This is a genomic window from Streptomyces globisporus (assembly GCF_003501885.1).
Lineage (GTDB): Bacteria > Actinomycetota > Actinomycetes > Streptomycetales > Streptomycetaceae > Streptomyces > Streptomyces globisporus_D.
Window position 1 is genome coordinate 1 of record NZ_QWFA01000046.1, and the last position, 47,356, is coordinate 47,356.

Genomic DNA, 47,356 nt, shown 5'->3' on the forward strand with positions numbered 1-47,356 from the left:
CCCCCGGTACGCATCCGGCCCCTCCCCCGGGACCGTACGGCGACGGGTGCAGCGCCCACCACCACGTCCACGCTCTCCCCCAGGATCCAGCGAGCACGCACCCTGCTCCCCGACCGCCCACTGGGCATCAACACCGGTTCCGGCGAAGGGTTTTCAGGACCCCCGGCGACGACGGGCGGCAGCTCGCCCCGCCCGGTCGTGGCGGCCACCTGGCGGCGCGACGCGGCGCAGCCGGGGTCTGCCGACGCACGCGCCGGTGGCGGACCGGGAACCACGGGCCGCCGCTCCGCGGCGACCGTCCCCGGGCGCGGGCCGTCCACCGGTGGCGTGCTCCAGCGACGGGTTCAACGCTCCGGGCCGGCCGCGCCCCCCGTCGTCCGGCCTCATCCGCCCGCCGCACCCCGGTCGACGGACGCCGTCCCCGTACCCGTACAGCGGCAGGCGATGCCGGTCGTGCCCGACAGCGCCGGTCCGCCGGCCACCGGGCCGGTCACCGTGGGCGGTGCCGCTTCCGGCGAGCCGCCGCGCCCCTCCGTACGCGTGCCACCCCGCGCACCCGCGCAGAGCGCCGGACCGGTCCGCCCGGAGACCAGGGCCCAGGCCGTCCAACGTGCGGCGGCGAACGCCGGGATCACCGGGGTGCCCGTGCAGGCCGCCCCGGCGAAGCCCGCAGCCGGGGCGGCGGGGGCGGTCACCGGCCACGCCGACGCCTCCGACGCTCCTCCGGCGAACCGGCTCAGCGGAACGGAGATCGAGGAGCTGGCCCGGCGGCTCCTCGACCCCGTGAGCCGGCTCATCCGCGCCGATCTGCGCCGGGGCCGGGAACGCAGCGGGCGGCTGCACGACGGCCGCCGCTGACGGCACCGGCACAGGCACCGATGCCCCCGCTCCGTACGACAGACCGCAGAGAAGACGAGAGACGCATGACCGACAACATCTTCGCGACGAGCGTGTTCTTCAAGCTCGCGATCGGCGGCAGCGACCTGGGCGCGTTCCACACCTGCTCGGGCCTGGGCGCCGAGGTGGAGATGGAGACGTACGCCGAGGGCGGCAACAACGGGTTCACCTGGCAGCTGCCGGGGCGGATCACCTGGACGAACATCACGCTGACCCGCCCGGTGACCACCGACACCCTCAAGATCGCGCGCTGGCTGAACGAGACGATCCAGCGGGTCGAGCCCAAGGACGGCGAGATCGTGGCGCTGCGCCCCGACCTCAGCCGGATCATCAGCTGGCAGGTCCACGGGATCGTGCCGGTGCGCTGGCAGGGCCCGTCCTTCGATCCGGCCAACTCCCAAGCGGCGATCGAGACGTTGGAGATCGCACACGAGGGTCTGGAGCCCTCCTGAGAGAAGGCCGCGCATCCCTCAGGACCAGAACCAGGACGTAGGAAGGAGGAACGCAATGTCACCCGCTCTCCGTGCGAGCCGGGCTCGTGCCCAACTCACCATCATGGAGCCGCCGTCCGCCGTCGGCGCCAAGCCCGGCGGCACGCTCGCCCGCCTCACGTTGCAGTTCAACCCCGCGAAGCTGTCGCTCAGCAAGAGCACCGAGTGGCGGCGTACCCCGTCCCGGATGGCCGGGCAGTCCGCGCTGCCCGAGTTCGTCGGCAGCGGGCCCCGGGCCCTGTCGCTGGAGGTGTTCCTCGACGCGACCGCCACCCACGACAACTCCGTGGAGAAGGCGGTGGAGCAGTTGATGACCGCCTGTGTCCCCACCCCCAGCAGTCTGGCCCGCAAGACGCCCGCCAGCCCCTGGGTGCGGTTCGACTGGGGAACGTCGAAGACGACCTCGTTCGACGGGGTGCTCTCCAACCTCTCCGTCTCCTACACCCTGTTCGACGTCGACGGTAAGCCGCTGCGCGCCACCTGTTCTCTCTCGATCGAGGAGGCGAGCGTCGATCCGGCGGGCCAGAACCCCACCTCGGGTTCGAAGGAGGCTCGGCGCACCCACCGGGTGGTCGCCGGGGACAGCCTGCCGCTGTTGGCCTGGCGGGAGTACGGCGACGCCACCGCGTGGCGCACCATCGCGTACGCCAACGACATCGACGACCCTATGACGTTGACGCCCGGCCGGGAACTGCTGGTGCCCGGGCGGGAAGACCGGTCGGCGGAGGGGGGCCGGTGAGCGGGAAGGAAGCGCCCGGCCGCTCGTTCGCCGCCGATCCGATCGTCGAGGCGCCGGCCGAGCTGCCCGCCGCCTGGGCCACCCAGCTGGTGAGCTGTGTCGTCGACGAGAACGTGGGCCTGCCGGACACCGCCGTCCTGATGTACCGGGACCCCGACCACACCTTCCTCACCAAGACCGGTATCAGCATGGGCACCCCGCTGATCATCTCGGTGGTGACCGTGAAGGACCGGGGGCGCGAGCGGCTGTTCACCGGGGAGGTCACCGCGGTCGAGCTGGACACGGACACCACCGGATCGTTCACCGTCGTCCGGGCGTTCTCCAAGGCGCACCGGCTCCAGCGCGGCCGGAAGGTGATGGCGTACCGGAACATGAAGACGGCGGACATCGTCCGCAAGGTCGCCGCCGGGGCAGGTCTGGCGGTCGGGCGGATCGAGGCCGCTCCGGTCACGTACAAGCAGCTGACCCAGCCGAACGTGTCGGACTGGGAGTTCCTCCAGCACCTCGCGGCCGAGAGCGGGGCCACCGTACGGGTCGACGACAAGGGCCGGTTGCAGTTCACCAAGCCGGACCCGGCCTCCTCGGCCCCCTCCCCATCGACGTCCGCCACGCGCGACCCGATGGTCCTGGAGTACGGGAACAATCTGCTGGCCCTGCGCGCGGTGCTGACCGGGGCCGACGGGTCGGACAGCGTGGAGGTGCGCGGCTGGAACGTCGACACCAAGACCCGGCTGGTGGCCCGGCAGCAGTCCGTGCGCAGCGACACCGTCGCCCCGGGGATGAGCCCGTCGGAGGCGGCGAAGATCTTCGGCTCGGGCGGCTCCCGGACGACGGTCGCCGACACCCCGTACCGCACCCAGGCGGAGACCCGGGCCGTGGCCGGGGCGCTCGCCGCTTCCGTCAGCGCCGGGTTCGGCGAGGTCGAGGCGGTGGCGTACGGGAATCCGCAGCTGCGGGCGGGCATGCCGGTGGCACTGGGCAACGTGGGGCCCGCGTTCTCCGGCCGCTACACCGCCACCGCCGCGCACCACGTCCTGGAACCGGACACCGGCTACCGCACGACGGTGATCGTCAGCGCCTCGCCGGACCGGTCGCTCTCGGGGCTGACCGCCGGCGCGAACGCTCCCTCGCGCGGTCCTCGCATGCCGGGTCTGGCGATCGGGGTGGTCACCGACATCCGTGAGGAGGGCAAGGGCCAACGCGGATGGGTGCGGCTGAAGTTCCCCTGGCTCGACGACACGTACGTCACCGACTGGGTGCGCACCGTGCAGTGGGGCGGCCAGGGCGGCGGCGGGGTGTTCAGCCCCGAGGTCAACGACGAGGTGCTGGTCGGGTTCGAGCAGGGGCTGCTGGACAGCCCGTACGTGCTCGGCGGGCTCTACAACGGGGTCGACAAGCCCTCCCCGCACGACGTCCCCCTCGTCGACCCGACCAGTGGGAAGGTCAACCGCCGCTCCCTGGTCTCCCGTTCGGGGAACCGGCTGGAGCTGCTGGACGCCCCGCGCGGTCCGGCCGGGGTACGGATCGCCACCGGCGACAAGCGGCTGGACGTGGTCCTCGACGAGAAGAAGGGCGAGATCACGCTGACCGTCAAAGCGCGTGGCGGTGCACAGAAGTTGAGTTCCGTGACGCTGTCCGCATCGGGCATCACCCTCGACGCGGGCACCACGGGTGACGTGAACATCAAGGGCCGCTCGGTGACCGTCAACGGCAAGACGGGGGTCACGGTCGACGGCGGACTGCTCGCCGTCCTCAAGGCCAAGCTCATCAGGATCAACTGACCGCCCGCGCACTCCCCATCCCCGAAGTCCCTTTCACAGCAAGGAGAACCCCGGCCATGCCCCCCGCAGCCCGCACGGGCGACAGCACCGCCCACGGCGGTCTCATCGGCACCCCGCCCCCGGGCGCGGTGGCCGTGGCCACCGTGCTCATCGGCGGCCGGCCCGCGGCCGTCACCGGAAGCCTGCACGGGTGCGTCGTCCCCCCGCACGCGGCGCTCGGCCCCGGCAACGTGATCATGCCCAATCCGGCCGCCGCGATCGGCGGCGCGGTGCTGATCGGCGGGCTGCCCGCCGCCCGCATGGGCGACAAGACCACCTGCGGGGCGCCCATCATCAGCGGTGCGTTCAACGTCCTGATCGGGGGCCCGATGTGAGCGGCGACGGATACGCCGGACGCGGCGGATTCATCGGGCGCGGCTGGGGCTTCCCGCTGCGGACGGGGCCGACGGGCGGGATCGCCCTGGTCGAACGGGACAAGGAGATCGAGGAGGCCATCGGGCTGATCCTCGGCACCGCGCCGGGCGAGCGGCCGATGCGTCCCGAGTTCGGCTGCGGCATCCACGAGTACGTCTTCGCGCCCGGGGACGGGGCGACCGCCGGGCGGATCGCGCAGGAGGTCCGCACCTCGCTGGAGCGGTGGGAGCCGCGGATCGAGGTGACGGATGTGGTGGTCGCCTTCGACGCCGTCGAGGAGGGCACGCTCTACATCGACGTGCACTACACCGTGCGGGCCACCAACGACCTGCGCAACCTGGTCTTCCCCTTCTACACGATCCCCTCGTCCGGGGGCTCGGCCGCGGACACCGCTCCGGAAGCGGGGAGGCTCTGATGGCCCTGCCCTCCCCCAACCTGGACGACCGGCGCTTCCAGCAACTCGTCGACGAGGCCAAGCGGTTCGTCCAGCAGCGCTCCCCCGAGTGGACCGACCACAATGTGTCGGACCCCGGGGTCACGCTGATCGAGACGTTCGCGTACATGGTCGACCAGTTGCTGTACCGGCTGAACCGGGTGCCCGACAAGAACTACGCGGCCTTCCTCGATCTCCTCGGCGTGACGCTGTTCCCGCCGGCCGTGGCGCGGGCCGAGATCGACTTCTGGCTCTCCGCTCCGCAGCCGGAGACCGTGCACCTGCCCGCCGGTACGGAGGTGGCCACCGCGCGCGGTGAGGCCGAGGAGCCGGTGGTGTTCTCCACCTCCGAGGACCTGCCGATCGTGCCGAGTTCGCTGGAACGGCTGGTGACCGCGCCGGTGTCGGGTGACCGGACGGACCGGACGGCGCCGCTGGGAGCGGGCAAGGACATCCCGTGCTTCCAGGCCCGCCCGGAGCCCGGTGACGCCCTGCTGTTCGGGCTGCCGACGGCCGTGCCCCGGTGCATCGTCGCTGTCCGGCTGGACAGCCGGGTGGAGGGCGTGGGCGTCGACCCGCGGCAGCCCCCGCTGGTCTGGGAGGCGTGGGACGGGGCCCGCTGGGTGGCCTGCGCGACCGGCACCGACTCCACCGGTGGCCTCAACCGGCCCGGCGAGGTGGTGGTGTTCGTCCCTGCCGGGCACACGGCGTCCGTCGTGGCGGGGACCCGGGCGGGGTGGCTGCGCTGCCGGGTGACCGCCCCGGAGCCGGGCCAGCCGTTCTACTCGGAGTCGCCGACGATCCGGGAGGCCGAGGTGTTCACGGTCGGAGGCACGACGGCGGCCGAGCACGCGGAGACCGTCCTCGACGTGCCCCTCGGGGTGTCGGAGGGCGTCGCCGGGCAGCGGTTCACGGTGAGCCGGGCGCCGCTGCTGCTGGACGGGGACCCGCCGGTCGTCCAGGTGGCGACGGACGAGGGCTGGGAGATCTGGACCCCGGTCGAGCACTTCGGCGCGTCCGGCCCCGGTGACCGGCACGTCCGGGTCGACGCGGTCGCCGGGGAGTTCGCGTTCCCGCCGGAGGTACGGGATCCCGACGGCACGATGCGCGCGTACGGGGCGGTGCCCGGGAAGGGCGCCCAGCTCCGCATCCCGCGCTACCGCACGGGCGGCGGATCGGCCGGGAACGTCGCCCGGGGCGCGATCTCCGTGCTGCGCAGTTCGGTGCCCTACGTCGCGGGCGTCGACAACCGCGAGGCGGCGACCGGCGGAGTCGACGGGGAGACCGTCGAGAACGCGAAGGTCCGCGCGCCCAACATCCTGCGGGTGCAGGAGCGGGCGGTGACGGCCGAGGACTACGAGCTGATCGCCCGGGAGGCCGCGCCGTCCCTGCGCCGGGTGCGGTGCCTGCCTGCCGTGCCGGGCGAGGCCGGTGCGGTACGGGTGCTGGTGGTGCCGGACGCGGTGGCCGACGAGGACGGGCAGGTGCGGTTCGAGCAGCTGATCCCCTCGGACGCGGTGCTCTCGGCGGTGACGGAACGGCTCGACGAACGGCGCCTGGTCGGAACCCGGTTGATCGTCGAACCGCCCGCCTACCAGGGCGTCACGGTCGTCGCCCGGCTGGTGGCCGCGCCCGGTGATGTGGACCGGGTGCGGGCCGAGGCTCTGGAGGCGCTGTTCCGGCATATCGACCCGCTGCGGGGCGGGGCGGACGGGCGGGGGTGGCCGTTCGGCAGGCCCGTGCAGTACGGGGAGGTCTTCGCCGTGCTCCAGAGCGTGGAGGGGGCGGGGCTCGTGGAGGACGTCCGGCTGTTCCCGGCGGACCCGATCACGGGCAGGCGCGGGGCGGCGGTGGACCGGGTCGAACTGGCACCGGGGGCCCTGGTCTTCTCGCACCAGCACCAGGTCGTGGTCACCGCGAGCGGGGCCGGTGAGGTCGTATGACCCGGGCGGCGGTACCCGGGCTGCCCAGTCGCTACCCGATCGGTGAGCTGCTGCCCGCCCTGTACGCGGACGACGACCTGGCCCAGCGGTTCACGGCGGGCCTGGACACGGTGCTGGCCCCGGTCCTGTCGACGCTGGACAACCTTCCCGCGTACGTCGACCCGGCCCTCGCCCCGGCCGACTTCCTGCCGTGGCTGGCGTCCTGGGTGGGCGTGGAGGCCGATCCGGCGTGGCCGGTGGAGCTGCGCCGGGCGGTCGTCGCCCGCGCCGTCGAGCTGCACCGGTGGCGCGGCACCCGGCGGGGTCTCGTCGAGCGGCTGCGGCTGTGCTGCGGGGTGCACGCGGAGGTCCGGGACGGCGGGGGCGCCACCTGGTCGGCCGAGCCGGGAGCCGCCCTCCCACCGCCGCCGACGGGTGAACTCCTGGTGCGGGTCCGGCCGGTGCGCGCGGACGACACGGTGGACGCCCATCGTGTGCTGGAGGTCGCCACCGCCGCGTGCCCGGTCCACCTGACCTGCCGGGTGGAGGTCCTGCCGGGCCCGCCCGGTGCATCCGAAGCACCCAACGCGCCTGAACAGACTGGAGGCTGACGTGATGCGTTCGTGCCCGGCGTGCGGTACGGCCAACGGCGAGAGCGACGACTTCTGCGGCAACTGCGGCGCCTACCTGGGCTGGTCCTCGGAGCCCGTACGACGAGGCCGCACGCCGGAGCCGGAGCCGGAGGTGGTCCCGGATCCCGCCCACGAGCCGCCGGCGAAGCCGGTGGCCGAAACCGAGGCTCCCGCGCCGGAGCCACGGCCCTCCTCCGCCTCCGAGCCCGAGCCGGCGCGGACCGACGAGCCGGAACCCGCTCCCGAGCCGGGGGCGAAGCCGGAAGCCGGAGCGGACACCCAGGTGCCGGAGGCCAGGCCTGCGCCGCCCCAGGCACCGCCCACCACCGCGCGCCCGGCAACTCCGGCGCGCCCCGAACAACCGCCGGAGCCGCCGAAGGCGCCCCGGTCGGCTCCTCCCGTACCCCCGACGCCTCCCGTACGGCCCGCGCCCGCCCCCGTACGCCCCGGAGTCCCGGCCTCCGCGACGACAAGCGGGCCCGGGAACGCGTCCGACGCGGACGAGCCCGTAGGGGCCGTGCAGCCCGCGCGGCCCGTGGCCCGGCGGCCCCTCGTGCGGCCGGTGGCGGCGGACGAGGCTCCGGACGGGCCGCCCTGCCCGGCGTGCGGTACGCCGAACCTGGCCGGGCGGAAGTTCTGCCGGCGGTGCGCCGCTCCCCTCCAGGTCCGGGAACAGCCCGCCGCCCTGCCGTGGTGGCGCACGGTGTGGCCGTTCCGCCGCCGCGTGCGCGGCGGTTCGGGCCGGGCGCTGCGGCGGACCCTGCTGGTGCTGGCCGTGGCCGGCCTGGTGCTCGCGGGCTTCCTGTTCTTCCCGCTGGGGCGGTACGCCTTCGAGGACGTCCGGGACAAGCTCGGCGGCACGGCGGAGATCAGCCCCACCGGGGTGACCGCGAGCGCGGCGGCCCCCGGTCACCCCGGGAGCGCGGCGATCGACGGTCTGACGAACAAGTACTGGGGCGCACCCGCGCTCGGCGCTTCGCTGACCTGCTCGTTCGGGGCGCCGTTCCGGCTGGTCGGCATCGTGGTGCACACCGGGGTGTCGAAGGAGCCGCAGGAGTTCCGGCGGGGCGCGCGGCCGACCCGGGCGGACCTGCTCGTCACCACGAAGGACGGCGAGGTCCACAAGAAGGCGGTGACCTTCAACGACAAGCCCGGCAAGCAGACGGTACGGATGGGCATCAGCGACGTCCGCTCCGTCGAGCTGGTGCTGCGGGAGGCGACCGGCCAGGGCGAGGGGCGCCCGGTCGCGGTCGGCGAGGTCGAGTTCTTCCGGCGTACCTGAACCGGGCCGCCGCCCCAGAAGTGCACCAACGCCTCAGTAGCGATCAGAGAGTTATTGACGATCAAACAATTTCGGTCACAGATGGCTTCCCTCGGCGCCCCCACACGGGGTTGACTGGGCACTACACATGGTGACGCGCCCGCCCACCGGCTCACCGGCCCTGCCCGGGCGCCGCGGCTCCCGCGGAGGAAGGAGGACAGCGATTGGCCAGCCCTCCCGCCTCGCGACGCCGCTCCGCCGCCCGGTCTCCGAGGCTCCCGGCAGCCGCTTCCCGACGGGCCCGTCCCCTGCTCGATCACCCGGAATGTGCCGTTCACATCGTCCGCCGTATTCATCAGACGAGGGGCAGCAATGAGCCAGATCACGTTACCGGCGTTTCATATGCCGTTCCAGAGTGCTGGATGCCACCCAGGCTTGGCGAAAACCCGTGAGGCCGCCTGGGGATGGGCCGAATCCGAGGGACTCGACCTGTCCGTACCGGCCCGGAAGAAAATGATCCGGACCCGTCCGGAACTGTGGATATCCCTCATCTTCCCGAAGGCCTCGCAGGACCATCTCGACCTGTTCTGTCAATGGCTCTTCTGGGCCTTCCTGGTGGACGACGAGTTCGACGACGGGCCCGCCGGACGCAATCCGCTGATGTGCGAGAAGGCGATCACCCGCCTGGTGGACGTCCTCGACGGGGCCGCGCCGAACGGCCCCATGGAGCGGGCGCTCGCCGGGCTGCGGGACCGCACCTGCCCCGGGCGGTCGCCGCAGTGGAACCGGCAGTTCCGGCGGGACACCGCCGCCTGGCTGTGGACGTACTACGCCGAGGCCGTCGAGCGGGCCGCCGGACAGGTCCCGAGCCGGTCCGAATTCGCCAAGCACCGGCGGGATTCGGTCGCCATGCAGCCTTTCCTCTGCCTGCACGAGATCACCGCGGATATCGATCTCCCGGAATCCGCCCGGAGCCTGCCCGCGTATATCGCCCTGCGGAACGCGGTCACCGATCATTCCGGGCTCTGCAATGACATCTGCTCCTTCGAGAAGGAAGCCGCTCTCGGCTACGAGCACAACGCCGTACGCCTCATTCAGCGCGACCGGGGATGCACCCTCCAGGAAGCCGTGGACGAGGCCGGGATCCAACTGGCCCGGATAGCCGAGCGGGTTCAGCGGGCGGAAAAGGAACTGATCGAGGAGATCGAGGCGGCGGGCATCACCGGCCCGACCCGGGCTGCCCTGGAGCGCTGCGTCCAGGACTACCGGGGTCTCGTACGGGGCGACTTCGACTACCACGCGCGCGCCGAGCGCTACACCCGTCCGGACCTGGTGGAGCTGGACGAACGGGACTCGCTGTCCCAGTACTTCGCGGCCTGAGCGGTCGGATCGCCCGTACCCGGGCCCGGGGGATTCCCGGCCCCGGGTACGGGCCGACCTGGACGCTCACCGGTCGATCAGCCGCCTGGGGGGTGTCGCGGGCCACCGCTTCGGGGCAGGCATACATCCGTGCCGTGGCCTTCGGCACGCAGGGCCGCCCGGCGAAAGGGATCGGCAGGCACCATGACCGACATCGTGGCGGGGGCTCCCCACGACAGCGTGGCGGGCGCCCCGCAGGTGACGACCGTGCACGGCACCGTGCGCGGGGCGGTGGAGCGGGGCGTCGCGGTCTTCCGCGGCATCCCGTACGCGGCTGCGCCGGTGGGCGCGCTGAGGTTCCGCGCGCCCGAGCCGCCGGAGCCGTGGACGGGGGTGCGGGAGGCCGTGGCGTACGGGCCGACCGCCCCGAAGCGGCCCTACGCCCCGCCGCTGGACCGGCTGCTGCCGGACCCGGCGGTGCCGGGCGACGACTGGCTGAACCTCAATGTGTGGACGCCCTCGCCGCGGCCGGACCGGGCCGCCGGGCTGCCCGTCCTCGTGTGGATCCACGGCGGCTCGCTGGTGCACGGCTCCTCGGCGGTGCCGGTGTACGACGGGTCCGCGTTCGCACGGGACGGGGTGATCCTCGTCTCCGTCAACTACCGCCTGGGCGTCGAGGGCTTCGGCGTCCTCCCGGACGCGCCCGCCAACCGGGGCCTGCTGGACCAGCTGGCCGCCCTGGAGTGGGTGCGCGACAACATCGCGGCGTTCGGCGGCGACCCGGGCCGGGTGACGGTGGCCGGGGAGTCGGCGGGCGCGATCTCCATCGCCGGGCTGCTGGCCGCGCCCCGGTCGGAGGGGCTCTTCCGTCGGGCGGTGCTCCAGAGCGGGGCGCCCGCCGCGCTGCCCCCGGACGCGGCGCGCGGGACGACCGAGCTGATCGCGCGGAGGCTCGGGGTGCCCGCGACGGCCGCCGCGCTGGCCGCCGTGGACCCGGAGGCGCTGCTGACCGCGCAGACCGAGGTCACCAGCGGCGGCAACCCGCTGACCGGCCGCCACTCCTTCCAGCTGGTCATCGACGGCGACCTGCTGCCCCAGGACCCGGTGGCGGCGCTGGAGGCGGGCGCGTCCGCGGAGGTGGACCTGCTGCTGGGGACGAACACCGAGGAGTACCGGCTCTGGTTCGTGCCCGGCGGCCTGACCGAGAAGATCAGCCGGCTGAAGCTGCGGCTGGCACTGCTGAAGTTCCGGGTGCCGAACGCCACCGCCCGCGCCTACCGCGCCAACCGCCCGGACGCCACCCCGGGTGAGATCCTCGGCGCGCTCGCGACGGACCTGCTGCTGCGGGTCCCCCTCAACCGGCTGGCCGACGCCCGGACGGACGCGCCCGGCGCCACGTACGTGTACGAGTTCGGCTGGGCCACCCCCGTACAGCGGCTCGGCGCCTGCCACGCGCTGGAACTGGGCTTCGTCTTCGACACGCTCGCCCACCCCGACACGCAGGCCCTGACCGGCCCGGACGCCCCGCAGGAGCTGGCGGACGCGATGCACCGGGCGTGGGTGGACTTCGCGACGGGCGGGGACCCGGGGTGGCCGTCCTGGGACGCGCGGCGGCCGGTGGGGTTCTTCACCCAGGGCCTCGGCCCGGCCGGTCCGGCCGTGGTCCTGGCCCCGCGCGACGACGAGCTGCGGAGCTGGGAGCCGTACCGGAGCGCCTAGGGGGTGAGCGAGATCCAGTGGGGATCGGGGACCACGGTGAGGACCGCCGAGACCACCACGACCAGGCCCAGCACGACCTGTTCGCGGCGGGCCAGCCGGTGTGCGACCGACGGGTCGGTGTCCCGGAGCATCCGCCGCCGCGCCGCCAGGGCCAGCACGCTGACGACGGCCATCAGCGCCAGCTTGAGCAGCAGGGTGCGTCCGTAGGCGGAGGTGAACACCACGTCCAGCGGCAACCGGCGCAGCATCGAGGCGGTCCCGGTGGCGGCGAGGGCGACGTACAGCCAGATCGCCAGGCGTGCGTACCGGCCGAGCAGGGCGCGGGCCGCGACGGGTGAGCCGCGCCAGAGCCACATGGTGCGCAGGACGTACAGCAGGCCGCCGGTCCACAGCGAGGCGGCCGTCAGATGGACGACGGTGAGGGCGGCGCCGAACTCCGGGCTGTACGCCTCCGGGTGGGCGCGCAGGGCCTCCGCGCCGATGACGACGGCGAGCGGGGCGAGCGCGAGGGCCGGGCGTCTGCTCGCGGCGCAGAGGGCGGCGACGACCAGGCCGTTGGCGATGAGGAGGAGCAGGCCGCCCTCGCGGGTGCCGTAGGTCTCGGTGATCCCGAGGTCGCTGACGGCGGCGAGCCGGACGATCTGCCCGGCCGCGGCGGCGGCCCCGGCGAGCGAGGCGAACACCGCCCAGCTCCGTACGGCGGTACGGGGTCGGCCCCGGACGGGCCGGATGAGCTGCGGGGCGAGCAGTTCGCCCAGATGGACGGCGAGCGCGGCGAACAGGACGGTGCGGAGCACGGTGGTGAGCCCCGCGCCGGGTATCCGGAGTTCACCGGTGCCGCGCGCCATGAGGCCGGGCCCGAACAGCGCGATGAGGAGGGCGAGGAGTCCCGCCGCGCCGAGCAGGAGAAGGGCCGTCCACGAGCGGCGGGGTGCCGTCGCCAGGGACGCTCCCTCGGGTATCGCACCTGTCTCGCCGACGAGCGGCACGGCGCTGGGCACGCTGCTCGCCGGCATCGTCGGCGTGGCCGGGTCGGCCGGAGGTCCGGAGAACATCACGGCTCGATCCTCGTCGGTGGACAAAGCCACAGCAAGCCGCGCACGGCGGGCAGGAGGGGTGCTTCCGGACGTACGCGGCGGCGGCCGGCCCCCGACGGCGCGGGACCGACCGCCGCAACGGATGAGGCTCTACGTTGCTCAGGCCTTGTTCTGTGCGGCCCAGAACTCGTCGAAGGTGAGCAGGCCGTCGCCGTTGCCGTCGTGTGCGTTGATGATCGCCTGCGCCACCGTCTCGGTGACGAAGGGGTCGCCCAGCTGGGCCATCGCGCTCTTGTACTCGTTGGCCGTGATGAGGCCGTCGCCGTTCGCGTCGAACCTCTCGAATACCGTGCGCGCCGACTCGATGTCCGCCACTGTTCCGCCCCTTCGTGATGCCGAATGTCAGGGGTCAGATTATCCGGCCGTCCGGGTGACTCCGGCGGCCGGTCGGTCCAGCAGATCCGTGGCCGTCACCGCGTGCAGCCCGCGGCGGCCGATCTCGGCGAGGAGCAGCGGCAGCGCCTCGACGGTGACCGGGCGGCCGAGACTCAGCTCCACCACCGATCCGTTGCGCAGCTCCCCGGCCACCTTCCGGGTGACGGCGGCGACCCGGGTGGCCGCGTGGTCGCGCGACTCCACGTCGCAGCCGAGGACATGGGGGTAGCCGGCCCGCCGGGCGAGGCGCTGGACGAGCGGGGAGGCGTACGCGGTGGGCGAGGGCCGGAACCAGGCGCCGATGGACCCGGTGAGCCGGCGCAGCCGCCGGGCGCAGGCGGCGATCTCCTCGTACGCGGCGCGCTCGTCCAGGGCCGCGAGGTCGAGGTGGCGCTCGGTGTGGTTGCCGATCTCATGGCCCCCGTCGAGGATCCGGCGGGCCAGTCCGGGGTGCTCGGCGAGCCAGGTCCCGACCGCGAGGACGGTGACGCGCGCCCCGGCCCGTTCGCACCGGGCGAGCGCGGTGCGGGCGAGGTCCGGGTCGCCCCGCCCGTCGAAGGTGAGGGCGATGCGGGGCCGGTCGCGGGGGCCGTGGGCGATCCGGAAGGGCGCCCCGGGGAAGCGGCGCGGGGCGGCGGCGGGTGCGGTGGCCGGGGCGGCGGAGCCGGTGGCACCCGGGGCGCCGGGCCCGGGGGCGGCGGCTCGACCGAATGCACCGCTGCGTGCGCAGCCTGCGGAAAGGGCAGCGGCCAGCGCCCCGGCAGCCCCCACCCCCAGCACGTCGCGGCGGCCCATCGGAGCCCTGCGTCCGTCCATGCCCGACCACCTCACGTTCCACGGGTACGACCGATTCCCGGGGGACACAGTAGGTGCGGACTGACCGAAATGGGACGATTGCGCAGTTCAGCAGATGATCAATGAATCATTCAAGCGCTGCCATAAAAATGCATGGAAAACCAGGCAAGTGACCGAGCACACCTGCGATTCAACCGAGAGTTGCCCGTTTGTTCCTTAAATATTCCGACAAGTCGCTTTGGCACCGGGGTCGCCCGTCTGCCATAGTCGGAGCCACGACCCCCATTGACCCGGGCCAGGTCGTCCTGAGCGGCCGTGAACACACCCCCCATTTCACGGCCCCCGTCAGAAGCCCCCGCAGCGCCGCACCACGGCCGACCGGGGGCTTCTGCGTTTCGGCGCGAGGCTCCGCGTATCAGCGGTCGGAGATCCGCATCTCGAACCAGGTGGTCTTGCCGCGCGGCAGCAGGTCCACGCCCCAGCGGTCGGAGAGCTTGTCGACGAGGAAGAGCCCGCGGCCGCTGACGTCCATCTCGCGCACCGGCATCAGACACGGCAGCCCGCGCGAGGGGTCACGCACCTCGATGCGGATCCACCCCCGGCGGCGCACCATGCGTAACCCGAAGACCCGGGCCCCGGTGTGGCGCACGGCGTTGCCGACGAGCTCGGAGACCAGGAGCACCGCGTACTCCGCGGTCTGCGGCGAGAGGGCCCACTGGCGGAGCACGACGCAGGAGGTGAGCCGACGGGCCGTCGCCGCCGACTCCGGGCGGGACGGCAGCCGGACCTCCCCCTCGGTCGGATTTCCGAACAACTCCAGCGCCTTGAACGCCTGTTCGTCATCCATGATCGACGAACTGCGTGCCGCCGTCGCGCTGCTGCGCGGTCGCGGCTGCTCCACACCCTCCAGGCCCGCCATGCCCACCATCATGGCCGCACGGATCGCCTTCCGGGGCCGTTCCTTCGGAATCCGCACCCCGGACCGACGGGGTTCACGGAAGGCTTTCGGCATATGCCCATGGCAATCCAACCCCGCGAACGACCCACCTGAGCTGCGACGACACCCCACCCGACGCGCACGCCCCGAACGACGACGGCACCGGGCCTTAAGGTTGCCTTAAGGCCCGGATAATCCGCCCTGATTGGTGAACCCCGCGCGCGGGGCCCACCCGACCCGACTATCGGCGGCCCCGACCTGACTACGGATCACCGGTCATCTGACTACGGATCAGAGGAACGTCGCCTTCCCCGGCCCCTCCTCCACGAAGCTGCGCATCCCCCGCTCGCGGTCCTCCGTGGCGAACAGACCCGAGAACCAGTTCCGCTCGATGGTGAGTCCGGTGTCGATGTCCGTCTCCAGCCCGGCGTCGATCGACTCCTTGGCCGCGCGCAGTGCCAGCGCGGGGCCCTTGGCCAGCTTCGAGGCCCACGCGTGGGCCTGGTCGTAGACCTCGGCGGCCGGGACCACGCGGTCGACCAGGCCCAGGGTCAGGGCCTCCTCCGCCTTGACCATGCGACCGGTGAAGATCAGGTCCTTGGCGCGGGAGGGGCCGATCAGGCGGGCGAGGCGCTGGGTGCCGCCGGCGCCGGGGATCAGGCCGAGGAGGATCTCCGGCTGGCCGAGCTTGGCGTTGTCGGCGGCGATCCGGAAGTCGGCGCAGAGTGCAAGTTCGCAGCCGCCGCCGAGCGCGTAGCCGGTGACGGCGGCGACGACCGGCTTGGGGATGCGGGCGACGGCGGTGAAGGCGTCCTGGAGGCCCTTGGAGCGGAGGACCATCGCGGTGTGGTCCATCGCCTGCATCTCCTTGATGTCCGCGCCCGCCGCGAACACCTTCTCGCCGCCGTAGAGGATCACGGCGCGAACGTCCTCGCGCCGGGTCGCCTCCTCGGCCAGCTCCCGCAGCCGGTCCTGGATCGCGACGTCCAGGGCGTTCATGGGCGGCCGGTCGAGCTGGATGGTGCCGACGCCGTCGCGTACTTCGAAGGTCACAGTCATGCCTAGAGGTTAGGGCGTGTCCGGCGTCGTGGACCCGGTCATGACCGCCGGACACGCCCTAACCTCTAGGCATGACTGTCACAGCACCGGGCCCGCCGGGTCGTACGGGAGCGGGAGAGCGTTACTTCTTCCACTCCTCCCAGTCCATGTTCCAGCCGTTGAGGCCGTTGTCCGGAGCGATCTGCTTGTCCTTGGAGTTCTTCACGATGACCACGTCGCCGATCATCGACTTGTTGTAGAACCACGCCGCCGGCGTCTGGTTGTCGTAGCCGCCGCGCACATCGCGCAGACCGACACAGCCGTGGCTGGTGTTGGTGTTGCCGAAGATCGAGGACGCGCCCCAGTAGTTGCCGTGCAGGAAGGTGCCCGAGGTGGACAGCCGCATGGCGTGCGGGACGTCCTTGATGTCGTACTCGCCGCCGAAGCCGACGGTGTCGCCGTTCATCCGGGTCACCTTGAGCTTCTCGCTGATGACCATCTGACCGTTGTACGTGGTCGTCGCCGGGGCGCCCGCGGAGATCGGGATGTCCTTGATCTGCTTGCCGTCGCGGACCACCTTCATCCGCTTGCTGCTCGCGTCGACGGTGGAGACCTGGCTGCGGCCGATGGTGAACTTCACCGTCTTTGCCTGCTTGCCGTAGACGCCCGGCCGGCCCTCGACGCCGTCGAGGTTGAGCTCGACGGTCACCTTGGTGCCCGGCTTCCAGTACTTCTCGGGACGGAAGTCGAGGCGGTCGTTGCCGAACCAGTGGCCCTCGATCTCGACGGCCGGTTCGGCCGTCACCTTGATGCCCTTCTCCACCGCGTCCGGGTCGGTGATGCCACGGGTGAAGTTGATGGAGACCGGCATGCCGACGCCGACGGTGGAGCCGTCCTCGGGCGTGTAGTGGCCGATGAAGGTGTTCGCCGGGACGAGCGTGGTGAAGGTGGTGTCCTTCGCCGACTCACGGCCCTCGGAGTCCTTGGCGACCGCGTGCACCGTGTACTTGGTGGAGGCGGCGAGGTGGCGCTCGGGCGTCCAGCTCGCGCCGTCGGCGGAGATCTCGCCCTCGACCTCGTTGCCCTTGGGGTCGGCGACCTTCACCGTGGTCAGCTTGCCCTGCTCGGCGCCGATCTTCAGGGCGCCGCTGGTCGCCACGGACTCCGCCCCGTCCTTGGGCGCGATGGTCACGACCGCCTGCGAGGCGGTCGTGTCCTCCTTCTTCGTGCCGCCCGCCGGCCCCTTCTTGTCCCCCGCGTCGGCGCTGCCGCCGCCTCCGCACGCCGTCACCAGCACCAGCAGTGCCCCCAGAACCAGGGCCAGAAGCCCCGGTCCGCCGCGCCGCTTCCCGCTCGCCCCGGCCGATGCCCCCGATATCGGCTGCCCGTTCACTGTGGTCGTCTCCCCTCGCACGGCCCGGCTCCCGCCATGGCCCGCACCCCCGCGCGCTACACCTGCACGCCCGTCGCAAGATAATCACATCGCGGGCGCGGTGAACTCCCTCCGGAATGTCACCGTTCCGTCCCAACCGGTCCGGCCGGATCGCTGGGAGCGGTGCAGGTGGCGCGGGGTGCCGGGGGCGAAGCGGCCGGGGCCGGAATCCGGACCCGCCGGTGCCGTGGTCTCAGCGGAGGGCCGAGCCCGCCGTCCACTTCTTCCAGGTCATGTTCCAGCCGCTGAGCCCGTTGTCCGGGGCGACCTTCTTGTCCTTGGAGTTGACGACCTCGACCACGTCGCCGATGAGGGTCCGGTCGAAGAACCAGCCGCCGGGGGTGGAGCCACCGCCGCCCTTGGCGTCGCGCAGCCCGATGCAGCCGTGGCTGACGTTCCGCTCGCCGAAGACGGACTCGTCGGCCCAGTAGTTGCCGTGCAGGAAAGTGCCGGAGGTGGTGAGCCGGATCGCGTGCGGGACGTCCTTGATGTCGTACTCGCCCTTGCCCTCCTTGTCCGTGAAGCCGACGGTCGCCCCGTTCATCCGGGTCACCTCGTGCATCTCGGTGACCACCATCTTCCCGTTGTACGTGGTGGTCTTCGGGGCCCCCGCGGTGATCGGGACCGTACTGACGAGTTCGCCGTCCCGGCGGACCTCCATGGTCTTGGCCTCCGCGTCGACCCGGGAGATCTGGTGGCGGCCGACGGTGAAGACGACGGTCTTGTCCTGGCTGCCGTAGACGCCCGGGGCACCCTCGACGTCGCGCAGCCCGATGTCGACGGTGACCTCGGTGCCGGGCTTCCAGTACGTCTTCGGGCGGAAGTCGAGCCGGTCCTTGCCGAACCAGTGGCCGGCGACCTCCACCACCGGATCGGACGTCACCCGGATGGCCTTCTCCACCGCGGCCCGGTCGGCGATCGGGCGGTTGAAGGCAAAGGAAACGATCATGCCGGTGCCCACGGTGGACCGGTTCTCCGGTTTGAAGTATCCGATGAAGCGGTGCTCGGGCACGAGCGTGGTGAACGTGGCGTGCCGGGCGGAGCGCCGGCCCCGTGCGTCCACGGCCACCGCGTCGATGCTGTACTTCGCGGCAAGGGCGAGCCGGGCCACCTTGGGCTCCGGGGCCCAGGAGCGTCCGTCCTCGGCGATGCGCCCGGCGACCGTCTGCTGCTGCGCGTCCTCGATCCGCATGACCTTCACGCTCTCCAGCCGCCCGTCGGGGACCTTCACCGCGATCCGGGTCTCCTCGTCGACGTCCTTCGCCCCGTTCTCGGGGAAGACGCTGATCACGTCGCCGGGGGACCGTGCCTTGCCGTTGAGCAGGGCCTCCCGGGTGTCGGTGCAGCCGGTCAGCAGGGCCAGCACGGTCAGCAGTCCTGCCCAGGTCAGCACGGCGGCCGAGGAGGCGCGTGCGCTCTTCGCTGTGTGGTTCACGCTCCCCCAACGACCAGGGCCGGTCGGGGGAAACGTGAGTGCGGGCCGCCCGGTGGGCAGAACAGAGGGGAGGACTACCTGGAAGGGGCCGCGGCCGGGACGTCGCGCGCCCCTTCGTAGGTGCCCGTCCTACGAGCCGCGGGAGGCTACACGGTGTCGAGCGCAGCCGAGCAGGAGGCAGTACAGGGTCCCGAGCGGGAGGCGGTGCAGGATCCGGGGACGGTGGCCGCCGTCCGCGCGGAGATCGTGGAGGTGCAGCGCACCGAGCACGCCGAAGCCGTACGGGCCGCGACCCCGGCCCCCGCCGTGTGGCCCGGGGCTCCGATGCCGCTGGGGGCCCGCTTCCGGGTCGGCCCGGACGGGGTGGCGGGGACGAACTTCGCGCTGTGGGCGGGCGGGGCCGAGGCGGTCGAGCTGTGTCTGTTCGACGAGCGGGGCGTCGAGACGCGCTGTCCGCTGACCGAGCTGACCCATGAGATCTGGCACGGCTTCGTCCCCGGCGTACGCCCCGGTCAGCGTTACGGCTACCGGGTGCACGGCCGTTGGGACCCGTGGACGGGGGCCCGCTGGAACGCGGCGAAGCTGCTGCTCGACCCGTACGCCCGTGCGGTCGACGGGACCTTCACCCTGCCGCCCGAGGTCTACGGGCACGTCCGGGACTGGCCGGACCAGCATGTCGCCGACACCGTGCGCGACGACCGGGACTCGGCCGCGTACGTCCCCAAGGGCGTGGTCGTCCACGATGACGACGACTGGGTGGAGGACCGGCGGCCCAAGACCCCGTGGGCCGACTCGGTCATCTACGAGCTGCACGTACGCGGCTTCACCAAGCTGCACCCCGACATCCCGCCCGAGCTGCGCGGCACGTACGCCGGTCTGGCGCATCCGGCGGCGATCGAGCACCTCACCCGGCTCGGGGTGACCGCCGTCGAACTACTGCCGGTGCACCAGTTCGCCCACGAGGACCATCTGCTGCGGCGCGGGCTGCACAACCACTGGGGCTACAACTCCATCGGCTACTTCGCCCCGCACGCCGACTACTCCGCCTCCGGCACCGCCGGCCAGCAGGTCGGCGAGTTCAAGCGGATGGTGCGCGCGCTGCACGACGCCGGGATCGAGGTGATCCTCGACGTCGTCTACAACCACACCGCGGAGGCGGGTGAACTGGGGCCGATGCTGTCGCTGCGCGGCATCGACAACCGCGGCTACTACCGCCTGGAGGGCGACCCCCGCCGCTACGCGGACTACACCGGCTGCGGCAACACCCTGCACGTCGTGCAGCCCCAGGTGCTGCGGCTCATCACCGACTCGCTGCGCTACTGGGTCACCGAGATGGGCGTCGACGGCTTCCGCTTCGACCTTGCGGCGGCGCTGGCCCGCTCGATGCACGACGTGGACATGCTCTCCCCGTTCCTCGCGGTGATCGCCCAGGACCCGGTGCTGCGCCGGGTGAAACTGATCGCCGAGCCGTGGGACGTCGGCAACGGCGGCTACCAGGTGGGGGCCTTCCCGCCCCTGTGGACCGAGTGGAACGACCGCTACCGCGACGCCGTACGGGACTTCTGGCGCGGCGCCCTCCCCGACGTACGGGATCTCGGCTACCGGCTGACCGGCTCCAGCGACCTGTACGCCTGGGGCGGACGCCGCCCGTACGCCTCGGTCAACTTCGTCACCGCGCACGACGGCTTCACCCTGCGCGACCTGGTCTCCTACGAGCAGAAGCACAACGAGGCGAACGGGGAGGGCAACCGGGACGGGACGAACGACAACCGGGCGTGGAACTGCGGGACGGAGGGCGAGAGCGACGATCCGGAGATCAACGCGCTGCGCCGCCGCCAGCTCCGCAATCTGCTGACCACGCTGCTGCTGTCCACCGGGGTGCCGATGCTGGTGGCGGGCGACGAGATGGGCCGGACGCAGGGCGGGAACAACAACGCCTACTGTCAGGACAACGAGACAGGCTGGGTCGACTGGTCGCTGCTCGACCAGCCGCAGTGGCGCGAGCTGACCGCGTTGACGGCCCGGGTGCTGACCCTGCGCCGGACCCATCCGGTGCTGCGGCGCCGCGCGTTCTTCTCCGGCCGGGCGCAGGCCCCGGACGGGCTGCGGGATCTGGCGTGGTTCGCCCGGGACGGCCGGGAGATGACCGAGGGCGACTGGTACGCGCCCGCCGCCACGCTCGGGCTCTACCTCTCCGGGCGGGACATCCCGGGGCGGGACGCGTGGGGCGAGCCGGTGACCGACGACAGCTTCCTGGCCGTCCTGCACGCGGGCGCGGAGCCGACGTCCTTCGCCCTCCCCGGAGCGCCGTGGGGAGACACGTACGAACTGGTCCTGGACACCTCCCGGGAGGAGCAGGCGGAGGCTCCGGGCACGCTGCTGGACGGCGGTACGGAGCTGACGGTGCCGGCCCGTTCGGTGCTGCTGCTGCGGGTGGTGGAGTAACGGGGTGCGGGAGGGCTCAGCCGAGGATGCCCCGGTCGTAGCCGACGGCGACGGCCGCGGCCCGGTCCTTGGCGCCCAGTTTGGCGAAGACATGGGTGAGGTGGGTCTTCACGGTCGCCTCGCTGATGAACAGTTCGGCGGCGATCTCCCGGTTGGTGGTGCCCCGCGCCACCAGGACCAGCACCTCCCGCTCCCGGGCCGACAGGGCGGTCTCGGCGGGGTCGGCGGCGGGGGTGCGGACCCGGGTCATCAGCCGGGAGGCGACGGCGGGCGACAGGACGCTGCGCCCGTCGGCGGCGGCCCGGACGGCGGCGAACAGCTCGTCGCGCGGCGCGTCCTTGAGGAGGTAGCCGGTCGCGCCGGCCTCGATCGCGGGGAGGGTGTCGGAGTCGGTGTCGTACGTGGTCAGCACCAGGACCTTCGAGCGGGCGCCGCGCCGGGTGAGCTCCGCGATGGCCGCCACTCCCCCGCCGCCGGGCATCCGCAGGTCCATCAGGACGACGTCGGGGTCGAGTTCGTCGACGACGGAGAGCGCCTCCACGCCGTTGGCCGCCTCGCCGAGCACCTCGAAGCCGGGGGCGGCGGTGAACATGCCGCGCAGCCCGTCCCGGACGACCGGGTGGTCGTCGACGACGACGAGGGTGACGGTACGGGCGGGGGTCTCGGTCATGATCGCACCGTACGGGGGCTCACGGGTGTCTGACCAGGGCCTGCGGCGGGGCGGATCACGGGTGCCCGATCCGGTTGCACCGCAGGGCCGTTCACGGGTGCCTGACCAGCGGGACCCTGGCCGACACCGCCGTGCCGCCGCCCGGTTCCGCCTCGACCTCGACCGCGCCGGCGATGCGCTCCGCGCGGGCCCGCATGCCGCCGAGGCCGAAGCCGCCGGTGCGGCTCGCCGGGGCGGCGGCCGCCGGGTCGAAGCCGCGGCCGTCGTCCCGTACGTCCAGGGTCAGTTCGTCGTCCATGAAGGACAGTGTCACGCCGACCCTGGACGCCCCGGCGTGCCGCGCGGCGTTCGCCAGCGCCTCGCCCGCGATGCGCAGCAGGGTGGCGGCGATCTCGTCGTGGACCGGTTCGACGGTGCCGGTGACGGTGAAGTCGGCCCGGACGCGGTGCTGTTCGGCCCAGGCCGCGACGGTCTTCTCCAGTGCCCCGGGCAGCTCGTCGTGTTCCAGGGCGGCGGGGGCCAGGTTGTGCACGGAGCGGCGGGCCTCGCCGAGGCTGCGGCGGGCGAGGGCGGCGGCCCGGTCGAGGTGGAGGCGGGCGGTCTCCGGGTCGCGGTCGGTGAGCGAGGCGACGACCTGGAGCTGGGCGATGATCCCGGTGAGGCCCTGGGCGAGGGTGTCGTGGATCTCGGCGGCGAGCCGGCGCCGCTCGTCGTCGACCCCGGCCTCCCGTGCCTGAACGAGGAGTTGGGCGTGCAGGGCCGCGTTCTCGGCCATGGCCTGCTCCAGCCGGAGGTTGGTGCGCTCCAGTTCGGCGATGGTCGCGACCTGGATGCGGGCCTTCTCCTCCTCGCGCATGCCGACGTGCCAGAAGAAGAGGGCGAGGGCGGAGTTGACGAGGTAGAGCGCGCCGAGGGCGACCCAGTTCATCAGGGTGGCGGGCGGCAGTCCCCCGCTCTGCGAACCGGCGAGGGTGAGGGCGGTGGCGAGCAGCCCGGCGCGGACGAAGCGCTTGGGGAGCAGGGGTTCGACGTCGAAGTAGCCGAGGGCCGCGTAGATCGCGAAGAACGGGTTGAGCCAGGACAGGGTGAAGGCGAGGACGGTCCGGGCGGTGTAGTAGGCCGCCCCGGCCGGGGCGCCCGGCACGGTACGGGGGCGGGTCCGGCCCCACCAGACCTGGAGCCCGTATGCGACCGCGACCAGGACCCCGGCGGCGTACATCTCGGTACGGGTCATGATCAGGTCGGCGGCGACGGCCCCGACGAGGGTGGTGAGGGTGAGGACGGCGTAGGGCCCGTACCGGTAGAACTGCTCCCAGCGGTCCTCGATCGTGCGGGGCCCCGTCGCGCCGGACGGGTAGGGGGAGCAGGGCGGCTGCGTCATGCGCGCAGTCTCCGTCACTGCCACCGGAAGAGTCGAGCGGCCGCAGCGCCCAGACCGACCGTCCACAGGGCGAGGATCCCGAGGTGGATCCAGCCCGGCCAGCTCCCGGACGCGGCCTGCTCCAGCGCCTGGGATGCGGCCCCGAACGGGGTGATCTCGACGATGCGGCGCAGAACGTCGGGCATCGCCTGCACGGGAAGCCACACCCCGGCGCTGAACATCATCACCAGGTACGCGCCCGTGCCGACCGCGGTGGCCGCCTTCGAAGTGCGCGCCACGGCGCAGATCGTGGAGCCCAGCGTCAGCGCGGCGGCGACGGCGAGCAGCAGCGCCAGCAGGTAGCCGGGGAGCTGTTCGGGCAGCGCGACCCCGTAGGCGATCCGGCCGACGGCGGTGACGAGGAGCGCGGAGGCGAGGCAGGCCGCGCCGTGCAGCAGGATCTGGGCGGAGAGCAGGGCTGAGGCCCGCACCGGAGTGACGGACATCCGGCGCAGGATGCCACGCTCGCGGTAGGCGGTCAGGACCGGCGGCATCGCCTGGACCGCCGCCGTGATCATGGCGAGCAGGATCGAGATGGGGACGTACAGGTCGATGACGCGCCGTCCGCCGAGGTCGTCCTGCGCCTCCTTGAAGGCGGGGATGAAGCCGAGGATCACCAGGAGGACGGAGGGGAAGGCGAAAATCCAGAACAGGTTGCCCGGTTCGCGGAGGAAGAGCCTGGTCTCGGCGATCAGGACGGCGGCCGCGGGACCGCGTCGCCGGGCGGCGGGCAACCCGGGGGCGGTGGCCGGTGCGGTGGTGTTCTCGGTCGGCATGTCAGACGTCCTGTCCAGTGAGGTCGAGGAAGGCTTCGTCGAGGCTGGTCTCGGTGATGCGCAGCCGCAGGGCGGTGACGCCGAGCTCGGCGAGCAGGGCGACGAACGGGGTGACCGTCTCGTCGGTGCCGTGCAGCGTGAGCGTCCCCTCGCGGTCGGGCGGGGTCACGGTCGCGACGCCGGGAAGTGCGGTGAGCCGGGTGAGGTCGGGGCCGGTGAGCGCCCGGGAGGGGATGAAGGAGAGGACGGTGGAGCCGGTGGCCTGCCGGATCAGCCCGGCCGGGGTGTCCAGGGCGACGACCTTGCCCCGGTCGATGACGGCGATCCGGTCGCAGAGGCGCTGCGCCTCCTCCATGAAGTGGGTGACGAGCAGGACGGTCACCCCGCCGTCGCGGATCTCCTCGATGAGCTTCCAGGTGTCGCGGCGGGCGCGCGGGTCGAGCCCGGTGGTCAGCTCGTCGAGCACGACGACCTTCGGGTCGCCGATCAGGGCGAGGGCGATGAACAGCCGCTGTTTCTGGCCACCGGAGAGCTTCGCGAACCGGGTGGAGAGCCGGTCGGTCAGACCGAGCCGGTCGGCGAGCGGCCGCCAGTCGACGGGGGCCGGGTAGAGCGCGGCGTAGAGCTCCAGCGCCTCCCGTACGGTCAGTTTGGCCTGGAGCTCGCTCTCCTGGAGCTGGGCGCCGAGCAGCCGGGTCACCCGGTCGTGGTCGGCGACGGGGTCGAGCCCGGCGACCCGGACCGTGCCGGCGTCGGGGATGCGCAGGCCCTCCACGCATTCGACGGTGGTGGTCTTGCCCGCCCCGTTGGGGCCGAGGATGCCGAAGATCTCGCCCTCCTCGACGGAGAAGGAGACGCCGTCGACCACGTCGCGGCCCGCGTAGGTCTTGCGCACCCCGGTGACTTCGATGATTGCCATGCCCTCAGGGTTCCGGCGGGCGGACCGGGCCGGTATCCGCCGTCACGCTCGACGTCGTATCAGCCGATCGGTTGACGGCGGAGTACGACCGGGTGCGACCGGACCGGTCGAACGGAGAGGGAGCGGGGGGTGAGCGGGCGGCGGGCGGCCGGAAATTGGGAGGCCCGATGTCAGTGGTGAAACGTAGGCTCGGCCCTGATGCCCAAAATGCCTGCAGAGCGCACGGACCGGTCCGCCGTGCGCTCCCTCCTGCGTCTGTGGCCCTATGTCCGACCCGTGCGGGTGCGCCTGTTCACGGCCGCCTTCGTGGCGATCCTGGCGTCCTGTCTGGGCCTGGTGATCCCGCTGGTCCTGAAGTGGATGGTGGACGGCCCGGTCGCCGACCGCGATCCGGGCGGGGTGTGGCTGGGGGCGCTGTATCTGCTGCTGCTCGGCATCGCGGAGGCGCTGCTGTTCGGGTTCCGTCGGTGGCTGGTGGCGCGGCCGCTGGCCGGGGTCGAGGCGGCGATGCGGGCGGACCTCTTCCGCCATCTGCAACGGCTGCCGGTCGCGTTCCACGACCGCTGGGCCTCGGGTCAGCTGCTGTCGCGCGGGACGACGGACCTGATGCTGCTGCGGATGTTCCTGGCGTTCCCGCTGACCTTCCTGGTCGTCAACACGGCGACGATCCTCGTCGGGTTCGTCCTTCTGTTCGCCCAGGACTGGACGCTCGGTCTGGTGCTGCTGGCGCCCGCGGTGCCGCTGGTCATCCTGTGCTCGCTGTTCGAGACGAAGTACTCGGTGGTCGCGCGCCGGGCCCAGGACCAGGTCGGCGACCTCACCACGGTCGTCGAGGAGAGCGTCCTGGGCATCCGCATCGTCAAGGGCTTCGGCCGGCACCGCAGCCAGGCACGGGCGTTCAAGGCGCTGGCGCACCGGCTGCGCGACACGGAGCTGGGCAAGGCCCGGCTGCTCGCCGGGATCTGGGCGCTGATCACCGCCATCCCGGAGCTGGCGATCGGCGCGGCGCTGGTGCTCGGCACGATCCAGGTGGCGGACGGGACGCTGTCGGCGGGCACGCTGGTGGCGTTCCTGTCCACGGCGCTCGCGCTGCGCTGGCCGGTGGAGTCGATCGGCTTCCTGCTGGCGATGAGCCAGGAGTCGGCGACCGCCACCGACCGGTACTTCGAGGTGATGGACGTGGCGGAGGAGCGGGGCGCCGTCGCCGGACGGGAGGGCGCACCGGCCACCGCGTCGGGGATGGTGTTCGAGGGCGTCGCGTTCCGCTACCCGGACGCGGACCCGGACTCCCCGCCCGTCCTGTCCGGCATCGATCTGCACATCCGGCCCGGTGAGACGCTGGCCCTCGTCGGGGGTACGGGGTCGGGCAAGACGACGCTGACGGCGCTGGTGCCCCGGCTGCACGAGGTGACCGGCGGGCGGATCACGCTGGACGGCGAGGACATCGCCACGATGGAGCGCTCGCGGCTGCGGGAGCTGGTGTCGGTGGCGTTCGAGGAGCCGACGCTGTTCTCCGCGACGGTCGGCGAGAACGTGACGATGGGCGCGGCGGACGCGGACGAGGAGCAGGTGCGCCGGGCGCTGTCGGTGGCCCAGGCCGACTTCGTGCACGAGCTGCCGCAGGGGCTGGACACGGAGGTCGGCGAGCAGGGCCTGAGCCTCTCCGGCGGCCAGCGCCAGCGCCTGGCGCTGGCCCGGGCGGTGGTCGGCGAGCCGCGCTTCCTGGTGCTGGACGACCCGCTCTCAGCGCTGGACGTGCACACGGAGACGCTGGTGGAGGCCGCGCTGCGGAAGGTCCTGGCGCGGACGACGGCGGTGGTCGTGGCGCACCGCCCGTCGACCGTGATGCTGGCGGACCGGGTGGCGCTGCTGTCCGGGGGCCGGATCGCCGCGGTCGGCACGCATCAGGAGCTGCTGCGCGACAACGCGGAGTACGCCTGGCTGATGTCGGGCGCGGGGTCCGGCGGGGCGGACGGCCCGGTGGCGGCGCCCAGGAGCGTCGGGGCCTTCGACGCCGGCCACGGGCCCGGGCACGACGACGCCGCACCGCACCCCGCCGCGCCGAAGAGCGCCCCCGCCCAGCAGGTTCCCGCCGAGGAGGGCAGTGCCCGATGACCACGACCACCGACGACGCCTCGCTTCCCGCGGCCGAGGACGACGGCCTGCGGAAGGAGGGCCCGGGCGCGCCCGAACCACGGCCCTCCGGCGACCCGTTCGACCAGGACGACCTGCCCGCGCCGCCCGGGGCGACCCTGGCGCTGCTGTTCTCGCTGCTGGCCCCGATGCGCGGCCGGGTCGCGGTGGCGGCCCTGCTGCTGGTGGTGCAGCAGGTGGCGATGCAGGCGGGCCCTCTGCTCGTGGCGTACGCGATCGACAGCGGGGTTCCGGCGTTCCGGGACCACGACTACGGCCCGCTGGTCGCGGTCGCCGTCGGCTACGCGCTCTGCTCGGTCGGCGCGGGCGTCCTCCAGTACGGCTTCATCCGGGCGACCGCGCGGATCAACCAGGACGTCCTGCTGGAGCTGCGCGGCCGGATCTTCCGGCACGCGCAGGCGCTCAGCATCGACTTCCACGAGCGCTACACCTCGGGCCGGCTGATCTCGCGCTCGACGACGGACGTGGAGTCGCTGCGGGAGCTGCTGAGCGAGGGGCTCCAGGAACTGATCGGCGTGGTCCTCTCGTTCGTGTCGATCGCCGTGGTGCTGCTCTGGCTGGACCTGGGGATCGGCGCGATCGCCACGCTCTCCTTCGTACCGCTGTATCTGATGGTCCGGATGTACCGGCGGCGGGCGTCCGTGGCGTTCACGGCGCGGTCCACGGCGATCGCGGCGGTGATCGTGAAGTTCGCGGAGACGATGAACGGCATCCGCCCGGTCCAGGCGTTCCGCCGGGAGCGGAGCAACGACGCCGCCTTCACGGAGCTGAACACCCGCCACGAGCGGTCGAACGGCGACGCGATCCTGGAGATGGCCCGCTATGTCGTCGGCTCCCGGCTGATCGCGAACACGGCGGTGGCCGGCATGGTGCTGTGGGGCGCCTACCGGGTGGCGGAGGGGACGCTGGCGCTGGGGGTGCTGGCGGCGGCGGTGCTGTATCTGCGCCGGCTGTACGACCCGATCGACCGGCTGGGGATGTTCCTCAACTCCTACGAGTCGGCGGCGGCCTCGCTGACGAAGATCGCCGGCCTGCTGGCCCAGACGCCGAACGTCCCCGAGACCGACCACCCCACCGAACTGCCGCCGCGCTCGGGCGACCTCCCGGGCCGGGAGGTCGTGTTCGACGGGGTGCGGTTCGCCTACCGTACGGGCGGTGAGGTGCTGCCCGCCTTCGACCTGCGCATCCCGGCGGGCCGGACGGTGGCGGTCGTCGGCTCCACGGGCGCGGGCAAGTCGACGCTGGCCAAGCTGCTGGCCCGCTTCTACGACCCGACCGAGGGCCGGGTCCTGCTGGACGGCACGGACCTGCGCGACCTGTCCACCGCCGAGCTGCGCCGGGGCGTGGTGATGGTGACGCAGGAGGCGTTCCTGTTCTCCGGGACGGTCGCGGAGAACATCGCGATCGGCCGCCCGGACGCCACCCGCGAGGAGATCGAGCACGCCGCGAAGGCGATCGGCGCACACGACTTCATCGCGGCGCTCCCGGACGGCTATGACACCGACGTACGCAAGCGGGGCGGCCGGATCTCGGCGGGCCAGCGCCAGTTGGTGGCGTTCGCCCGCGCCCTGCTGGCGAACCCGTCGGTGCTGATCCTGGACGAGGCGACCAGCTCCCTGGACATCCCCGGCGAGCGCGCGGTCCAGCGGGCCATGGACACGGTGCTGCACGGCCGCACGGCGGTGGTGATCGCCCACCGGCTCTCGACCGTGGAGATCGCGGACCGGGTGCTGGTGATGGAGCACGGCCGGATCGTGGAGGACGGCGCGCCCGCGGAACTGATCGGCGGGACGGGGCGGTTCGCGGGGCTGCACCGGACGTGGAGGGACAGCTTGAGCTGAGAGGGGGGCGGCGTCCGGGAGCCCCGGTTCCGGGGGCCCGCGCGCGGCGCCGGCGCGTCCGGCCCGGCCCCGGATGCCGGGCCGGGCGGCATCGTCGAGAATCGGACCGGAGGTGGTACGCGTGACCGGTCGTCGGCCCTGGCGGGGAGCTGCCCGGTTCCTGGCCCGGTGCGCGCTGGTGGCGCTCGCGGCCGTGGTCGCGGTGCTGTGCCTCGCGCTCGTCGACGTCGGGGTGCTGGTCTTCGTCGCCGGGCTCGCGGGTCTTGTCCTGTCCGCCGCGGGCCTGTGGTGGCTGCTCTCCCTGCGCGGGCTGCCCCGCCTGCTGGGCGCCCTGCTCGCGGTCGCCGCGCCGGTGGCGGTGCTCGTGTACTACATCTGCCGGGGCGTCTGGGTCTGGGCGCTGCTCGCCCTGGTGCTGTACGGCCTGGCCCTGGTCTGCGGCCGGGCGGCGATGCGCGCGCACGGCAAGGCGTACGTGGTGCGCGGCCACGCCGGAAGGCGGCCGCGGCAGCCCTTCCTCATCATGAATCCGCGCTCCGGCGGCGGGAAGGTCGGCCGCTTCGGCCTCGTGGAGAAGGCCGAACGGCTCGGTGCGCGGGTGCACCTGCTCGACCCCGAGGGCGGCGGGACCGATGTGGAGGAGCTGGCGCGCGAGGCCGCCGCGAACGGTGCCGACCTGCTCGGCGTGGCCGGCGGTGACGGCACCCAGGCGCTGGTCGCGGGGGTCGCGGCCGATCACGGGCTGCCGTTCCTGGTGATCTCGGCGGGCACGCGCAACCACTTCGCCATGGACCTCGGCCTCGACCGCGCCGACCCGGCCCGCTGTCTGGACGCGCTGACCGACGGCGAGGAACTCCGCGTCGACCTGGGCATCGTGAACGGGCGGCCCTTCGTCAACACCGTGTCCTTCGGGGCGTACGCGGATATCGTGCAGCAGCCCGAGTACCGCGACGCGAAAGCGGGGACCGCGCTCGCGCTGCTGCCCGACCTGCTCGGGGCGGAGGGCAGGCGCCTCGACGCGGCCGTCGGCGCGAAGCTGCTCACCGGACAGCAGGCCGTCCTCGTCACCAACAACCCCTATGCCAGGCCCGATCCGCTCGCCGCGGGTCTGCGGCCGCGCCTGGACCGCGGCAAGCTCGGGGTGATCGCCGTGCGCGTGGAGGGCGCGGCCCAGGCCGCCGACCTCGCCGTGCGGGGCGCACACGCGCAGGGCGTCGTCTTCGCGACGGTGCGCGGAGTCGAGGTGTCGGCCCCGGAAGACGCGATTCCGGTCGCGGTGGACGGTGAGGCGCTGACGCTGCCCGCCCCGGTCGTCTGTACGGTCCGCCACCGGGCCCTGCGCGTCCTGGTCCCCCGCACCCGGCCGGGCACGGTGGCGCCGGCTTCACCGCTGAACTGGCGCTGGATCACGGCGCTGGCCCTGGGGCGTGCGCGATGAGGGCGGCGGACGGGCACGGTGCCACCGGTGTTCCCCACGACGAGACGGGCGGGTCGCGCCGGGCCGGGCCCGTGGGGGCCATCGTCGCCGCCGCGCTGCGCGACCTGCGCGCCATCGACGGTGCGGTGTACGCGGCGGTGGCCACGACGCCCACGCCCACGCTGGACACGGCGCTGCGGCGGCTGTCCCGGGCGGCCGACCACTCCAAGCTCTCGCTGGGCATCGCCGCGGGGCTCGCCGTCTTCCCCGGACGGCCCCGGCAGGCGGCCTGTGCGGGGCTCGGCGCGGTCGCCGTGGCCTCCGCCTCCGCGAACCTGCTCGCCAAACGCCTGGTCCGGCGGCGGCGCCCCGACCGGGAGGCGGCCCGGGTCACGGTCGCACGCCAGGTCCCCATGCCCGCTTCCGCCTCCTTCCCGTCCGGCCACACCGCGTCGGCCGTCGCCTTCGCCATCGGAGCCGGCACCGTCCTGCCGGGGGCCCTGCTGCCGCTCTGGAGCCTGGCGAGCGCCGTCGCCTACTCCCGCGTCCACACCGGCGTGCACTACCCCGGCGACGTGACCGCGGGCGCGGCCCTCGGCGTCGCGAGCGCGGTCACGGCACGCCGGCTGCGCAGAGGTCTGTCTTGGGGAGGACCCTGCTGACAGCGGGGAGCTGCACCCGGGGTTCAGGCCGTCTTCCGCGGTCCGCTGCGGCGGTACCCCTCCCAGATGGGGCCGCCCGCCGCGTCGAGGACCTCCGTGACCAGTGAGGTGAGGCTCTCCGGTGCGCCGCGCAGCGCGGCCCGCGCCGCCTCGTCCAGGCGCGCCGGAAGGTCCGGTGCGACCGGTTCGAGGCGCCGGGCCAGCCACTTGCCGCCGCCGAGCCACGTGCCGTGGGTCAGCAACGCCAGCTCGCCGGTCCGCCGGACGAGTTCGGCCACGACGAACAGCCGCTCCCCCACGTCCGTGACGGCGCCGAAGTCGTCGAGCAGGTCCGTCAGCGCGTACCGGGCGTCCTCGAGTGCCGTGTCGGTGACCGGGGGCGGGCCCGCGGCCGCGAGGCGTTTCGCCGTCTCCGCCATCCGTGCCCCTGTCCCGTCGGCGTCGAGCAGCAACGCCCCGTCGGCGCACATGCACAGCAGGGGCGATTTCCGCTGCGCGATCTCCGGGGTCACGAAGCCGTGCCAGGAGTCCTCGGTGTGCACGAACAGCTCCACCGGCCAGTCCCCGTACCGCAGGCTCTCGCGGTACGGGGCGGGCGGGCCGTCGAGCAGGACGACGACGTCCAGGTCGGACCGGGCGGTGCGGCGGCTCGTCAGGACACTGCCGCCGAGGAACGCGGCGCGGGCGTCGGGGTGGCGTTCCAGGACAAAGGCACGGGCAACATCGAGTACGTCCATCCCCCCACTCTGCCGGGCCCCGCGTGGGCCGGGCGTCGCGGGGCGCTGTCAGTGGCGGGTGGCAGCATCGGTCGTATGACGGAGGCGACGCCATTCACCTGGGAACCGTTCCTGCGCGACTGGAGCGGGGAGTGGTCGGATTCCCTGTCCGACGACGGGACGCACGCGCGGGAGGACGAGACCGCGCGGCGGGATCGTTGGCTGGGGTTCCCGGCGGCGGCCGAGGACCGGATAGCGGCCCTGGAGGAGCGCCTCGGCCGGCGGATGCCCCCGTCGTACCGGGAGTTCCTCGCCGTCAGCGACGGGTGGCGACACGCGGGCGGCTTCATCACCCTGCTGGCGGGGACCGGGGAGGCCCGCTGGCACAACGACGCGTCCGGGCTCGCGGCGATGTTCGAGGAGTACCTGGACGAGGACCCCACCCCCGAGGAGCTGCGGGACGTGGCGGTCTGGCGCCGCGGGCTCCAGCTCGACGTCGAGTCCGACGCGATGAGTGTCGTGCTGGATCCCGAGGACGTGGACGAGAACGGCGAGTGGGCCGTGTACACCTGGGCGAGCTGGCGGGCCGAACCGCCCGAGCGGTTCCCGGACTTCGCCACGTTCATGCGGGCCATGCACCGGGAGTTCCACCGCTTGCGGGCCCGTCCGGCGGACGGGGAGCCGGAGTTCGTCAACGCCACGGCGCGGCGGCTGGACGCCCAGGTGGAGGAGGCCCGGCTGTGGGCGCTGGGCGGCGACTGGGAGCGGGCCGGGCGGGCGCTGGACGAGGCGAAGGAGTACGGCAGACCGAGGGCCGACGGGCTGGGCGACCAGATACGCCGCCTGCTCGGGCAGACGGACCTGTCCTACCAGGACCTGGCGATCGACCCCCGGTACGCCGTCGAACTGCTCCCGCCGTTGGTCGCCGACTACGCGAGGCACCGACACCGGGACGACTCCGGGCTGAAGTACAGCCTGAGGGGAGCAACCGACGACGTGGTGGCGCTGGCGCACACGCTGCTGGAGCAGGTGCGCTCGGGCACGTACCGCTACACGGCGGCCGGGCCGTTCGGGGAGGCGGTCGACCGGGCCCGGGAGTCGGCGCGGTGGGGCGACACCGACGGGGCGTGGCGGACGATGCTGGACGCCCTGCCGCTGTGGCAGCCGCTGGGGCCCGACCATCTGGCGCCGCTGGGCTGGGTGGCCGATCCACTGCTCGGCCCGCTGCTGACCCCGGAGCGGGGCCGCGCGCTGCTGTCCGCTCCCAGGGGCGGGCAGGCGGGCGAGCCACGGGGCGAGGCGACCCCTTCCGATCCGACGGGCCTGTCCTGGCTCGCCGACCCGGACGCCCCCGGCGACCACACGTCCTACCGCTTCGTCCTGGTCGAAGGGGTGGAGCCGCAGGATCTGCCCGGACGCCTCGCGGACGGGACCGCGCTGGACGAGCCCATGACCTTCCACGAAGCGCACAGTCGGTCGCTCCGCGGGCGGCGGGAGTTCTCCGGATTCGAGGACAGGGCCCTCGTTGCGGTCGGCCGGGCAGGCGCTCGCTGGAGCTTCGCCTTCGACGGCAGCCGCCCGCGTCTCGCACCGCGGCTGTTCGTCTCTCCGGCCGCTGCCGCCTGCGCGGACGGCCGCGCTGTGGTCGTGTGGGGCGGTCTGCGGGACGGGCACGGGGACCCGTTCTTCCACCTCTCCGTGGCGCAGAGCGGTGCGGAGCTGTACGCCTTCACGTACGCGGACGGAGAGGTGCGGCGGACGGGGCCGATCCCACCGGCCCTGGACCCGGGCCGGTTCTTCACCTCCCGGATGGAGCCCGTCGGAACGGAGACGGCCATCGGGACGGAACGGGCGCTGCTGGAGGCGATAGCCGGCGAGTTCGGAGTCCATCTGCCGCGCCACGCGATCACGTGGGGGCGGCTGCACATGTTCACCACCCGCTCCTGGATCCGGCCGCCGCAGGACGGGGAGACTTTCACCGTGACCAGGTTCGAGTGAGGCCCGAACCGGCGGCGGCAGGGCGCTCGTACAGCGCGTAGACCGTGCACCGGCCCGGCCGGACCGGGCACGCGGGCGGGGCGGGTGCGATGCCGACGGGATTCGAACCCGCGGACGAGACGGGACAGGTCCGCCCCTGCCTCATCGAGTCGCCGCGGGGTGGACCTCCCCCGCGACGATCGCCTTGGACCGCTCGGCCACGGCACCGCACCCTGCGGGACCACGTGATCCCGGTCCGCCGATCGTAGGGGCGCGGCCGGGTCCGGGCGACCGGATTCGCCGTCCTCACCCCGGCAGCAGCCGCACCGCCGCGTCCCGCAGCCGGGTGCGTTCCGTGCTCATGAAGCGGTGCAGGGTCCGGGAGGCGAACGCGGTCCGCTGGGCGCTGCGGCGGCGTTCGCGGTCGTAGGCGCGCAGGGCACCGGCGACGCCCGCCGGGCCCGGGAGCGCGGCGGCGAGTGCGCGGGTCAGGGCGTCGGCGTCAAGGATCGCGGTGCAGGCGCCCTGGCCCAGGTTGGGCGTCATGGCGTGGGCCGCGTCGCCGACCAGCGCCACCCGGCCCGAGGCGGCGGTGGAGACGAAGGACGGCAGTGCCGGGTGCAGGTGGCGCATCTCGTAGCGGATCCAGGTCGCCGGATCGGTGGCGGCCAGGATGCGCGGGATCGGGTCGTGCCAGCCGGCGAAGAGGCCGCGCAGCTCGTCGGCCGTGGTGGCCTCGGGGGCGGTGGCGTACCAGTTGGTGCGGCCCGGTTCGACCGGGGTCAGCCCGAAGAAGCGGCCGCTCCCCCAGGTCTCGCCGTGCACCGGACTCTCGATGTCGGCGATGCCGATCCAGGCGACGGTGCCGACCTCGCGCGGGCCGCTGCGGTCGCCGAAGCGGGCGGTGCGGACGGCGCTGCGGATGCCGTCGGCGCCGATCACCAGGTCCTGCCCGGCGGCGAGGGCGTCCACGTCGGTGACCCGCTCGCCGAGTTTGACCGGTACGTCACCGAAGGCGTCCAGGCCCGCGAGCAGTGCGTCGAGCAAGTACGGGCGGGAGATGAGGAGTTCGGGGCGGCCCGCCCTGCGTTCGATGCGTTCCAGCGGGAGGCGGGCGATCGACGTGCCGTCCGGGGTGCGGATGTGCGCGTCGCGGTAGGGCACGGCGTGCTCGCGCAGGGCGTCGCCGACACCGAGGCGGTCGAGCGCGGACTGTGCGGTGGGGTGGATGCCGAAGGCCGCTCCGTACCGCTCCAGTTCCGTGCGGCGCTCCAGCACCGTCACGCTCCAGCCCGCGCGGCGGAGGCCGATCGCGGTCGCCAGTCCGCCGATGCCTGCGCCGACCACCGTCGCCGTCCCTGTCATGTCGCGCTCCCGAAGCTCGTAGGCCCCACCCGAAAGAACCACCACATCCGTGGTACCACGGCTGGGGTAGTATCGGCAAGGACGGGCAGCGGATACGAGGCGGGGACGAGGGAGCGAGCGCGGGTGAATCCGGACCGGCGGGACCGGCTGCGGGACGCGGCGATCGAGGTGCTGGCCCGGGACGGCGGGCGCGGGCTGACGCACCGAGCCGTGGACCAGGCCGCCGAGGTGCCTTCCGGCACCACCAAGAACTACTTCCCGACCCGGGACGCCGTCCTCCGCGCGGTGGCGGAGCGCTGCCTGGAGCAGTACCTGGCGCTCACCGAACAGCTAACCGCCGGCCCGGGCCCCGCGGACCGCGAGGGGCTGGTGGCCCTCTTCCGCTCGCTCCTGGAGAACGTCGCGGGGCCGGGGCGCGCCCGTCTCCTCGCGGTGCTGGAGCTCCAGGCCGAGGCGACCCGGCGACCCTGGCTCTCCGGCATCCTCGACCCGATGGCGAGCGGCGACTTCGCGGGCTTCGAGCTGGCCCAGCGCGCCGCCGGACTGCCCGTGACCCCGCAGCGGGCCGCCGTCGTGACCCTCGCCCTGCACGCGGCGGTCCCGCACCTCCTGACGGAAGGGCCCGGCACGCTCGCGGCGGCGGGGCTCGACGACCCGGACCGCTTCGTGCGCGACCTCCTGGACACGGTGTACCCACCGGACTCGACCGCCTGAAGCCCGCACCCCGATCCCGAAGGGATCTCCGCACCCTGACGGACCGGCACATTCCGGCGCGCGGATCTGGCCAGAACCCGACGCCGTCTCATCTGACGGTCATCACGCCTCTTCCCGCCCGCGCCCGCCCGGTGACCTTCGCGCACGAAACCTGTGACCACCCTGTGAATACCGGGCTCCAGAACGCCTGGTAACACTGCGGCAATGATCGGCGAAACGTCCGCTTAACGAACATGACCTTTCCGGCAACGAACGAAAACCGGCCAAGTTATTGACGCGCTCCTGACAGACACGGTCGTCGGCTGACACTCTTCCCCCGTTCTGCGCACCGCCTGCACCGTCCGGACGGCCCTCCAGGCCGCCCGGTACCCCCCTCGCAGAAGGAGTCCGCGTGAGATCCACGCCCAGCCGTCGCGCCACCGCGACCGGCGCTCTGATAGCCGCAGCAGCCCTCATCGCCGTCGCCGTCCCGTCCGGTGCCGCGACCGCCACCTCCGCCCCCGCCGCGGCCCCGCTCGGCGGCATCACCGCCGGCACGAAGGCCGACCCGGGCGCCCTGCCCGCCAAGCTCTCCCCCGCCCAGCGCGCGGAGCTGCTCAGCGAGGCGAACGCCACGAAGGCCGCAACCGCCAAGGAGCTCGGTCTCGGGTCCACCGAGAAGCTCGTGGTCCGTGACGTGGTCCAGGACCGCGACGGCACCACGCACACCCGCTACGAGCGCACCCTCGACGGGCTCCCCGTCCTCGGCGGCGACCTCGTGGTCAAGGAGTCCGCGGCCGGGCGGACCGAGGGCGTCAGCAAGGCGTCGAAGGCGACCAGCGCGCAGCTGAAGGCCGTCGGCCTGACCGCCGACGTGGCCCCGGCCGCCGCCGAGAAGCAGGCGCTCGGCGCGGCCAAGGCCGAGGGTTCGAAGGCCAAGAAGGCGGAGAACGCCCCGCGCAAGGTGGTCTGGCTGGGCGGCGGCTCCCCGCAGCTCGCGTACGAGACCGTAGTCGGCGGACTCCAGCACGACGGCACCCCGAACGAGCTGCACGTGCTCACCGACGCCACCTCGGGCGAGAAGCTCTACGAGTGGCAGGCCGTCCACAACGGCACGGGAAACACGCAGTACAACGGCCAGGTCACCCTGGGCACCGCGCCCTCGTACACCCTGACCGACACCGCGCGCGGCAACCACAAGACGTACAACCTGAACCGGGGCACCTCCGGCACCGGCACGCTCTTCTCCGGCCCGGACGACATCTGGGGCGACGGCACTCCGCAGAACGCCGAGACCGCCGGCGCGGACGCCCACTACGGCGCCGCGGAGACGTGGGACTACTACAAGAACGTGCACGGCCGCTCCGGCATCCGCGGTGACGGCGTCGGGGCGTACTCCCGCGTCCACTACGGCAACAACTACGTCAACGCGTTCTGGCAGGACAGCTGCTTCTGCATGACGTACGGCGACGGCAGCGGCAACGTCAAGCCGCTGACCTCGCTCGACGTGGCCGCCCACGAGATGACGCACGGTCTGACCTCGGTCACCGCCAAGCTCGTCTACAGCGGCGAGTCCGGCGGTCTCAACGAGGCCACCTCCGACATCTTCGCCGCGGGTGTGGAGTTCTACTCCGACACCGCCGCGGACCCGGGCGACTACCTGGTCGGCGAGAAGATCGACATCCGCGGCAACGGGACGCCGCTGCGCTACATGGACAAGCCCTCGAAGGACGGCTCGTCCAAGGACTACTGGTACTCGGGCATCGGCAACGTCGACGTCCACTACTCCTCGGGCCCGGCGAACCACTGGTTCTACCTGCTCTCCGAGGGCAGCGGCGCCAAGACCGTCAACGGCGTCAACTACGACTCGCCGACCTCCGACGGCCTCCCGGTGACCGGCATCGGCCGGGACAAGGCGCTGCAGATCTGGTTCAAGGCGCTCACCACGAAGTTCACCTCGACGACCAACTACGCCGCCGCCCGCACCGGCACGCTCGCGGTCGCCAGTGAGCTGTACGGGGCCACCAGCCCCGAGTACGCGGCCGTGGCCCACGCCTGGGCCGGCATCAACGTGGGCGCCCGCCCCGGCGGCGGCGACCCCGACCCGGGCGGCAAGGTGTTCGAGAACACCACCGCGGTGAACATCCCGGACGCCGGTGCGGCCGTCACCAGCGCGGTCACCGTCTCCGGTGTCGCCGGCAACGCGCCGAGCGCCCTCAAGGTGGACGTGAACATCTCGCACACCTGGCGCGGTGACCTGGTCGTCGACCTGGTGGCCCCGGACGGCACGGCCTACCGGCTGAAGAACTCCTCCTCCGGTGACTCGGCGGACAACGTGGTGGCGACCTACACGGTCAACGCCTCGTCCGAGGTGGCCAACGGGGTCTGGAAGCTGAAGGTCCAGGACGTGGCCCGCCAGGACACCGGAAAGATCAACAGCTTCAGACTGACCTTCTGATCCGCCGGATCCGACCGATCCATCCGCTGTGACCGAACGGCCCGGAAGAGGGAGACCTCTTCCGGGCCGTTCGTCATGGTGCGAAAGGCCGCGTCAGGCCGGGTTGTTCGCGTGGGTCAGGGTCTCCCGGGCGACGAACAGGTTGTTGGACCCGGCGGGCCGCTGCCGCTCGGTCAGGGTCTGCGTGGTGGTCATCGCGTGACCCAGGCGGTTGGCGCCGTTGTATGGGCACGTCAAGGTTCTGTGTTCACCCCACGAAGGAACCACCGGCCCACGCGCAGGGGCCCGGCATCGCGTGGGTGCCGGGCCCCTCGGGTCCGCGATGACGCGCGCTCAGCGCATCAGCACGCCCCCGCCCTCCCCCGTCGCCTCGGTCGGCAGGGCGACCAGGCCCAGTTCGGCGCTGCTGGCCAGCAGCCGGTGGGCGGGCAGGACGCGCACGGTGTAGCCGTACGGCCCCGTCCGGTCCGGGGTGAGCGGGCCCTCGTACAGCCAGCGGTCCTCCAGGTCCTGACCGCCCGCCGGCTTCAGCGGGAAGGTCTGGGCATCCGCGATGGCGTCGCCGGAGTCGACCCGGCCCGCGACCACCTGGACCTCCACGTCGTCCGGATCCAGGCCGCCGAGCGCGATCCGCACGCGCAGCGCCAGGGTGGCCCCCAGCTCCGCCGAACCGCCCGCGGCGTCCCCGGTGACCGTCTCCACGTGGTCGACGGAGACCCCGCGCCAGGCCGCCCGGACCTTGGCCTTCCACGCGGCGAGATCCTGCGCCACCGCGGGCTCCAGTGCCCGGCGGGCCTGTGCGGCGGGGGCGTACAGGCGCTCCACGTACTCGCGCACCATCCGCCCGGCGAGCACCTTCGGGCCCAGGTTGACCAGGGTCGAGCGGACCATCTCGATCCACCGGTCCGGCAACCCCTCCGCTCCCCGGTCGTAGAAGCGCGGGGCGACCCGGTCCTCGATCAGGGCGTAGAGGGCGTTCGACTCCAGTTCGTCCCGGCGGTCCTCGTCGACCGCGGAGCCGTCGGCGGTGGGGATCTCCCAGCCGAAGTCCGGGTCGAACCACTCGTCCCACCAGCCGTCGCGCACCGACAGGTTGAGGCAGCCGTTGAGCGCGGCCTTCATCCCGCTCGTGCCGCAGGCCTCCAGCGGGCGCAGCGGGTTGTTGAGCCAGACGTCGCAGCCCGGGTAGAGCTTCTGCGCCATGCCCATGCCGTAGTCGGGCAGGAACACGATGCGGTGACGCACGCGCGGGTCGTCCGCGAACCGCACCAGCTCCTGCACCAGCCGCTTCCCGCCGTCGTCGGCCGGGTGGGCCTTGCCGGCGACGACGATCTGGATCGGGTGCGTCGGGTGGAGCAGCAGCCCCCGCAGCCGGTCGCGGTCGCGCAGCATCAGCGTCAGCCGCTTGTACGAGGGGACGCGGCGGGCGAAGCCGATGGTCAGGATGTCCGGGTCGAGGACGCCGTCGATCCAGCCCAGCTCGGCGGTGCCCGCGCCGCGCCTGCGCCAGGAGGCGTAGAGGCGGCGGCGGACCTCGGTGACGAGCCGGCCGCGCAGGTCCCGGCGCAGGTCCCAGATCTCCTGGTCGCCGATGGCGGTCACGGCGTCCCAGCGGCGGGGCGTGCCGGTCTGCGCGGAGGCCTCGTCGGCCACCGGGCCGCCGGCCAGCACCTGGTGGGCGCGGCCCTCGCCGATCTGGCCCGCGCCGAGGCGGAACACCTCGGGGGCGACCCAGGTCGGGGCGTGGACCCCGTTGGTGACGGAGGTGATGGGCACCTCGGCGGGGTCGAAGCCCGGCCAGAGCCCGGAGAACATCTCCCGGCTGACCGCCCCGTGCAGGGTGGAGACGCCGTTGGCGCGCTGGGCGAGCCTGAGGCCCATCACCGCCATGTTGAACAGCTCCGGCTCGCCGCCGGGGTAGGTCTCGGTGCCGAGCGGCAGGATCTTCTCGACGGGTACGCCGGACAGTTCGCCCTCGTCGCCGAAGTGGCGGGCGACGAGCCCCCGGTCGAAACGGTCTATGCCGGCGGGCACCGGGGTGTGGGTGGTGAAGACGGTGCCGGCCCGGACCACTTCGAGGGCGGGCTCGAAGTCGAGTCCGGTGAGGATGAGTTCACGGATCCGTTCCAGGCCGAGGAAGCCGGCGTGGCCCTCGTTGGTGTGGAACACCTCCGGCTCCGGGGTGCCGGTCAGTCGGCACCAGGTGCGCACGGCGCGCACGCCGCCGATGCCGAGCAGCATCTCCTGGAGGAGGCGGTGGTCGCTGCCGCCGCCGTAGAGCCGGTCGGTGACGTCGCGTTCGCCGGGGGCGTTCTCCTCGACGTCGGAGTCGAGGAGGAGCAGCGGCACGCGGCCGACCCGGGCCAGCCAGATGCACGCGTGCAGCGAGCGTCCGCCGGGCAGGGCGAGGACGACCCGGGCGGGGGTGCCGTCGGCCTCGCGGACCAGGTCGAGCGGGAGTTCGTTGGGGTCGAGGACGGGATAGTGCTCCTGCTGCCAGCCCTCGCGCGAGAGGGTCTGGCGGAAGTAGCCGTGCCGGTAGAGCAGCCCGACGCCGATGAGCGGGACGCCGAGGTCGCTGGCGGCCTTGAGGTGGTCGCCGGCCAGGATGCCGAGGCCGCCGCTGTACTGGGGCAGGGCGGCGGTGACACCGAATTCGGGTGAGAAGTAGGCGATGGCGGAGGGGAGTTCGGCTCCGGCGGCCCGCTGTTCCTGGTACCAGCGGGGGCCGTCCAGATACTCCGCCAGATCGGCGGAGGCCGCGGTGAGGCGGCCGAGGTACTCCGCGTCCCCGGCCAGTTCGGTCAGCCGCCCGGCGGACAGCGAGCCGAGCAGGCGTACGGGGTCGGCGTCCGCGGGCCGCCAGCCCTCGGGGTCGGCGGCCCGGAAGAGCTCGCGGGTCTCGGTGTGCCACGACCAGCGCAGGTTGCGCGCGAGGTCGTGGAGGGGTCGAAGGGGTTCGGGGAGGACAGGACGCACGGTGAATCGACGAATGGCCTTCACTGCTCCACCTTTACAGGGGACTTGCGCATCCGAGCGGACGCACCACGGTGTGCGTCCCTTCCGTCACCCCTGACGGTAGCGGCCGTCCGTGGCGGGCTGCCACGGCGCGCGGAGGGCGCGCCCGGTCCGGGGCCCGTACGCCGCGCGCCTCCCCGCAGATGCCCCACGCACCCCACCCGTGATCCCCCGTCACTCCTCCCACCTGGGGGTTTGGCCGATTTCCCTCCCGTACGCAGCCTTGTGGACCTCACTGCCACAGGGAAGGCTGCCGTGTGGCGCCGCAGAACGGGTATCCGGAACCCGTGGGGGCGCTTCGGGTCTCCTGCGCCCGGCGGGGCGTGCGCGCCGCGTGCGGCGGGGCCCGAGCGGCCCGTTACGACCGAGTAGTTAACACGGCGCCGGATTTCCCACCCGCCGACGCGGGGAAGGCTTCCCCGGTACACGGCACGACCCGGCCCGCACACGTTCTCCCGTGCATCCCGAAACATGCACGAAACCCCCGCGACCCACCCATTCGAGTGCCATTCGAGTGAACGCGGACAGGAGCGGCCATGCCCACAGCCCGTCAGCAGACAGCTGAGCAGCTACAAAGGACAGATCCCCGTCTTCGCGGCACACGCGGTCGGTCCTCCGCGCCCGTGCCGTCCTCCCTGCACGCCGAGCTCCTCCAGCCCTCAGGTGATTCCATGATCGGTCGTATTCCCGTCCTGGACGTCCGTCCTCTCGTCGACTGCGGCAGACGGGCGGCGAAGGCCGTCGTCGGTGAGACCTTCCAGGTCACCGCCACCGTCTTCCGCGAAGGCCATGACGCGGTGGCCGCCAATGTCGTCCTGCGCGATCCGAGCGGGCGCGTCGGCCCGTGGACCCCGATGCGGGAGCTGGCGCAGGGCACGGACCGGTGGGGTGCGGAGATCACCCCGGACGCCGAGGGCCGCTGGACGTACACGGTGGAGGCCTGGAGCGATCCGGTCACGACCTGGCGGCACCACGCCGCGATCAAGATCCCGGCGGGCATCGACACGGACCTGGTGCTGGCCGAGGGCGCGGCGCTGCTGGAGCGGGCCGCCACGGGCGTGCCGAAGAAGCACGGCCGCGAGGCGGTGCTGGCCGCGGTGGACGCGCTGCGCGACACCGCCCACCCGGCGGCCGCCCGGCTGGCCGCCGCGCTGACCCCGGCCGCCGACGCGGTGCTGGCCCGCTATCCGCTGCGCGAACTGATCACCCGCTCCAAGCCGCTGGCGGTCCGGGTGGAGCGCGAGCGGGCGCTGTTCGGATCCTGGTACGAGCTGTTCCCTCGCTCCGAGGGGGCGAAGCGGGTGCCGGTGGACCCGGCGGACACCTCGCCGGACGCGCCGACCCGGCTGGTCAGCGGCACCTTCCGGACGGCCGCCGAGCGGCTGCCGGCGGTCGCCGCGATGGGGTTCGACGTGGTGTACCTGCCACCGATCCACCCGATCGGGACGACCCACCGCAAGGGCCCGAACAACACCCTGACGCCCGGGGAGCACGACCCGGGCGTGCCGTGGGCGATCGGTTCGCCGGACGGCGGGCACGACGCGGTCCACCCGGAGCTGGGCACGCTGGAGGACTTCGACCACTTCGTGGCGACCGCCCGCAATCTGCGGATGGAGATCGCGCTGGACTTCGCGCTCCAGTGCTCGCCGGACCACCCGTGGGTCAAGGAGCACCCGGACTGGTTCCACCACCGCGCCGACGGTTCGATCGCGTACGCCGAGAACCCGCCGAAGAAGTACCAGGACATCTATCCGATCGCCTTCGACAAGGACATGCGCGGTCTGGTGGCGGAGACGTCAAGAATCCTGCGCTTCTGGATGGACCACGGTGTGCGTATCTTCCGGGTCGACAACCCGCACACCAAGCCGGTGGTGTTCTGGGAGAAGGTCATCGAGGAGATCAACGGCACCGACCCCGACGTCATCTTCCTGGCGGAGGCGTTCACCCGCCCGGCGATGATGCACACCCTGGGCGCAATCGGCTTCCAGCAGTCGTACACGTACTTCACCTGGCGCAACACCAAGCACGAACTGACCGAGTACGTCACGGAGCTGGCCGGGGACGCCGCCTCCTACATGCGGCCCAACTTCTTCGTGAACACCCCCGACATCCTTCCCGGCTACCTCCAGGAAGGCGGCCGCCCGGCCTTCGAGGCGCGGGCGGTGCTGGCCGCGACGCTGGCCCCCTCCTGGGGCGTGTACGCGGGATTCGAGCTGTGCGAGAACACCCCGGTCAAGCCGGGGAGCGAGGAGTACCTGCACTCGGAGAAGTACGAACTGCGCCCGAGAGACTGGGAGTCGGCGGAACGCGAGGGCCGCACGCTCACTCCCCTGATCACCTCGCTGAACCGGATCCGCCGGCGTCACCCCGCTCTGCGGCAGTTGCGCAACGTCCACTTCCACCACACCGACAACGAAGCGCTGATCGCCTACAGCAAGCGCTCCGGACCGAACACCGTTCTGGTGGTCGTGAACCTCGACCCGCACCACACCCAGGAGGCCACGGTCTCGTTGGACATGGAGCGGCTCGGCCTTTCCTGGCACGAGCGCGTACCGGTGCGCGACGAGCTCACCGGCGACACCTATCACTGGGGCAGGAACTTCTATGTGCGCCTAGAGCCGGGCATCACGCCCGCGCACATCGCGGTCCTGCGACCGTCCCCGCCGACCGGAGGGTCACCCACACCATGATCGTCAATGAGCCTGTCCCCGACACGTTCGAGGACACCCCCGCCAAGGACCGCGATCCCGACTGGTTCAAGCGAGCCGTCTTCTACGAGGTGCTCGTCCGGTCCTTCCAGGACTCCAACGGCGACGGAATCGGCGACCTCAAGGGCATCACCGCCAAGCTGGACTACCTCCAGTGGCTCGGTGTCGACTGCCTCTGGCTGCCGCCGTTCTTCAAGTCGCCGCTGCGCGACGGGGGCTACGACGTCTCCGACTACACCGCCGTGCTTCCGGAGTTCGGCGATCTCGCCGACTTCGTGGAGTTCGTCGATGCCGCGCACCAGCGCGGCATGCGGGTCATCATCGACTTCGTCATGAACCACACGAGCGATCAGCACGAGTGGTTCCAGCAGTCCCGCACCGACCCCGACGGGCCGTACGGCGACTACTACGTCTGGGCCGACGACGACAAGCAGTTCCAGGACGCCCGGATCATCTTCGTCGACACCGAGACGTCCAACTGGACCTTCGACCCGGTGCGCAAGCAGTACTACTGGCACCGCTTCTTCTCGCACCAGCCGGACCTCAACTACGAGAACCCGGCAGTCCAGGAGGAGATCCTGGCGGCCCTGCGGTTCTGGCTGGACCTGGGCATCGACGGCTTCCGGGTCGACGCGGTGCCCTACCTCTACCAGCGCGAGGGCACCAACTGCGAGAACCTCCCCGAGACCCACCACTTCCTCAAGCGGGTCCGCAAGGAGATCGACGCCAACTACCCGGACACCGTGCTCCTCGCCGAGGCCAACCAGTGGCCGGAGGACGTCGTCGACTACTTCGGCGACTACGAGGCGGGCGGCGACGAGTGCCACATGGCGTTCCACTTCCCCGTGATGCCGCGGATCTTCATGGCGGTGCGCCGCGAGAGCCGGTACCCCGTCTCCGAAATCCTGGCCAAGACCCCGGAGATCCCGAAGAACTGCCAGTGGGGCATCTTCCTGCGCAACCACGACGAGCTCACGCTCGAAATGGTCACGGACGAAGAGCGCGACTACATGTACGCGGAGTACGCCAAGGACCCGCGGATGCGCGCCAACATCGGCATCCGCAGGCGGCTCGCCCCGCTGCTGGACAACGACCGCAACCAGATCGAGCTGTTCACCGCGCTGCTGCTGTCGCTGCCCGGCTCCCCGATCCTCTACTACGGGGACGAGATCGGGATGGGCGACAACATCTGGCTGGGCGACCGGGACGCGGTGCGCACCCCGATGCAGTGGACGCCCGACCGCAACGCCGGGTTCTCCTCCAGCGATCCGGGGCGGCTCTACCTCCCCACGATCATGGACCCGGTCTACGGCTACCAGGTCACCAACGTCGAGGCGTCGATGGCCTCGCCGTCCTCGCTGCTGCACTGGACACGCCGGATGATCGAGATCCGGAAGCAGAATCCGGCCTTCGGTCTCGGCGAGTACACCGAACTCCCCTCCTCCAACCCGGCCGTGCTGGCGTTCACCCGCGAGTACAAGGACGACCTCGTCCTGTGCGTGCACAACTTCTCGCGGTTCGCGCAGCCGACGGAACTGGACCTCCGATCGTTCAACGGACGTCATCCGGTGGAATTGATCGGCGGGGTACGCTTCCCGGCCATCGGTCAGTGGCCCTACCTGCTGACCCTTGCGGGACACGGCTTCTACTGGTTCCGGCTGCGCAAGGACGCGCCGCCGGCCTGAGAGGCGACTGTTGCGTGCGGGGCGGTTTCCACCGCCCCGCACGGGGCACTCTGAGCGAAACGAAAGGCCCTGGGCCCTCTTCGGTCCCTCGCCCCGGGCCTTCACGGTTCCGCCGTTCGAGTCCGTAAGCACCTTCCTCTCCCGACACGTCCCGCACAGCCGGACAGCCATTGCCGCAATCCGGGACACTCTTCGCATCCTGTGTGCCCGGGGAAAGGACGCGATGCCATGTCGGAGGCTGCATCCACTCACGTCGCCCTGGCGAAGAGCACGAGGAACAGCGCAACTACCGGCAGTACGACGGACGGGGCCCTGCTCCCGTCCCTCGCTCCGCTGCTCCATGAATGGCTGCCCCGGCAGCGCTGGTTCGCCGGCAAGGGCCGACCGGTCACCGGCTTCCGGCTGGTCTCGGCCACCGAGATGGTGCCGCTGGGCGGCACGGCGGGCCCCGGACTCCTGCATCTGCTGCTGCGGGTCGAGCAGCCCTCCCGCTCGGCCCGGGCGGCCGACGACTGCTACCAACTGCTGCTGGGGGTACGTCCGTCCCTGCCGCCGCTGCTCGCCGGAGCCCTGGTCGGCCGGGTGGAGCGGGGGCCGCTCGCCGGACGGACCGTGTACGACGCGCTGCACGACCCCCGGCTGGCCGATGTGCTGCTGGAGCGGTTCCGCCGCCCCGGCAGCCTCGGTTCGCTGCGCTTCGAGCGGACCGCCGAGATCCCGGCCGGCCTCACGCCCCGAGTGCTGGACGCGGAGCAGTCCAACTCCTCGCTGGTCTACGGGGACGCGTTCATCCTGAAGATCTTCCGGCGGGTCTTCCCGGGCACCAACCCGGACCTGGAGCTGCCGCTCGCCCTGACCGGCGAGGGGTGCGAGCGGGTGCCCGCCCCGGTCGCCTGGTTCGAGGCCCCCGGCGCCGAACCGCTCACCCTCGGCGTCCTCCAGCCCTTCCTGCAGGGGGCGCGCGACGGCTGGCAGCTCGCGCTGGCCGCGCTCGCCGCGGGCCGCGACTTCCTGCCCGAGGCGCGGGCGCTGGGCCGGGCCACCGCCGAGGTGCACACCGCGCTCGCCGCCGCACTGCCGACCCCGGCGCTGCGCGGCACCCAGACCCGGCAGCTCGTCGCCCAGATGACCCAGCGGCTGGAGGCCGCCGCCCAGGCGGTCCCGGCGCTCGTGCCCTACGTCCCGGGGCTGCGCGCCACGTTCGACGCGGTGACGGACCTCGGGGTCCGGGGCAGCGGCTGGGCCCAGCAGCGGGTGCACGGCGATCTCCATCTCGGACAGACGCTGCGCTCCGCCGACGGCTTCTGGTCGCTGATCGACTTCGAGGGCGAACCGGCCCGCCCGCTGCCCGAACGCCGGATGCCCGCACCCCCGGTGCGCGATGTCGCGGGCATGCTGCGGTCCTTCGACTACGCGGCCCGCACGCACCGCCCGTGGAACCCGGAGTGGGCGGCCCGCTGCCGTGCCGCCTACTGCGAGGGGTACGCGCAGGCCTCGGGCAGCGATCCGCGCGGCGAACCGGAGCTGCTGCGCGCCCACGAGACCGACAAGGCCGTCTACGAGGTGGTGTACGAGGCCCGGCACCGCCCCGACTGGCTGCCGGTGCCGATGGCGGCCATCCAACGGCTGGCCCAGTCCGCGGCGGCCTGAGCCTCCCTTCGCCCCTCCCCGCCGC

The 47,356-nt window shown here is 72.7% G+C and carries 36 protein-coding genes, 1 tRNA gene and 1 pseudogene; 22 read left to right on the forward strand and 16 right to left on the reverse strand.

Translation table 11 applies throughout. The annotated features are described in order from the left end of the window. The first annotated feature begins 444 nt into the window (after positions 1-444). The 11 genes from D3105_RS11155 (at position 445) to D3105_RS11205 (ending at position 11,648) form a co-directional block, all read left to right on the forward strand. Positions 445-858 (forward strand): hypothetical protein, encoded by a 414-nt coding sequence (locus tag D3105_RS11155; RefSeq protein ID WP_240646868.1) that lies wholly within the window; start codon positions 445-447, stop codon positions 856-858. Between the two features lie 65 nt (positions 859-923). After that, positions 924-1,349 (forward strand): phage tail protein, encoded by a 426-nt coding sequence (locus tag D3105_RS11160; protein ID WP_006127700.1) that lies wholly within the window; start codon positions 924-926, stop codon positions 1,347-1,349. A gap of 55 nt (positions 1,350-1,404) precedes the next feature. Continuing rightward, entirely contained in the window at positions 1,405-2,127 is a 723-nt protein-coding gene (locus D3105_RS11165; RefSeq protein ID WP_118902846.1) for a LysM peptidoglycan-binding domain-containing protein, read from the forward strand. Beyond that, complete coding sequence (locus D3105_RS11170) at positions 2,124-3,908, forward strand: VgrG-related protein (protein WP_118902849.1); 1,785 nt, start codon at positions 2,124-2,126, stop codon at positions 3,906-3,908. The genes D3105_RS11165 and D3105_RS11170 overlap by 4 nt, the downstream gene beginning before the upstream one ends. 56 nt (positions 3,909-3,964) lie before the next feature. Beyond that, positions 3,965-4,282 (forward strand): PAAR domain-containing protein, encoded by a 318-nt coding sequence (locus tag D3105_RS11175; protein WP_032783774.1) that lies wholly within the window; start codon positions 3,965-3,967, stop codon positions 4,280-4,282. Next, a complete protein-coding gene (locus D3105_RS11180) occupies positions 4,279-4,737 on the forward strand; it encodes a GPW/gp25 family protein (protein WP_118902852.1) in 459 nt (152 codons plus the stop codon). The genes D3105_RS11175 and D3105_RS11180 overlap by 4 nt, the downstream gene beginning before the upstream one ends. Next, on the forward strand, positions 4,737-6,698 hold the full coding sequence (locus tag D3105_RS11185) for a putative baseplate assembly protein (RefSeq protein ID WP_118902856.1): 1,962 nt from the start codon (positions 4,737-4,739) through the stop codon (positions 6,696-6,698). The genes D3105_RS11180 and D3105_RS11185 overlap by 1 nt, the downstream gene beginning before the upstream one ends. Then, a complete protein-coding gene (locus D3105_RS11190; protein ID WP_118902859.1) occupies positions 6,695-7,288 on the forward strand; it encodes a phage tail protein in 594 nt (197 codons plus the stop codon). Before D3105_RS11185 ends, D3105_RS11190 begins: the two co-directional genes overlap by 4 nt. 4 nt (positions 7,289-7,292) lie before the next feature. Beyond that, the gene (locus D3105_RS11195; RefSeq protein WP_118902939.1) at positions 7,293-8,591 is read left to right on the forward strand and encodes an NADase-type glycan-binding domain-containing protein; all 1,299 of its coding nucleotides are present in this window, start codon (positions 7,293-7,295) and stop codon (positions 8,589-8,591) included. A gap of 414 nt (positions 8,592-9,005) precedes the next feature. Further along, the gene (locus D3105_RS11200) at positions 9,006-9,950 is read left to right on the forward strand and encodes a terpene synthase family protein (protein ID WP_412080899.1); all 945 of its coding nucleotides are present in this window, start codon (positions 9,006-9,008) and stop codon (positions 9,948-9,950) included. A 183-nt stretch (positions 9,951-10,133) separates the two neighbouring features. Further along, complete coding sequence (locus D3105_RS11205; RefSeq protein ID WP_118902865.1) at positions 10,134-11,648, forward strand: carboxylesterase/lipase family protein; 1,515 nt, start codon at positions 10,134-10,136, stop codon at positions 11,646-11,648. Here the strand turns inward: D3105_RS11205 and D3105_RS11210 are convergent. From D3105_RS11210 to D3105_RS11240, 7 genes are all read right to left on the reverse strand, one after another. Further along, a complete protein-coding gene (locus D3105_RS11210; RefSeq protein ID WP_118902868.1) occupies positions 11,645-12,703 on the reverse strand; it encodes a CopD family protein in 1,059 nt (352 codons plus the stop codon). The two genes, D3105_RS11205 and D3105_RS11210, sit on opposite strands and share 4 nt — an antisense overlap. A gap of 141 nt (positions 12,704-12,844) precedes the next feature. Further along, positions 12,845-13,060: an EF-hand domain-containing protein gene (locus tag D3105_RS11215; RefSeq protein WP_030580017.1), complete on the reverse strand. Its 216-nt coding sequence runs from the start codon at positions 13,058-13,060 to the stop codon at positions 12,845-12,847. 39 nt (positions 13,061-13,099) lie between these two features. After that, positions 13,100-13,936 (reverse strand): polysaccharide deacetylase family protein, encoded by an 837-nt coding sequence (locus tag D3105_RS11220; protein WP_118902871.1) that lies wholly within the window; start codon positions 13,934-13,936, stop codon positions 13,100-13,102. 394 nt (positions 13,937-14,330) lie between these two features. After that, entirely contained in the window at positions 14,331-14,846 is a 516-nt protein-coding gene (locus D3105_RS11225) for an ATP-binding protein (RefSeq protein WP_093443845.1), read from the reverse strand. A 297-nt stretch (positions 14,847-15,143) separates the two neighbouring features. Continuing rightward, a complete protein-coding gene (locus D3105_RS11230) occupies positions 15,144-15,911 on the reverse strand; it encodes an enoyl-CoA hydratase/isomerase family protein (RefSeq protein ID WP_118902874.1) in 768 nt (255 codons plus the stop codon). A 121-nt stretch (positions 15,912-16,032) separates the two neighbouring features. Continuing rightward, positions 16,033-17,283 (reverse strand): L,D-transpeptidase, encoded by a 1,251-nt coding sequence (locus D3105_RS11235; RefSeq protein ID WP_118902877.1) that lies wholly within the window; start codon positions 17,281-17,283, stop codon positions 16,033-16,035. Between the two features lie 232 nt (positions 17,284-17,515). After that, entirely contained in the window at positions 17,516-18,757 is a 1,242-nt protein-coding gene (locus D3105_RS11240; protein ID WP_118902880.1) for a L,D-transpeptidase, read from the reverse strand. 153 nt (positions 18,758-18,910) lie between these two features. On the opposite strand from D3105_RS11240, the gene glgX reads away from it, so the two are divergent. Further along, entirely contained in the window at positions 18,911-21,202 is a 2,292-nt protein-coding gene (glgX, locus tag D3105_RS11245; RefSeq protein ID WP_165891000.1) for a glycogen debranching protein GlgX, read from the forward strand. A 16-nt stretch (positions 21,203-21,218) separates the two neighbouring features. Here the strand turns inward: glgX and D3105_RS11250 are convergent, their stop codons facing one another. The 4 genes from D3105_RS11250 to D3105_RS11265 all read right to left on the reverse strand — a co-directional run bounded on the left by D3105_RS11250 (position 21,219) and on the right by D3105_RS11265 (position 24,987). Then, positions 21,219-21,872, reverse strand: coding sequence for a response regulator (locus D3105_RS11250; RefSeq protein WP_118902888.1), 654 nt, complete (start codon positions 21,870-21,872; stop codon positions 21,219-21,221). Between the two features lie 91 nt (positions 21,873-21,963). Beyond that, positions 21,964-23,253: a sensor histidine kinase gene (locus D3105_RS11255; RefSeq protein ID WP_118902891.1), complete on the reverse strand. Its 1,290-nt coding sequence runs from the start codon at positions 23,251-23,253 to the stop codon at positions 21,964-21,966. Positions 23,254-23,267: 14 nt separating this feature from the next. Beyond that, positions 23,268-24,068, reverse strand: coding sequence for an ABC transporter permease (locus tag D3105_RS11260; RefSeq protein WP_118902894.1), 801 nt, complete (start codon positions 24,066-24,068; stop codon positions 23,268-23,270). Between the two features lies 1 nt (position 24,069). Continuing rightward, positions 24,070-24,987 carry an ABC transporter ATP-binding protein gene (locus tag D3105_RS11265; protein WP_118902897.1) on the reverse strand — a complete coding sequence of 306 codons (918 nt, stop codon included), beginning with the start codon at positions 24,985-24,987 and terminating at the stop codon, positions 24,070-24,072. Between the two features lie 198 nt (positions 24,988-25,185). Between D3105_RS11265 and D3105_RS11270 the strand changes: the two genes are divergently transcribed. The 4 genes from D3105_RS11270 (at position 25,186) to D3105_RS11285 (ending at position 31,061) form a co-directional block, all read left to right on the forward strand. Further along, positions 25,186-27,102 (forward strand): ABC transporter ATP-binding protein, encoded by a 1,917-nt coding sequence (locus D3105_RS11270; RefSeq protein ID WP_118902900.1) that lies wholly within the window; start codon positions 25,186-25,188, stop codon positions 27,100-27,102. Continuing rightward, on the forward strand, positions 27,099-28,982 hold the full coding sequence (locus D3105_RS11275) for an ABC transporter ATP-binding protein (protein ID WP_118902903.1): 1,884 nt from the start codon (positions 27,099-27,101) through the stop codon (positions 28,980-28,982). The genes D3105_RS11270 and D3105_RS11275 overlap by 4 nt, the downstream gene beginning before the upstream one ends. A 73-nt stretch (positions 28,983-29,055) precedes the next feature. Continuing rightward, the gene (locus D3105_RS11280) at positions 29,056-30,420 is read left to right on the forward strand and encodes a diacylglycerol/lipid kinase family protein (protein ID WP_425315734.1); all 1,365 of its coding nucleotides are present in this window, start codon (positions 29,056-29,058) and stop codon (positions 30,418-30,420) included. Beyond that, positions 30,417-31,061: a phosphatase PAP2 family protein gene (locus D3105_RS11285; protein WP_240646869.1), complete on the forward strand. Its 645-nt coding sequence runs from the start codon at positions 30,417-30,419 to the stop codon at positions 31,059-31,061. The genes D3105_RS11280 and D3105_RS11285 overlap by 4 nt, the downstream gene beginning before the upstream one ends. Positions 31,062-31,084: 23 nt before the next feature. On the opposite strand, the gene D3105_RS11290 is transcribed toward D3105_RS11285, so the two are convergent. Continuing rightward, positions 31,085-31,798: a nucleotidyltransferase domain-containing protein gene (locus D3105_RS11290; RefSeq protein ID WP_118902913.1), complete on the reverse strand. Its 714-nt coding sequence runs from the start codon at positions 31,796-31,798 to the stop codon at positions 31,085-31,087. Between the two features lie 75 nt (positions 31,799-31,873). Between D3105_RS11290 and D3105_RS11295 the strand changes: the two genes are divergently transcribed. Further along, complete coding sequence (locus D3105_RS11295) at positions 31,874-33,775, forward strand: SMI1/KNR4 family protein (RefSeq protein WP_118902916.1); 1,902 nt, start codon at positions 31,874-31,876, stop codon at positions 33,773-33,775. An 87-nt stretch (positions 33,776-33,862) separates the two neighbouring features. On the opposite strand, the gene D3105_RS34540 is transcribed toward D3105_RS11295, so the two are convergent. Together D3105_RS34540 and D3105_RS11300 are read right to left on the reverse strand one after the other, a co-directional pair. After that, a tRNA-OTHER gene (locus D3105_RS34540) sits at positions 33,863-33,982 on the reverse strand. A 78-nt stretch (positions 33,983-34,060) separates the two neighbouring features. After that, positions 34,061-35,119, reverse strand: a complete 1,059-nt coding sequence (locus D3105_RS11300; protein ID WP_118902919.1) for an FAD-dependent oxidoreductase — start codon at positions 35,117-35,119, stop codon at positions 34,061-34,063. Between the two features lie 123 nt (positions 35,120-35,242). On the opposite strand from D3105_RS11300, the gene D3105_RS11305 reads away from it, so the two are divergent. Then, the gene (locus tag D3105_RS11305) at positions 35,243-35,833 is read left to right on the forward strand and encodes a TetR/AcrR family transcriptional regulator (RefSeq protein ID WP_118902922.1); all 591 of its coding nucleotides are present in this window, start codon (positions 35,243-35,245) and stop codon (positions 35,831-35,833) included. 391 nt (positions 35,834-36,224) lie between these two features. After that, positions 36,225-38,270 carry a M4 family metallopeptidase gene (locus tag D3105_RS11310; protein ID WP_118902925.1) on the forward strand — a complete coding sequence of 682 codons (2,046 nt, stop codon included), beginning with the start codon at positions 36,225-36,227 and terminating at the stop codon, positions 38,268-38,270. Positions 38,271-38,363: 93 nt separating this feature from the next. Here D3105_RS11310 and D3105_RS36030 read toward each other — a convergent pair. Beyond that, positions 38,364-38,486: pseudogene (locus D3105_RS36030) on the reverse strand (alginate lyase family protein); the annotation flags it as partial. 117 nt (positions 38,487-38,603) lie between these two features. Beyond that, the gene (gene glgP / locus D3105_RS11315; RefSeq protein ID WP_118902928.1) at positions 38,604-41,273 is read right to left on the reverse strand and encodes an alpha-glucan family phosphorylase; all 2,670 of its coding nucleotides are present in this window, start codon (positions 41,271-41,273) and stop codon (positions 38,604-38,606) included. 686 nt (positions 41,274-41,959) lie between these two features. On the opposite strand from glgP, the gene D3105_RS11320 reads away from it, so the two are divergent. The 3 genes from D3105_RS11320 (at position 41,960) to D3105_RS11330 (ending at position 47,331) form a co-directional block, all read left to right on the forward strand. Then, positions 41,960-43,978 carry an alpha-1,4-glucan--maltose-1-phosphate maltosyltransferase gene (locus D3105_RS11320; protein ID WP_118902930.1) on the forward strand — a complete coding sequence of 673 codons (2,019 nt, stop codon included), beginning with the start codon at positions 41,960-41,962 and terminating at the stop codon, positions 43,976-43,978. Then, positions 43,975-45,681 carry a maltose alpha-D-glucosyltransferase gene (gene treS / locus D3105_RS11325; RefSeq protein ID WP_032779036.1) on the forward strand — a complete coding sequence of 569 codons (1,707 nt, stop codon included), beginning with the start codon at positions 43,975-43,977 and terminating at the stop codon, positions 45,679-45,681. Before D3105_RS11320 ends, treS begins: the two co-directional genes overlap by 4 nt. Before the next feature lie 228 nt (positions 45,682-45,909). Beyond that, positions 45,910-47,331: a maltokinase N-terminal cap-like domain-containing protein gene (locus tag D3105_RS11330; protein WP_118902933.1), complete on the forward strand. Its 1,422-nt coding sequence runs from the start codon at positions 45,910-45,912 to the stop codon at positions 47,329-47,331. Positions 47,332-47,356 lie beyond the last annotated feature (25 nt).

Excerpts from the sequence above, each read along its gene's own strand:
- D3105_RS11190 (WP_118902859.1), top strand. The coding sequence starts at position 6,695 with ATGACCCGGGCGGCGGTACCCGGGCTGCCCAGTCGCTACCCGATCGGT.
- D3105_RS11155 (WP_240646868.1), top strand. The coding sequence starts at position 445 with ATGCCGGTCGTGCCCGACAGCGCCGGTCCGCCGGCCACCGGGCCGGTC.
- D3105_RS11255 (WP_118902891.1), bottom strand. The coding sequence starts at position 23,253 with ATGACGCAGCCGCCCTGCTCCCCCTACCCGTCCGGCGCGACGGGGCCC.
- D3105_RS11300 (WP_118902919.1), bottom strand. The coding sequence starts at position 35,119 with ATGACAGGGACGGCGACGGTGGTCGGCGCAGGCATCGGCGGACTGGCG.
- D3105_RS11175 (WP_032783774.1), top strand. The coding sequence starts at position 3,965 with ATGCCCCCCGCAGCCCGCACGGGCGACAGCACCGCCCACGGCGGTCTC.
- D3105_RS11330 (WP_118902933.1), top strand. The coding sequence starts at position 45,910 with ATGTCGGAGGCTGCATCCACTCACGTCGCCCTGGCGAAGAGCACGAGG.
- D3105_RS11185 (WP_118902856.1), top strand. The coding sequence starts at position 4,737 with ATGGCCCTGCCCTCCCCCAACCTGGACGACCGGCGCTTCCAGCAACTC.
- D3105_RS11270 (WP_118902900.1), top strand. The coding sequence starts at position 25,186 with ATGCCCAAAATGCCTGCAGAGCGCACGGACCGGTCCGCCGTGCGCTCC.
- D3105_RS11320 (WP_118902930.1), top strand. The coding sequence starts at position 41,960 with ATGATCGGTCGTATTCCCGTCCTGGACGTCCGTCCTCTCGTCGACTGC.
- D3105_RS11230 (WP_118902874.1), bottom strand. The coding sequence starts at position 15,911 with ATGACTGTGACCTTCGAAGTACGCGACGGCGTCGGCACCATCCAGCTC.
- D3105_RS11205 (WP_118902865.1), top strand. The coding sequence starts at position 10,134 with ATGACCGACATCGTGGCGGGGGCTCCCCACGACAGCGTGGCGGGCGCC.
- D3105_RS11225 (WP_093443845.1), bottom strand. The coding sequence starts at position 14,846 with ATGATGGTGGGCATGGCGGGCCTGGAGGGTGTGGAGCAGCCGCGACCG.
- D3105_RS11160 (WP_006127700.1), top strand. The coding sequence starts at position 924 with ATGACCGACAACATCTTCGCGACGAGCGTGTTCTTCAAGCTCGCGATC.
- D3105_RS11195 (WP_118902939.1), top strand. The coding sequence starts at position 7,293 with ATGCGTTCGTGCCCGGCGTGCGGTACGGCCAACGGCGAGAGCGACGAC.
- D3105_RS11280 (WP_425315734.1), top strand. The coding sequence starts at position 29,056 with ATGCCGGGCCGGGCGGCATCGTCGAGAATCGGACCGGAGGTGGTACGC.
- D3105_RS11275 (WP_118902903.1), top strand. The coding sequence starts at position 27,099 with ATGACCACGACCACCGACGACGCCTCGCTTCCCGCGGCCGAGGACGAC.
- D3105_RS11265 (WP_118902897.1), bottom strand. The coding sequence starts at position 24,987 with ATGGCAATCATCGAAGTCACCGGGGTGCGCAAGACCTACGCGGGCCGC.
- D3105_RS11290 (WP_118902913.1), bottom strand. The coding sequence starts at position 31,798 with ATGGACGTACTCGATGTTGCCCGTGCCTTTGTCCTGGAACGCCACCCC.
- D3105_RS11285 (WP_240646869.1), top strand. The coding sequence starts at position 30,417 with ATGAGGGCGGCGGACGGGCACGGTGCCACCGGTGTTCCCCACGACGAG.
- D3105_RS11260 (WP_118902894.1), bottom strand. The coding sequence starts at position 24,068 with ATGCCGACCGAGAACACCACCGCACCGGCCACCGCCCCCGGGTTGCCC.
- D3105_RS11220 (WP_118902871.1), bottom strand. The coding sequence starts at position 13,936 with ATGGACGGACGCAGGGCTCCGATGGGCCGCCGCGACGTGCTGGGGGTG.
- D3105_RS11295 (WP_118902916.1), top strand. The coding sequence starts at position 31,874 with ATGACGGAGGCGACGCCATTCACCTGGGAACCGTTCCTGCGCGACTGG.
- treS (WP_032779036.1), top strand. The coding sequence starts at position 43,975 with ATGATCGTCAATGAGCCTGTCCCCGACACGTTCGAGGACACCCCCGCC.
- D3105_RS11165 (WP_118902846.1), top strand. The coding sequence starts at position 1,405 with ATGTCACCCGCTCTCCGTGCGAGCCGGGCTCGTGCCCAACTCACCATC.
- D3105_RS11210 (WP_118902868.1), bottom strand. The coding sequence starts at position 12,703 with ATGTTCTCCGGACCTCCGGCCGACCCGGCCACGCCGACGATGCCGGCG.
- D3105_RS11250 (WP_118902888.1), bottom strand. The coding sequence starts at position 21,872 with ATGACCGAGACCCCCGCCCGTACCGTCACCCTCGTCGTCGTCGACGAC.